This is a genomic window from Aquipseudomonas alcaligenes (assembly GCF_003205495.1).
In the GTDB taxonomy this organism is placed as follows: domain Bacteria; phylum Pseudomonadota; class Gammaproteobacteria; order Pseudomonadales; family Pseudomonadaceae; genus Aquipseudomonas; species Aquipseudomonas alcaligenes_B.
In genome coordinates, this window is sequence record NZ_QJRX01000005.1 from 331125 (window position 1) to 374765 (window position 43641).

The 43641-nt window shown below is 66.6% G+C and carries 35 protein-coding genes and 1 pseudogene (1 of these 36 cut by a window edge); 14 read left to right on the forward strand and 22 right to left on the reverse strand.

From position 1 onward, the window contains the following. The 7 genes and pseudogenes from DMO17_RS11755 to dinG all read right to left on the reverse strand — a co-directional run. Window positions 1–111, reverse strand: the start of a protein-coding gene (locus tag DMO17_RS11755; RefSeq protein ID WP_110682672.1) for a GntP family permease. 1248 nt of this gene lie to the left of the window's left edge; 111 of the gene's 1359 nt are visible here — the first part of the coding sequence; it begins with the start codon at window positions 109–111; its stop codon lies off the left edge, out of view. A 125-nt stretch (window positions 112–236) separates the two neighbouring features. Then, entirely contained in the window at window positions 237–1325 is a 1089-nt protein-coding gene (locus DMO17_RS11760) for a sugar diacid recognition domain-containing protein (RefSeq protein WP_110682673.1), read from the reverse strand. A 31-nt stretch (window positions 1326–1356) separates the two neighbouring features. Beyond that, the gene (pdxH, locus tag DMO17_RS11765) at window positions 1357–2046 is read right to left on the reverse strand and encodes a pyridoxamine 5'-phosphate oxidase (protein ID WP_110682674.1); all 690 of its coding nucleotides are present in this window, start codon (window positions 2044–2046) and stop codon (window positions 1357–1359) included. Between the two features lie 42 nt (window positions 2047–2088). Beyond that, a pseudogene (locus DMO17_RS11770) lies at window positions 2089–2778 on the reverse strand (OmpA family protein); the annotation flags it as partial. Between the two features lie 23 nt (window positions 2779–2801). Further along, window positions 2802–3947 carry a serine hydrolase domain-containing protein gene (locus tag DMO17_RS11775; RefSeq protein WP_110682716.1) on the reverse strand — a complete coding sequence of 382 codons (1146 nt, stop codon included), beginning with the start codon at window positions 3945–3947 and terminating at the stop codon, window positions 2802–2804. A gap of 108 nt (window positions 3948–4055) precedes the next feature. Continuing rightward, complete coding sequence (locus DMO17_RS11780; RefSeq protein ID WP_258371528.1) at window positions 4056–6311, reverse strand: beta-agarase; 2256 nt, start codon at window positions 6309–6311, stop codon at window positions 4056–4058. An 81-nt stretch (window positions 6312–6392) separates the two neighbouring features. After that, the gene (dinG, locus tag DMO17_RS11785; protein ID WP_110682676.1) at window positions 6393–8540 is read right to left on the reverse strand and encodes an ATP-dependent DNA helicase DinG; all 2148 of its coding nucleotides are present in this window, start codon (window positions 8538–8540) and stop codon (window positions 6393–6395) included. A 79-nt stretch (window positions 8541–8619) separates the two neighbouring features. Here dinG and DMO17_RS11790 point away from each other — a divergent pair, with 79 nt between their 5' ends. After that, window positions 8620–9084: a DUF2269 family protein gene (locus DMO17_RS11790; protein WP_110682677.1), complete on the forward strand. Its 465-nt coding sequence runs from the start codon at window positions 8620–8622 to the stop codon at window positions 9082–9084. A gap of 63 nt (window positions 9085–9147) precedes the next feature. On the opposite strand, the gene DMO17_RS11795 is transcribed toward DMO17_RS11790, so the two are convergent. Both DMO17_RS11795 and DMO17_RS20210 read right to left on the reverse strand, forming a co-directional pair. Continuing rightward, window positions 9148–9888 (reverse strand): PA1041 family peptidoglycan-binding anchor lipoprotein, encoded by a 741-nt coding sequence (locus DMO17_RS11795; protein WP_110682678.1) that lies wholly within the window; start codon window positions 9886–9888, stop codon window positions 9148–9150. A gap of 132 nt (window positions 9889–10020) precedes the next feature. Continuing rightward, window positions 10021–10644, reverse strand: a complete 624-nt coding sequence (locus DMO17_RS20210; RefSeq protein ID WP_110682679.1) for an OmpA family protein — start codon at window positions 10642–10644, stop codon at window positions 10021–10023. Between the two features lie 161 nt (window positions 10645–10805). Here DMO17_RS20210 and DMO17_RS11805 point away from each other — a divergent pair, with 161 nt between their 5' ends. From DMO17_RS11805 to DMO17_RS11815, 3 genes are all read left to right on the forward strand, one after another. Beyond that, on the forward strand, window positions 10806–11303 hold the full coding sequence (locus tag DMO17_RS11805) for a DUF6231 family protein (RefSeq protein ID WP_110682680.1): 498 nt from the start codon (window positions 10806–10808) through the stop codon (window positions 11301–11303). 4 nt (window positions 11304–11307) lie between these two features. Then, window positions 11308–11778 (forward strand): YchJ family protein, encoded by a 471-nt coding sequence (locus DMO17_RS11810; protein WP_110682681.1) that lies wholly within the window; start codon window positions 11308–11310, stop codon window positions 11776–11778. Window positions 11779–11842: 64 nt separating this feature from the next. Further along, window positions 11843–12952 carry a hypothetical protein gene (locus DMO17_RS11815; RefSeq protein ID WP_110682682.1) on the forward strand — a complete coding sequence of 370 codons (1110 nt, stop codon included), beginning with the start codon at window positions 11843–11845 and terminating at the stop codon, window positions 12950–12952. A 39-nt stretch (window positions 12953–12991) separates the two neighbouring features. On the opposite strand, the gene DMO17_RS11820 is transcribed toward DMO17_RS11815, so the two are convergent. After that, complete coding sequence (locus DMO17_RS11820) at window positions 12992–13555, reverse strand: hypothetical protein (RefSeq protein WP_110682683.1); 564 nt, start codon at window positions 13553–13555, stop codon at window positions 12992–12994. A 111-nt stretch (window positions 13556–13666) separates the two neighbouring features. Between DMO17_RS11820 and DMO17_RS11825 the strand changes: the two genes are divergently transcribed. The 5 genes from DMO17_RS11825 to DMO17_RS11845 all read left to right on the forward strand — a co-directional run bounded on the left by DMO17_RS11825 (window position 13667) and on the right by DMO17_RS11845 (window position 19129). After that, window positions 13667–14149 carry an LEA/WHy family protein gene (locus DMO17_RS11825; RefSeq protein ID WP_110682718.1) on the forward strand — a complete coding sequence of 161 codons (483 nt, stop codon included), beginning with the start codon at window positions 13667–13669 and terminating at the stop codon, window positions 14147–14149. Between the two features lie 5 nt (window positions 14150–14154). After that, on the forward strand, window positions 14155–14352 hold the full coding sequence (locus DMO17_RS11830; RefSeq protein WP_021701673.1) for an SEC-C metal-binding domain-containing protein: 198 nt from the start codon (window positions 14155–14157) through the stop codon (window positions 14350–14352). A 111-nt stretch (window positions 14353–14463) separates the two neighbouring features. Beyond that, entirely contained in the window at window positions 14464–16989 is a 2526-nt protein-coding gene (locus DMO17_RS11835; RefSeq protein ID WP_110682684.1) for a penicillin acylase family protein, read from the forward strand. A 231-nt stretch (window positions 16990–17220) separates the two neighbouring features. Next, window positions 17221–17700: a hypothetical protein gene (locus DMO17_RS11840; RefSeq protein WP_110682685.1), complete on the forward strand. Its 480-nt coding sequence runs from the start codon at window positions 17221–17223 to the stop codon at window positions 17698–17700. Between the two features lie 145 nt (window positions 17701–17845). Beyond that, window positions 17846–19129 carry an outer membrane protein transport protein gene (locus DMO17_RS11845; protein ID WP_110682686.1) on the forward strand — a complete coding sequence of 428 codons (1284 nt, stop codon included), beginning with the start codon at window positions 17846–17848 and terminating at the stop codon, window positions 19127–19129. A gap of 55 nt (window positions 19130–19184) precedes the next feature. On the opposite strand, the gene DMO17_RS11850 is transcribed toward DMO17_RS11845, so the two are convergent. From DMO17_RS11850 to DMO17_RS11870, 5 genes are all read right to left on the reverse strand, one after another. Then, window positions 19185–19736, reverse strand: a complete 552-nt coding sequence (locus tag DMO17_RS11850) for a glutathione peroxidase (RefSeq protein WP_110682687.1) — start codon at window positions 19734–19736, stop codon at window positions 19185–19187. A 178-nt stretch (window positions 19737–19914) separates the two neighbouring features. Then, the gene (locus tag DMO17_RS11855) at window positions 19915–21120 is read right to left on the reverse strand and encodes an MFS transporter (RefSeq protein WP_110682688.1); all 1206 of its coding nucleotides are present in this window, start codon (window positions 21118–21120) and stop codon (window positions 19915–19917) included. A 331-nt stretch (window positions 21121–21451) separates the two neighbouring features. Further along, on the reverse strand, window positions 21452–22912 hold the full coding sequence (locus DMO17_RS11860; RefSeq protein WP_110682689.1) for a sodium-dependent transporter: 1461 nt from the start codon (window positions 22910–22912) through the stop codon (window positions 21452–21454). A gap of 64 nt (window positions 22913–22976) precedes the next feature. Then, complete coding sequence (locus tag DMO17_RS11865) at window positions 22977–24029, reverse strand: Glu/Leu/Phe/Val family dehydrogenase (RefSeq protein ID WP_110682690.1); 1053 nt, start codon at window positions 24027–24029, stop codon at window positions 22977–22979. Window positions 24030–24203: 174 nt separating this feature from the next. Beyond that, window positions 24204–27671 (reverse strand): indolepyruvate ferredoxin oxidoreductase family protein, encoded by a 3468-nt coding sequence (locus DMO17_RS11870; RefSeq protein ID WP_110682691.1) that lies wholly within the window; start codon window positions 27669–27671, stop codon window positions 24204–24206. Window positions 27672–27869: 198 nt separating this feature from the next. On the opposite strand from DMO17_RS11870, the gene DMO17_RS11875 reads away from it, so the two are divergent. Further along, window positions 27870–28337 (forward strand): Lrp/AsnC family transcriptional regulator, encoded by a 468-nt coding sequence (locus DMO17_RS11875; protein ID WP_021700581.1) that lies wholly within the window; start codon window positions 27870–27872, stop codon window positions 28335–28337. A gap of 88 nt (window positions 28338–28425) precedes the next feature. Here DMO17_RS11875 and DMO17_RS11880 read toward each other — a convergent pair whose 3' ends face one another. The 7 genes from DMO17_RS11880 to hppD all read right to left on the reverse strand — a co-directional run bounded on the left by DMO17_RS11880 (window position 28426) and on the right by hppD (window position 39161). Then, window positions 28426–30069 (reverse strand): mechanosensitive ion channel family protein, encoded by a 1644-nt coding sequence (locus tag DMO17_RS11880; RefSeq protein ID WP_110682692.1) that lies wholly within the window; start codon window positions 30067–30069, stop codon window positions 28426–28428. Between the two features lie 223 nt (window positions 30070–30292). Beyond that, entirely contained in the window at window positions 30293–32128 is a 1836-nt protein-coding gene (locus DMO17_RS11885; protein ID WP_110682693.1) for an amidohydrolase, read from the reverse strand. A 46-nt stretch (window positions 32129–32174) separates the two neighbouring features. Beyond that, window positions 32175–34163: an amidohydrolase gene (locus DMO17_RS11890; protein WP_220034075.1), complete on the reverse strand. Its 1989-nt coding sequence runs from the start codon at window positions 34161–34163 to the stop codon at window positions 32175–32177. A 990-nt stretch (window positions 34164–35153) separates the two neighbouring features. Then, entirely contained in the window at window positions 35154–35816 is a 663-nt protein-coding gene (gene maiA, locus DMO17_RS11900; RefSeq protein ID WP_110682695.1) for a maleylacetoacetate isomerase, read from the reverse strand. Continuing rightward, entirely contained in the window at window positions 35806–36789 is a 984-nt protein-coding gene (locus DMO17_RS11905) for a fumarylacetoacetate hydrolase family protein (RefSeq protein ID WP_110682696.1), read from the reverse strand. The genes maiA and DMO17_RS11905 overlap by 11 nt, the downstream gene beginning before the upstream one ends. 145 nt (window positions 36790–36934) lie before the next feature. Next, window positions 36935–38074: a homogentisate 1,2-dioxygenase gene (locus tag DMO17_RS11910; protein WP_110682697.1), complete on the reverse strand. Its 1140-nt coding sequence runs from the start codon at window positions 38072–38074 to the stop codon at window positions 36935–36937. A gap of 4 nt (window positions 38075–38078) precedes the next feature. Then, window positions 38079–39161 (reverse strand): 4-hydroxyphenylpyruvate dioxygenase, encoded by a 1083-nt coding sequence (gene hppD, locus DMO17_RS11915; protein ID WP_110682698.1) that lies wholly within the window; start codon window positions 39159–39161, stop codon window positions 38079–38081. A gap of 372 nt (window positions 39162–39533) precedes the next feature. On the opposite strand from hppD, the gene ccoG reads away from it, so the two are divergent. The 4 genes from ccoG to DMO17_RS11935 form a co-directional block, all read left to right on the forward strand. Next, entirely contained in the window at window positions 39534–40949 is a 1416-nt protein-coding gene (gene ccoG, locus DMO17_RS11920) for a cytochrome c oxidase accessory protein CcoG (protein ID WP_110682699.1), read from the forward strand. 62 nt (window positions 40950–41011) lie between these two features. After that, a complete protein-coding gene (mapR, locus tag DMO17_RS11925; protein WP_110682719.1) occupies window positions 41012–42421 on the forward strand; it encodes a GntR family transcriptional regulator MpaR in 1410 nt (469 codons plus the stop codon). Between the two features lie 87 nt (window positions 42422–42508). After that, a complete protein-coding gene (locus tag DMO17_RS11930) occupies window positions 42509–43114 on the forward strand; it encodes a hypothetical protein (RefSeq protein ID WP_110682700.1) in 606 nt (201 codons plus the stop codon). Between the two features lie 334 nt (window positions 43115–43448). Then, window positions 43449–43641, forward strand: a 193-nt coding sequence (locus DMO17_RS11935; RefSeq protein WP_146224917.1) for a hypothetical protein, incomplete at its 3' end; no start/stop codon positions are given.

Sequence of the window (43641 nt, forward strand, 5' to 3'; positions counted from 1 at the left end):
GCCGGCGACGAAGGCCGCGGCGAGCAGGGCCAGGAAGGGATGCAGCTTGAGACGGGTGGTGGACAGCACGATGAACGCGATCAGCGCCACCAGGATCAGGACCAGGAGCATGGCCGATTCCTCATTGTTGTTGTTAGGTGTGGCGGCATTGTGGCCCAGCCCGGGGGGCCGACACCCTATGCGCCAGCACCAAGCGAAGGCCCTTACAACCCAAGGCTTTTGTGCAGGCGCACAACTCAGTCCTCCAGCAACTCCAGGCCGAGGGTGAACAGCAGGCGCTGGTCGCGGCGCGCCAGGTCCAGCCCGCTCAGCTCGGCGATGCGCTCCAGGCGGTAGCGCAGGGTGTTGCGGTGGATGCCCAGGGCCTCGGCGCAGGCCTGCGGGTGGCCGTCGTGGCGACACCAGGCCGCCAGGGTCTGGCGCAGCTGGCCGCTGGCATCCTGCGCCAGCACCCGGCGCAGCGGCGCCAGCCAGCGCTGCAGCGACCAGCTGTGGCGCTGGCCGTGCAGCAGCGCCTGCAGGCGATGCTCCTCCAGTCGCAGCAGGCGCTGCTGCGGCTTGTGGAGCTGGGCATAGGCCAGCAGCTCGCGCAGGGCCAGGGCCGCCTCGCGCAGGTCGGCCAGGCCGTCCAGAGCGTCGCTGAGCAGCAGGCGGCGCACGCCCCAGCCACGCCCATCGGCCTGCTGCAGCCAGGACGCATCGTCGCGCCCGGATTGCCAGGGGCGGCCGAGCAGGAGCAGACGCGCGGCCAGCGGCCCGCACTGCTCGCCCTTGCCGGCCAGGGCGGCGAGCAGGCGCGCCGGGTCGCCCTGCTCGTCCAGTTCCAGCAGCACCAGCTGGCGCGGCCAGCCGAGCTGCAGGCCGATGCGCTCGGCTTCGGCGGCCAGCTGGGCGATCGGCACCTCGCGCTCCAGCAGCTGGCGCAGCCAGGCCTCCAGCTGGTGGCGCTGCCAGTGCCGCTCGGCCTGCAGCTGGCGCTGCTCGACCAGCATCTCGGCGGCCATGCGCACCAGCTCGGCGTAGGGGCGCACGGTCTCCGGCTGGCCGGTGATGCCGAGCACGCCGATCAGCTGTTCGGCGTGGAACAGCGGCAGGTTGACTCCGGGGCGTACGCCACGCAGGCAGGCGGCGGCCTGCTCGTCGATCTCCACCACCCGGCGGTTGGCCAGCACCAGCTGCGCACCCTCGTGGCGGGTGTGCAGGCGCTGCGGGTCGCCGCTGCCGATGATCATGCCCTGGGCATCCATGACATTGATGTTGTGCGGCAGGATGGCCATGGCGCGGTCGACTATGTGCTGCGCCAGGGTGGAGTCGAGTTCGAGCATGGAGCGGGCCTCCGCGGAAGGAGGCCCGAGTTTAGGGTGCCAGGCGCTCGCGCTGCCAGCCACTATCCAGCAGGCGGTAGTTGAGGCGGTCGTGCAGGCGGCTGGGGCGGCCCTGCCAGAACTCGATGCGTTCGGCCAGCAGGCGATAGCCGCCCCAGTGCGGCGGGCACTCCGGCGCGTGATCGAGGAAGCGCCGCTCGGTCTCGGCGAGCAGCGCCTGCAGCTCCTCGCGCCCGGCGATCACCCGGCTCTGCGGCGAGGCCCAGGCGCCCAGGCGGCTGCCCAACGGGCGCACCTGGAAATAGGCGTCGGACTCCTCGGCGGAGACCCTCTCCACCCGCCCCTCGATGCGCACCTGGCGCTCCAGGCTGGGCCAGAAGAAGGTCATGGCGGCGAAGGGACGCGCCGCCAGCTGCCGGCCCTTGGCGCTGTCGTAGTTGCTGAAGAAGGTGAAGCCGCGCTCGTCCAGGCCCTTGAGCAGCAGCACCCGGCAGTGCGGGCGGCCGTCCTCGTCGACCGTGGCCAGGGTCATGGCGTTGGGCTCCACCGGTGGTTGCTCGGTTCTCACCGCGTCGTCGAACCAGCGACGGAACAGGCTGAAGGGCTCGGCCGGGGCCTGCTCTTCGCTGAGACCGTCGCGGGTGTAGTCGCGCCGCATATCGGCGAGGGTCGGGGGGAGGCCCGGTGGGGTAGGCTCACCCGGGCTGCGCTTATCGACCATACTGCTGTCCTCGGAAGATGTCAGGCGCAGAGCTTACTGCGCCTTTTCCTTCTTCTTTTGATCTGCGGCAACCTGGGCCACCGGCAGGGCCGGTGCGGCGGCCGGCTGGCTGTACTTGGCCAGCAGGGCGACCAGGGTCGGCTTGGGCGTCAGGACGATTTCCACCCGGCGATTCAGCGCACGGCCGGCGGCGCTGTCGTTGGCCGCGCGCGGCATGTCCGGGCCGACGCCCTTGAGCAGCAGGCGGTCGCGCTGCAGGCCGCTGAGGCGGAAGATCGAGGCCACGGCCTTGGCGCGATCCTCGCTGAGCTTGAAGTTGCTGTCCAGCTGGCCGCGGCTGTCGGCATGGCCGAGGATCAGCACGCCGGTGCGCGGGTCCTTCTCGAGGATCTTGGCCACCTTGGTGAAGGGGCCGAGCACCGCCGGCATCAGCATGCTCGGGCGATCCGGATTGAACGAGCTGTCCACCGGCGCGGTCACCACCAGCACGTTCTCGCGGCGCTCCAGCTCCATCTTGCTGCCGGACAGCGCCGATTTCAGGCGCGGCTCGTACTCGTCCAGCCAGGCATCGGTGAGCTGGTGGTCGATCTTCGGCGGCGCCTTCTTCACCGCCACCGGCTTCTCCTCGCCGCCGAATGACCACCAGCTGGAGCCGCCGTCGGACTTGTCGGAGGAACCGGCGCAGGCGGCGAGGCTCAGGCAGCACAGCAGGACGAGGGAGTTCTTATGCATGGTCGATCTTCCACAAAACGGGTTCATAGGCACTGGCCCAGCGCACGCGCCAGCTTCTGCGCACGCGGGTCCATCAAAACATAGGAGCCGAGGCTGTTGGTGACGAAGCCGAAGGCGACCTCGCGCTCGGGATCGGCGAAGCCCACCGAACCGCCGGCGCCGGGGTGACCGAAGGCCTTGCGGCCGAGGCCATAGGTGGCATTGGCCACCTGCGGCTGGTCGAGCATGCAGCCGAGACCCAGACGGGTCGACGTCAGCAGGGTACGGTCCTCGCCGCAGGCATGCTCGCGGGTCATCTCGCCCAGCATTTCTGCCTCCAGCAGGCGCCCATCGAGCAGCGCGGCGTAGAAACCGGCCAGGGCACGGGCATTGCCGTGGCCGTTGGCCGCCGGTTGCTGCATGCGGCGCCATTCCGGCTTGTTGGTACTGGTGAGGATAGACGGCGGATTGGTGAAGGCGCGGGTGCTCAACGCCTCCGGCTCGCTCATCATGCACTTGAGCAGGCGCTGCGCGGCGGCGTCACCGAGGTCGCCCTTCTTGCGGGCGATATGGGCGACGCGGGGAAACTCCTGCTCGGCCAGGCCGACATGGAAGTCCAGGCCCAGCGGCTGGGCGATGCGCGCGACTATGGACTCGCCCGGGCCGCGCCCGTCGACCCGGCGCAGCAGCTCGCCGACCAGCCAGCCGTAGGTGATGGGGCTGTAGCCGTGGGCCTCGCCGGGCGTCCACCAGGGGCGCTCGGCAGCCAGGGCGGTGGTCATCTGTTGCCAGTCGTAGAGCGCCTCGGCCGGCAACAGCTGGCGCAGCGCCGGCAGGCCGGCACGGTGGCTGAGCAGCTGACGCAGGGTCACGCGCTCCTTGCCGGCGGCGGCGAACTCCGGCCACAAGCGCGCCACCGGGGCGTCCAGCTCCAGCCGGCCCTGCTCCACCAGCTGCAGCGCCGCCACCGCGGCGAAGGTCTTGGTGCAGGAAAACAGGTTGAGGATGGTGTCGCTGTGCCAGGCCTCGGCGCCATCCTTGTCGGCGCTGCCGGCCCAGATATCGATGACGGTTTCGCCGCCGATCTGCACGCACAGCGCGGCGCCGCGTTCCTGGGGATCTTCGAACAGCTCGGCGAATGCCTCCCTGAGCGGTTCGAAGCGCAGGTCGTAGTAGCCCTGGATCTGCAACTGGTACTCCTCGGTCAATGGCCGGCATTGTTCCAGCCTGAACCGCTCCTGTGAATCCTGGCCCTTTGCCCAACTCGTCTCGTCAGACCAACGGCATGTGCGCCCGCATCAGGGCCTGTTCGGCGCCAGCAGCCGTGCCGGCACCCCCAGGTTGGCCTTGCGCACCGCCGTGACGAAGCCCTGCCAGGGCCGGTCGGTGATCGCCACCAGGCCGAAGTGGCCGTTCTCGCCATCGAGCAGGCGGCCGCTCACCGGCTGGTCGAGGTACTGGAACCAGTGCACGCCGACGATGCTCGGCTCCTCCAGAGCCTTGGCCAGGAAGTGGGCGTAGGCCGGGCCACGCTCCTCCTCCTTGTAGGTCTCGACCACGCCGCCCCAGAACGGGCCGCGGTCGCGCGAGCCGAAATGGAACTCGCTGACCAGCAGCGGCTTGTCCAGCGCGCGCAGCGCGGCGAAGTCGTAGCCGTGCTGCGGCTCCCTGACATAGAAGTTGAAGCTGAGCACGTCGCAGTACTGGGCGCAGGCGGCGATGGCCTCCGGGGTGGCGACGGCGAAGCGGCCGCCGAGCAGCAGGTGGTTGGGGGCATGCCACTTCAGCGAGTCGGCGATGGTCTTGAAATAGGTGTCGGCGAACAGGCGCTGGAAGTTCTGCAGGTCCTTCTCGATCTGCGGGAACTCGGCACTCGGCAGCGGCGGCTCGAACCCCGGGTCCTCCATCAGTTCCCAGGCCTTGAGCTCGATGCCCCAGGCCTTGGACAGGCCGTTCTGGTTGCGATACTTGTCGCGCAGCTGCTTGAGGAAGGCACGTTTGGCCGGCACGTCGGTGGTCAGGCGCAGGGTGCCGTAGGCCAGGGCGTAGCGCGATTTCGGATCGTCGCCGGGGGCGGCCCAGGCCAGCTCGTTGTCGGCGAAGAAGCCGAGCAGCCAGGGGTCGTCGCGGCGGTCACGGGTGGCGATGGCGATGGCGCGCTCGGCGGCCATGGCGAAGCGCGGGTCGAAGGGGTCGGGCATGCCGCCCCACCAGTCGTGGCCAGTGCTGATGGTGGCGTAGTCGCCGGAAATCGCCAGCGGGATGCTGTAGGGCAGGCGCTTGGCGGCGCCCAGGGTGTCGTCGCTCCAGTTGCCCAGGCTGTTGAAGCCCCAGGCCTGCAGGCGGTCGAGGGCATGCTGGGTCCAGCGTTCGGCATCGAAGCCGGGCGGCGGACAGGGCGCCAGCTCGGCCGGGGCCGGGGTGGCCGCCAGCGGCGGCTGCACGGTCGGGCACGGCTGGGCGTAGCTGCGCTGCAGGTTGGCGCGGTAGAAGTCGTACCAGCGCCCATGGGCGAAGGCGCGGCCGCGGTTGGCGCCGCTGTCGCTGCGGCTGTCGCGCCGACCGTAGTAGGCGGCCAGCGGCTCGCCGTCCTTGGGCAGCGCGGCGAACATGCTCTCGCGGCCCTCCACGTAGGTCTGGCTCTGCCAGGCACTGACCGCGTTGACGCCGAGCGAGTAGAAGGGGTTGCCCTCCGGTGTCACCAGGTACCAGCGGCCATCGCGCTTCTCGGTACGGAAGAAACCCTTGGCCTCGAAAGTGGGGCCGCCCAGCCAGCCGCCGAAGCGGTCCTGCTGCGGACGCTCGGCCAGCCAGGCCTTGAGCTGCTCGCGCTCGCGGGCGGCGCCATCGCGCAGCTGCTGCTCGTTGCGCACCTTCTCCGGCCACTGGCCACGGCTGTACTGCCCGTATGCGTCGACGATGCCGGTGTAGGCCGCCTGTTGCGCGGCAGTGCCGGCCTGCACGCCGAATCGGCCGAGCAGGATGCTCTGCGGCACATCCGGACGCTGCATGCTGAGGGTCACCGCGCTGACCTGGGCGAGGTTCAGCTCACCCTCCACGGTTTCCGCCAGCAGCACGCGCTGGCCTTCCAGGTTCAGCGGCATGGGCGCGCCGGCGCGCATGCCGAGGGCCCTGGGCGAGGTGGCCGCCAGCGGCACCAGCAGGGTCTGCGCCGGGCCGGCCGGCAAGGCGATGCGGCTGCTCAGCACCTTGCCGTCGCGGCTTTCGATGCGCACCTCGAGGGTGATCGCCCAGTCCATGGCGTTCTGCAGGCGCAGGCTCATGGCGGCGGCCTGCGACCAGTCCCAGTCGCCGCTCTGCGGGCTCAGGCGCAGGCTGGGGCGCTCGGCGGCGGTGAAGGTGAAGCGGCGCAGCACCTCGCCTTCGGCGGTGGGCTCGGCGGTCAGCTCGGGGAAGCTGGCGGCCTGGCTGTCGACCTTTACCACGTCGGTGGGCTTGATGAAGCTGAACAGGGTCTGCTGGCCCTGGGGCGCGGCCACCAGGGGCGCGGCCATACCGAGGGCGAGTACGAGGGTCAGGGAACGGCAAATCATCGAACATGCACTCCGGAAGATGCCCAAGTAGACACCAGGCGGGGCGGCTGATGCCAGTCCGCCGGCTCTATCCCGAACTTGTCAGGCGATCTCGCGGCGAAACGGCGGCAGCGCGTTGAGGATCGCCTTGCCATAGCGCTGGGTCACCACGCGGCGATCCAGCAGAGTGATGGTGCCGCGGTCGGCCTCGGTACGCAGCAGGCGGCCGCAGGCCTGGATCAGGCGCAGCGAGGCATCGGGCACGGCGATCTCCATGAACGGATTGCCGCCGCGCGCCTCGATCCACTCGGCCAGCGCCGCCTCCACCGGGTCGTCCGGCACGGCGAAGGGAATCTTGGCGATCACCACGTGCTCGCAGTAGGCACCGGGCAGGTCGACACCCTCGGCGAAGCTGGCCAGGCCGAACAGCACGCTCTGCTCGCCGTCGTCGACCCGTGCCTTGTGCTTGTTCAGGGTCTCCTGCTTGGACAGGTTGCCCTGGATCAGCACTCGCTTGCGCCAGTCGCGGTCGAGGCCGTCGAACACGTCCTGCATCTGCTTGCGCGAGGAGAACAGCACCAGGGTGCCGCGGGCGTCCTGCACCAGCTGCGGCAGGTCGCGAATGATGGCGGCGGTGTGCGCGGCGGCATCACGCGGGTCGGCCTTGAGGTCCGGCACCCGCAACAGGCCGGCCTCGGCGTGGTGGAACGGGCTGGGCACCACGGCGGTGACGGCCGCCTTGGGCAGGCCGGAGCGCATGCGAAAGCGGTCGAAGGTGCCCAGCGCGGTCAGGGTGGCCGAAGTCACCAGGGCGCCGTAGGCGACATTCCACAGATTGCGGCGCAACGTTTCCGCGGCCAGGATCGGGCTGGCGTTGACCTCGATGTCGAAGGCCGCGCCGCTCTCGGCCAGGGTCAGCCAGCGCGCCATCGGCGGGCTGTCCTGCGGGTCCTCGACGGTAAAGGCGGTCCACAGCTCCCAGTTGCCCTGGGCGCGGGACAGCAGGCTGCCGAACAGCGGGTACCACTCCTCCGCCTGGTGACTGGCGAGGCCGATACTGCTGCCCTCGTCGTCCATCGCCTGCTTGAGCAGCTCGGTGAGGCGGGTGAAGACGTCAGTGAGCCTGGCGAAGCCTTTCTTCAGCTCGATGCCCAGCTCGCGCAGATGCTCCGGCACCAGGCCGCCCTCGAAGCGATGGCGCGGCCGCTCGCGCCCCTCCATGTCCTCGCCGGCGCGGAAATCGGCCAGCTGTTCGCAGGCACTGAACATGAACTGCTGCTGGGTGCGCAGTTCGCGCGCCTGCTCGGGCACCTGCTCGATCAGCCGACCGAGGTCGCCGGGCAACGGATGCTGGGCCAGCAGCTTGGTCAGGTTCTTCTCCACCTGGCCGAGCCAGTCGGCGGTGCTGCGCAGGCGGGTGAAGTGGGCGAAGTGGCCGATGGCCTTGTCCGGCAGGTGATGTCCCTCGTCGAACACGTAGATGGTCTCGCGCGGGTCCGGCAGCACGGCGCCGCCGCCCAGGGCCAGGTCGGCCAGGACCATGTCGTGGTTGGTGACGATGACATCGACCTTGGTCATGCCCTCGCGCGCCTTGTAGAAGGCGCACTGCTGGAAATTAGGACAGTGGCGGTTGGTGCACTGGCTGTGGTCGGTGGTCAGGGTGCTCCAGAGCTGGTCCTCCAGCTCCTCGGGCCAGCTGTCGCGGTCGCCGTCCCAGCGGTTGCCGGCGAGTTTCTCGATCATCTTGCTGTAGAGCTTCTGGCTCTGCTCGTCGACGTCGATGCGGAAGCCTTCCTCCTCGAACATCTGCGCCGTGGCGCTCTGTGCCTGGCCTTCCTGCAGCAGCATGTCCAGCTTGGACAGGCACAGGTAGCGGCCACGGCCCTTGGCCAGGGCGAAGCTGAACTGCAGGCCGGCGTTGCGCATCAGGTCCGGCAGGTCCTTGTGGACGATTTGCTCCTGCAGCGCCACGGTCGCGGTGGCGATCACCAGGCGCTTGCCGGCGGCCTTGGCCGCGGGAATGGCGGCCAGGCTATAGGCCACTGTCTTGCCGGTACCGGTGCCCGCCTCCACCGCCACCACCGCCGGCTCGCCGTCGCGCTGGCCTTCGTCGTTGGTCTTGATCGCGCCGAGCACCTTGGCCACTTCGGCAATCATCAGGCGCTGGCCATAGCGGGCCTTGAGGCCCTTGGCTTCGAGGAAACGGCTGTAGGCGCCCTGGATCTGGGACTTGAGTTCGGAACTGAGCATGGGCGCGAAAGGCTGGATAAATTTTCAGTAGTTTACCGATAGGTTATGCTCGCGCGCCATCGTTAACCGGAGTCTGCCGATGACTGTCTTTTCCGCCCTGTATGCCGTGCATGTGCTGGCCGCCCTGGTCTGGGTCGGCGGCATGTTCTTCGCCTGGATGATCCTGCGCCCGGCCGCCGTGGCCAAGCTGCAGGCGCCCGAGCGCCTGAGCCTGTGGCTGGAGGTTTTCCAGCGCTTCTTCCTGTGGGTATGGATCGCCGTGCTGGCACTGCCGATTACCGGCATGGGCATGCTGCACCTGCGCTTCGCCGGCTTCGAGACCGCGCCGCGCTACGTGCAGGTGATGATGGGCCTGTACCTGGTGATGCTCGCGCTGTTCCTGCGCGTACGCTTCCTGCAACTGCCGCTGCTGCGCCAGGCGGTGCAAGCGCAGGACTGGCCAGCCGGTGGCCAGGCGCTCGGGCGCATCCGTCGCCTGGTCGGCAGCAACCTGCTGGTGGGCCTGGCCCTGATGCTCATCGCCGCAGCCCGCCCGGCCTTCTGATGCGGGCGAATCTGCTCCCGCACCTTCCTGAGAAGGCACGGGAGCAGGCCACCGCCAGAAGCGCTATTGCGCAGGTTGCGCCTCGACTGACGCCTCGACACGACGGTTGACTGCACGCCCCTCGTCGGTGCCATTGTCAGCCACCGGGCGAGACTCGCCGTACCCCACCGACGAAATCCTGTCAGCCGCCACACCATACTGATTGACCAGTACGTCGCGCACGGCATTGGCACGGCGCTCGGACAGGCCCTGGTTGTAGGCATCGGAGCCGACGGAATCGGTGTGACCTTCCACCGTGGTGCTGGTCTGCGGATATTGGCTCATGAAGTCGGCCAGGGCCTTGATGTCAGCCTGGCTTTCTTCCTTGACCACCGACTTGTTGAAGTCGAACTTGACATCCAGTTCGACCCGCACCGGATCGCTGACCTCGACCACAGGCTCAGCGGCAGGCGCATCGTCCGGATAGACCGGCAACGGGCAGCCATTGTGACGAACGGGAGTATTGGGTGGGGTATCCGGACAACGGTCGCGGCGATCGAACACACCATCGCCATCCTGGTCGCCGTCCTGGGCATAACAGATCAGAGTTCCGATGACCGCACCGGCCACGGCACCTCCAGCTGCCCAGGTAGAACTTTCGATTGCGCCAAGACCGCCTCCGGCCAGGCCGCCAATCGCTGTACAAATGGGCCAGTTCCCTTGGTTTAGCGGCGCATCTCCCGTACTGGAAGTCGTGACGCAACCAGAAAGAACACTGCTGACCAAGAGAAGGGGTAATGCAGCCCTTGAGAGTCTTGTTCTCATGGCGGTGATCTCCTGTGTCACCGGTTGAATACCGGTAACACAGGAGTAAAGACCGCTCCCCCAAAGTGTACAAGCCAACCCCGGTGGGCGACCGCAGAGTTTTCGGCGGTCGCCATGCCGGGGAGAGCCGTCTTAGGGGCGTGCCTCGACTTCGGCTTCAACGCGACGGTTGATGGCGCGGCCTTCGGCAGTGGCGTTATCGGCCACCGGGCGGGTCTCGCCATAGCCGACCGAGCTGACGCGATCGCCGCCTACGCCGTACTGGTTGACCAGCACGTCACGCACGGCATTGGCACGGCGCTCGGACAGGCCCTGGTTGTAGGCGTCGGTGCCGACGGAGTCGGTGTGACCTTCAACCACGGTGGTGGTCTGCGGGTACTGGCTCATGAAGTCGGCCAGGGCCTTGATGTCGCCCTCGCTTTCGGGCTTCACGGCAGCCTTGTCGAAGTCGAACTTGACGTCCAGCTCGACGCGGACCGGCTCGGCCGGCTCCGGAGTCGGGGCCGGCTCGGCCACTTCCTCGACGACAGCAACCTGCTCCTCGGCACCATGTACCCAGCAGTAGGCTGCGGCCATGCCGGCACCCAGCAGGGCACCGCCACCTGCCCATTCGGCACTCTCGATCGCACCCAGCGCAGCACCGGTCACACCGCCAACGGCGGCGCAAGTCGGCCAATCGGTCTTCTGGATACCAGCACAGCCGGTCAGCAGGCCGCTTGCCAGGATCAGGGGTACAGCTTTCCTTGTGATACTCATCTTCTTAGGTCTCCTGTAGGGAATCGGCACACAACCGACAGCAAAGAAGTAAAGATGGCTTCCTTACTATCCGCCAGTTATAGGCAGTTTCCATACCAAGGTCCATAGGCCAATCACGCGGAGCGCGATAGTCTTGGCATTCGCACTCGGGATTTCTGCCTATGACCCTTGCATTTTCCTCCCGCACCCCGCAGCAGGCACTGGCCGCCCTGCTCGATCACCACGCCCCGCAGCGCCTGCTGCTGGTCGGCGCCAGCCAGCCGCCGGCGCTCGGCGCCTTCCAGCAGGCCCACCCGGACGCCCTGCTGGCCCAGGCGCCGGCCGGTCCCTTACCGGCGGAACTGGCCTCGCAGCGTTACGATCTGGCCCTGGTGGTGGACTGCCTGGAGCATCTGCCCAAGCGCACGGCCCTGGAGCTGCTGGGTGGCATCCGCAACCTCAATGCCAGCCGCCTGGCGGTGCTGGTCGACCTGGCTGCCTGCAACTGGCAGGAAACCGACTTCTTCGCCCTGGCCCTGCAGGCCAGCGAGCGCTTCCGGCGCGAGGGGCAGACGCTGACCCTGTTCACCTACGATCTGCGCGACTACAAGCAGGTGCCCGACTGGCTCAATGCCAAGTTCTGGGCCAACCCGGAAAACTTCGGCAAGTACTGGTGGTGACTGCATGAGCCAAGCCTGTCCCTGCGGCAGCGGTAGCGCGCTGGACGCCTGCTGCGGCCACTATCACCAGGGCACCGCCGCCCCCAGCGCCGAGCACCTGATGCGCTCGCGCTACAGCGCCTATGCGCTGGGCCTGATCGACTACCTGGTGGCCACCACCCTGCCCGCCCAGCAGCCCGGCCTTGAGCGTGACAGCATGCGTGCCTGGAGCCTGGGCAGTACCTGGCTGGGACTGGAGGTGGAAGGCAGCGAGCTGATCGGCGCGCAGCCCGAGCATGCCTTCGTCACCTTCACTGCGCGCTGGCACGACGGCAGCGGCGAGCACAGCCATCGCGAGCGCTCGGCCTTCGTCCAGCGCGATGGCCGCTGGTACTTCCTCGACCCCACGGTGCCCCTCAAGGCAGGGCGCAACGACCCCTGCCCCTGCGGCAGCGGGCAGAAGTTCAAGAAGTGCTGCGCGAGCTATCTGAGCTAGGAAAACTCTGCTTCATTTGTTGACCAGAACCCGGCAGGCGGCCGGGTCCGACAAGGAGAAGCAGATGCACAAGCACAGTGGAACCGCGGCCGCCCTGGCCGCCCTGCTATGGGTCGGTGCCGTCCAGGCCGATGATGTCCGGGTCGAACTGGGCAGTAGCGAGCGGGTCACCCGCCTGTTCGCCTTCCCCAACAACTGCAGCGTGATCTGTTACCGCGACTGGACCCTGGAACAGACCGCCGAGCACTACCTGGGGCAGAGCCTGCAACGCGACGGTTACGCCGCCGCCACGGTCAAGGTCAGCCGCGACGGCGACATGCTCAACGCCAGCTTCAGCGGCGTCCCCAGCGACTACGGCACGCCGCTGACCAACCTGCTGAACGCCGGCGACCTGGCCTTCGCGGGCGCCGACAAGCTCAACGGCGACGGCAAGTGGCAGTACAGCTGGTACTTCTTCCTGCCCCTGGGCATGGCCCTGGACAACCGCAAGAGCGTGGAACTGCTGCATTTTCCACCGGATTATTCGCTGACCCAGGTCCAGGACTACCTGGAGTCCAAGACCACCGACCGCTGGGCCGCACTGCTCAGCGTGAACGGCGTGGCGGCGGCGCAGACACCGGCCTACCAGACCATCATCGACATCGCCCCGATCGCCGCACCAGCCAGCGCCGGCGGCGACCTGGAGGGCGTCTACGACTACTTCACCGACTACCAGAAGACCATGGTCGCCCAGCTCACCGCAGGCGATGGCACCGCGCTGCCGATGGTCGCCTTCGGTGGCCCGGTGCGCACCTGGGTCAACAAGACCTACGACGCCAATATCGGCGTGCTGGGCCTGGACACGATCAGCCCGGCGCCGGGTCAGAACGTGCCGGTACTGGGCTCCAACCACCCGAGCTATATCTGGTACGCGGCCGACCCGGAGAACTATGGCGGCGACCAGGCCAAGGCCGACGCCGCCGGGCTCAAGGTGATGGGCCAGGACATCAGCGCCGCCTGCTGGCAGGCCGGCATGGGCCAGAACCCCAGCGCCGACCCGCAGCAGACCCTGAATGCCTGCACGCAGAAGTGGCAGGTCACCGACCAGGTGCAGACCTGCGAGCTGTTCTACACCTCGATCCGCAACCTGCCCCCCGAGCAGGCACAAGCCAAGTGCAGCACCAGCGAGAGCTGACGCCAGACGCAACGAGGCCCGCAGATGCGGGCCTCGGGCTTATTCCTGCAGTTTGAGGTGCGAGGTGTCCGGCGGCGGTGCAGCCGGCGCCGCCTTGGCCTGGCCCATGTCGCTGCCCACCGGCGCCAGGCTGAACTGCGACAGGTCCACCTTCGGCGCCTGGGCCTCGGGCTTGGCATCCTGCAGGTCGGCACCGACCGGGGCGATGCCGAAGTCCGGCGCCTCGACGTCGCTGAAGGCCGCCATGTATTCGTCACGCGGAATCACCCGCGCCGCGCTCCCGCCCTTCACCGGCGCGGCAGCCACTGTGGCGGCGGCCGGTGCCACCGGGGCCGGCGCAGCAGCCGGCGGCGGAGCCATCTCCACCTCCTCGACATCCAGCGCCTGCACTATGGCCAGGGCGCCGGCCCGCTCCATGGTCGCACGGTACTTCTCGGCACCGGCGGCATCCAGCCCGCTCTTGATCACGATGCGCCGCCCGGAGAACAGCAGAGCGATGCGCTGGGCATCGGCCTGGAACAGCCGCGCCAGGTTCGCCTTCACCTGCTCCAGCGGCGCACCCGGCACCACCTGCCCGGCAAAAGCGATCTCGTAGAGGCTCATGGTCACACTCCTGTCCAATTCGGCCACCAGTATGGCGCAGTTTTTTTCCGCAAACAGCTCTGGCACCCAAGCAGGCGCTTGTTACACTGGCCCGGTCCTCGGAGAGATATGATGTTTTCTCAGGTGCGAACCACCATCACCTGCCTGTTCCTGCTGCTGGCACTGCCCGGTTGCTCCAGCTGGTTCGGCGATGCCTTCATCGAGCCGGAAGTGCGCCTGGTCAAGGTCGACGTGATCAAGGCCAAGCTGCTCGAACAGCAGTTCTCCCTGCGTTTTCGCATCGACAATCCCAACGCCGCCGAGCTGCCCATACGTCGTCTGAGCTACGCCGTGCAGCTCAACGGCACGCCCCTGGCCGAGGGCGAATCGAGCCAGTGGTTCAACGTGCCGGCCCGCGGCCACCACGAGTTCGAGGTGCCGGTGCGCACCAACTTGTGGCGCCACCTCAAGGGTATCGTCAAGGCCCTGGAAGATCCCGGCCGGCCCATCCGCTACAGCCTGCGCGGCGAGGTTAAGACCGGCCTGCTGTTCGGCCGCAGCGTGCATCTGCAGCGCAATGGCGAGATAATTCCCGGCGATCATATTCCGGAGTGAGCCTCATGACTCAGCAACCCCACGTCCATGGCCCCGACTGCAACCACGACCACGATCACCACCACGATGACGGTCACGTGCACGGCCCGCACTGCAACCATCACCATCAGGAGCCGGTACGCAACCCGCTGAAGGAAGTCGGGCGCAACGACCCCTGCCCCTGTGGTAGCCAGAAGAAGTTCAAGAAGTGCCACGGCGCCTGACCTGAATGCCTCCGCCGGCAGGGCCCAGCCCCTGCCGCGCCCCTACTCCCCGGCGCATTCGCCCTCTACAATCCGCACCCATCATCCGTCTCCCTGCGCCAGGAGCCAGTCATGGGTTCGCGCTTTCTCCGCCTCACCGCCCTAGCCACCCTCGGCAGCACCCTGCTGCTCGGCGGCTGCCAGTCCTTCCTCGACAGCCGCTATGCCAGCAGCGTGCACCCGGACCAGGGCATCGTCCGCGTCCAGGGCCTGGCGCAGAGCGTGGTGGTACGGCGCAACCCGCTGGGCATGCCGCTGATCGAGACCACCACCTTCCACGACGCGCTGTTCGCCCTGGGCTATGTGCATGCCGCCGACCGCCTCAGCCAGATGGTCGGCATGCGCCTGCTGGCCGAGGGCCGCCTGGCCGAGATGAACGGCCCCGGCGTGCTGGAAATCGACCGCTTCATGCGTACGGTCAACCTGCGCGCGCAGGCCGAGGTGCTGTACAAGAACGCCTCGCCGCGCATCAAGAAGTTCTTCGAGGTCTACGCCCGCGGCGTCAATGCCTACCTGTTCCGCTACCGGGACAAGCTGCCGATGGACCTGGCCGAGAGCGGCTACCGCCCGGCCTACTGGAAACCGGAAGACTCGGTGCTGCTGTTCTGCCTGCTCAACTTCGGCCTGTCGGTCAACCTGCAGGAAGAGATCGCCGCCCTCAAGCTGGCGGACAAGGTCGGCGCCGACAAGCTGGCCTGGCTGCTGCCGAGCTACCCGGACGAACCACTGCCCTTCGACGAGGCCGAGAAGCTGCGCGGCCTGAGCCTGAGTGGCCAGATTCCGGGGCTGGCCGCGGTGAACGACGCCGCCGGCCAGGTCGCCGCGCTGAACATGCTCGGCGTCGCCGCTTCCAACAACTGGGCCATCGCCCCGCAGCACAGCCGCAGCGGCAAGAGCCTGCTGGCCAACGACACCCACCTGCCGCTGTCCATGCCCTCGGTGTGGAACTTCGTGCAGATCCGCTCGCCGAAATTCCAGGCCGCTGGCGTGTCCATCGCCGGGGTGCCGGCGGTGGTCGCCGGCTTCAACGGCAAGCTGGCCTGGGGCATGACCATGGTCATGGGCGACAACCAGGACCTGTTCCTGGAGAAGCTCAAGCGCGAGGGCGGCCGCCTCTACTACCAGGCCGACGGCAAGTGGCAGCCGGCCCGCGAGCGCCAGGAGACCTTCTTCATCAAGGGCCAGCGGCCGATCCGCGAAACCATCTGGGAAACCCGCCACGGCCCGCTGCTCAACTCCGCCCTGGGCGAGCGCAAGTCGCCCCTGCAGCCGCTGCCCTTCACCAGCGGCTACGGCCTGGCCCTGCGCAGCATCCAGGCCGAGAGGGACCGTTCGATCGACGCCTTCTTCGACCTGTCCCGCGCGCAGTCGGTGGAACAGGCCTTCGAGGCCACCCGCGAAGTGCGCGCCATGGCGCTGAACATCGTGTTCGCCGATGCCCAGCACATCGGCTGGCAGGTCACCGGCCGCTACCCCAACCGCAAGCAGGGCACCGGCCTGGTGCCCTCGCCAGGCTGGGACGGCGCCTACGACTGGGACGGCTACGCCGACCCCATGCTGCATCCCTACGACCAGGACCCCATGCAGGGCTGGCTGGGTACCGCCAACCACCGCACCGTGCCACGCGGCTATGGCATGCAGCTGTCCAACTCCTGGTTCTACCCCGAGCGTGCCGAGCGCATCGCGCAACTGGCCGGGGCCGGAAGGCACGACCAGAAGAGCATGATCGCCATGCAGTACGACCAGACCACGCCCTTCGCCGGCAAACTGCAGGCGATGTTCGATGCCCCGGGCATGGCCGAATCGCTGAAGCAGGCCATCACCGCCCTGCCCGCCCCGCAGCGCGCCAAGGCAGAGGAGGCGTACAAGCGCCTGATGGCCTTCGACGGGCGCATGACCGCCACCTCGGCCGATGCCGCGCTGTACAGCGCCTTCCTGCAGGAGAGCTCCAAGGCCACCTTCCTCGACGAACTGGGCCCGGACACCAGCCCGGCCTGGCAGGCCCTGGTGGATACCGCCAACAACAGCTACTCGGCCCAGGCCGACCACCTGCTGGGCCGCGACGACAGCCCGTTCTGGGACGATGTGCAGACCGCACAGAAGGAAGACAAGCCGGCGATCATGGCGCGCAGCCTGGCCAGCGCCGTCACCTACCTGGAAGCCAAGCTCGGCGCCAATCGCAGCGCCTGGCAGTGGGGCAAGCTGCACCAGTACCGCTGGACCAGCAACGCCACCAAGATGGCGCCCTACCTGAGCGCCAGCCAGCGCAGCGGCATCGAGTCGATCGGCAGCTACCTGGATCGCGGCCCCTACCCGGCCGGCGGCGACCACGGCACCCTCAACGTGGCCGCCTACGCGTGGGGCAACGACTTCGACGTGTGGCTGATCCCGGCCATGCGCATCGTCGTCGACTTCGGCCTGCCCGAGCCGATGATCGGGGTCAACAGCTCCGGCCAGTCCGGCAACCCGGCCAGCCGGCACTATGCCGATGGCATCGAGGCCTGGCTCAAGGGCGGCTACATGAGCTTCCCGTTCCAGAGCGGCAACATCGACCGGGTCTACGGCAGCAAGCGCCTGCTGCTGACCCCGGGCCGCTGATCCCGCGACCGGCTGTTCGATCTCGACGCGAGTAGCCGGTCGTTTTTAAGTACCGTCCGATCTATCAGTCGGCACGCCAATCCTTAAACAGTTTAAAAACAGCCCTTTACACTCGATTTGTCGCACTACACTTCAAATCGAGCGGCTAACCCCGCTCCCGGCGGGGCCTTTATTAGAACCAAGAACAGCTGCCAGGCACCTGGCCCCGCCGGCACCCTTCGCGAGGGCTCCATGGGAATTGCCGCCAGCGACCTCTGCCAGCATGTCATCCGCCCCACCCTGCTCTACCTGGGGCGCCACTCCGCCAGCGCCGAAACCCTGCTCCTGGGTGCCGCGGCCAGCCAGTCGGCGCTCGGCAGCGCCCTCGGCGACCCGCACGGCCATGGCCTCTACCACATCAGCGCGCAGCGCCATCGCCTGCTCTGGGACCAGCACCTGGCGCGCGACCCAGACCTGGCCAGCCTGGTGCGCGGCCTGGCCAGCCAGCACGCCTTCCTCGCCGCGCCGGAACTGGAGCTGGCGGTCAACCTGCGCTACGCCACGGCCATTGCCTGGCTGCTGGTGGAGGCCGAGCAGGCCGCCCTGCCGGCTGCCGACGACTTGCACGGCATGGCCCGTGTCTGGCGCCGGGTGTTCCAGCCGCATGGCCGGCTGCGCGACTACCTGCAGGCCTGGCAACACTGCGTGGTCGGCCACTACCACGCCGCCTGAAGCGCCACTTGTTGACCTATCAGTCAACTGCATGTGCATGATTTGATTAACGAATCTTCACGAAAAAGGCATTCCTGAGCGGTTGGCAAGCCCCGGCAAAAGGGGTAGCTTGCCGCCCTCGTTTTAGCTGTTCGTGAGCTTCCTAATGAAAAACCTCTGGTTGAAGACTTCCCTCGCGCTGGCCATCGGCGCGGTTTCCACTCACAGCCTGGGCAACGGAATTGCCATCAACGAACAGAGCGTCAGCGGCATGGGCACCTCCTTCGCCGGCCGCGCCTCGGCTGCGCAGGACGCCACCACCCTGTTCGGCAACCCGGCCGGCCTGAGCAAGCTGGAGCGCCCGGAAGTGGTCGGCGGCTTCGGCCTGGTCAAGGCCAACGTCGACATCGACGACTCCAGCGCCGAGACCCACAAGGGCGACATGGTTCCGCTGACCCCGGTGCCCTTCGCCTATTACGCCAGCCCGATCGACGAGCAATGGAGCTGGGGCCTGGGCCTGTACGTGCCCTACGGCCTGATCAGCGACTACGAGAAGAGCTTCGGCGGTCGCTACAAGGGCCTGTACAGCAAGGTGGAAGTGGTCACCCTGCAGCCGACCCTGAGCTACCGGATCAACGACCGCGTCTCCGTCGGCTTCGGCCCGACCTTCAACAAGATCAAGGGCAAGCTGACCAAGAACATCTACGACGGCGCCCTGGCCGGTCTCGGCGGCGCCGGCGACACCAAGATCAACATCAAGGGCGACGACACCGCCATCGGCTTCAACGCCGGCGTGCTGGTGGACGTCACCGAGCGCCTGGCCTGGGGCCTGACCTACCACTCCAAGGTCGACTACACCCTGGAAGGTCGCACCAAGGTGAGCGGCCTGGATGTCCCGCTGCTGGCCGCGGCGAACGGCGAGTACGACGCCACCCTGGACTTCACCACCCCGGAAAGCGTCGACACCTCGGTGACCTTCGAGCTGGACGAGCGCTGGACCCTGTACGCCGGCGCCACCTTCACCCGCTGGAGCCGCCTGCAGGAAATCGTGGTGGAAAACGAGGGCACCCCCACCCTGCCGCTGCTGGGCAACCGTTTCGCCAGCGTCAGCGAAGAGCTGAAATGGCAGGACACCTGGTCCTACGCCATCGGCGCCGCCTACCAGCTCAACCCGCAGTGGGTGCTGCGCACCGGCCTGGCCATCGACCCGTCGCCGGCCGAGAACCAGCACCGCACCGTGCGCATTCCGGTGGGCAACCGCAAGGTCTTCTCGGTAGGCGCCGGCTGGTCGCCGAATAGCGACCTGACCATCGACGTCGCCTACTCCTACCTGCGCGAAAGCAAGGCCTCGGTCAACCAGCCGGGCACCAGCCCCCTGGTCCCCGGCTACAGCGCCGAGTACAACAACAGCGCCCATGGCCTGGGCCTGCAGGCCACCTACCGTTTCTGACGGCAGGCAGCAAAAAGCCGGGCGATTGCCCGGCTTTTTCGTTTCCGCCCCATCCTCAGGGCTGCGCCAGGGCCTTCTCCACCGCGGCGATCAGGTCCTCGTCGTCCGGCTTGGTCAGGCTGGAGAAGCTGGCGACCACCTGGCCGTCGCGCCCCACCACGTACTTGTAGAAGTTCCAGCGCGGCGCACTGCTCTGCGCGGCCAGCTCGCGGAACAGCGGCACCGCGGCGTCGCCGCTGACCGGCTGCGGCTCGCTCATGGCGAAGGTCACGCCGTAGTTGATGTAGCACACCTGAGCCGTCTCTTCGCTGTTGTCAGCCTCCTGGCGGAAGTCGTCGGAAGGCACGCCGAGCACCTCCAGCCCCTGGCCCTTGTAGCGCTGGTAGAGCGCCTCCAGGCCCTTGAACTGCGGGGTGAAGCCGCAGCGGCTGGCGGTGTTGACCACCACCAGCGCCTTGCCGGCGAAGCGCTGGCACAGGTCGATGCTGTCCTTGCTGCGCAGTTGCTGCAACTGCCCCTGCTGCTTGAGCAGTGGCGGGCATTCCGCCGCCCACAGCGGCGCGGCGAACAGGGTAGCCAGGGTGCACAGGGCGATACGCGAGAGCATGGCGGCAGCCTCCAGAACGACGATGCTGCAAAGCTACTCGCCCGCCGCGCCAGCGGCAATCCTCAGCAAAGGCCCAAGCCCAGCTGCAGCAAGGCCAACCCACCGCGGCTCCAGCCCCACCAGGCCAGCGCCAGCAGCAGCGCGCCGGCCAGCGCCAGGCCGGCCAGCGCCGTGCGGCTCATGCCGCCCCCTCGGCGCGCAGGCGTGCCACCGGCTGCTCGCGCACCGGCCAGTTGAGGGCCGCGGCCAGCAGGCCGAGGAGGATGGAAATCTGCCAGACCAGCTCATAGCTGCCGGTGCGGTCGTACAGGTAGCCGCCCAGCCAGCCGCCGAGGAAAGCTCCCAGCTGGTGGAACAGGAAGACGATGCCGCCGAGCATGGACAGGTTGCGCACGCCGAACAGGGTGGCCACCGTGCCGTTGGTCAGCGGCACCGTGGACAGCCACAGCAGGCCCATGGCGATGCCGAAGGCATAGGCGCTCCACTGGCTCAGCGGCAGGTAGACGAAGGCCACTATCACCAGGCTGCGCGCCAGGTACAGGGCGCTGAGCAGGCGCGGCTTGGACAGGCGGCCGCCGAGCCAGCCGGCGATGTAGGTGCCGAAGATGTTGAACAGGCCGACCAGGGCCAGCACCGTGGTGCCGGTCAGCGCCGGCAGATGCTGGTCGACCAGGTAGGCCGGCAGGTGCACGCCGATGAATACCACCTGGAAGCCGCAGACGAAGAAACCCAGCGCCAGCAGGCAGAAGCCCGGATGGCCACAGGCCTCGCGCAGCGCCTCGCCCAGGCTCTGCGGCTGGGCCTGGGGCGCCTGCGCCGGCTCGCGCAGCATGAAGGCCAGCGGCAGGATCAGCGCCACCAGCAGGCCGAGCGCCAGCAGCGCGGCGGACCAGCCCAGCCAGCCGATCAGCCCCAGGCTGCCGGGCAGCATGGCGAACTGGCCGAAGGAGCCAGCGGCGGCGGCGATGCCCATCGCCATGCTGCGCTGCTCCACCGAGGCGGCGCGGCCGACCACGCCCAGCAGCACCGAGAAGGAAGTGCCGGACAGGCCGATGCCGATCAGCAGGCCGGCGCTCAGCGACAGCGACCAGGGCGAGTCGGCCAGGGCCATCAGCGCCAGGCCGGCGGCATACAGCAGGCCGCCGACCAGCACCACCCGGCGCGCGCCGAAGCGGTCGGCGATGGCCCCGGTGACCGGCTGGGCCAGGCCCCAGATCAGATTCTGCAGGGCGATGGCGAAGGCGAACACCTCGCGTCCCCAGCCGAACTCGCCACTCATCGGTGTGAGGAACAGGCCGAAGCCGTGGCGAATGCCCAGCGACAGGGCGAGGATCAGCGAGGCACCGAGCAGCACCCAGCCACTGGTGCGCCAGAGAGAATTCATAGAGCGTCCTTCCCACGGGCAGGCCCGCGGCGATGTCGGCGGTGGCGGCCCCTCGCCGACACCAGCCTCGCACTATGCGCCTGGCAAGCAGCCAGGCGGCAGTCACAGTTGCTCATTCAGTCGGCGGAACAGAAGGAAATCCGGCAGCGCCCCCTCTCCCGCTCAGCGGAGAGGGCCGCAGCCCGGATGCAATCCGGGAAGCAGGCAGCCCCGCCCCCGGATTGCATCCGGGCTACAACGGGAGAGGGTTAGGGAGAGGGCATAAACAGCCGCTTTCCCTCTCCCCCGCCCCTCTCGCACCAGTGGAAGAGGGATGAGAAGGCCCCAGCCTTCAGCGCAGCGCCAGCTCGTGGCGCACGCGCGGCGCCAGCAGCTCGCCCAGCACGGCCAGGGCACCGATGGCGCCGGCGATCCAGTACCAGCGGGCGATGGGGTCGAAGCCCAGCCAGCCGAGGGCGTGCAGGAACACCATGAGGATCAGCACCGGGCTGACGTAGCGCACCATGAACAGCCACAGGGCGTAGCCGGCCGGCGGCAGGCCCAGCTCGTCGCGCATGATCTCGCGGCGCAGGCAGTAGCCGGCCAGGATCACCATGAGAATGCCGCCCAGCGGCATCATCCAGCGCGAGGTCAGGTAGTCCAGGCCGTCGAACAGGGTGAAGCCGAACAGCTTCCACTCGGCGCCGACGTTGAAGGAGAACATCGCCAGCAGGCTGACCACCAGCAGCAGCGCGCCGGAGCCCAGCGCGCCCTTGGCCCGGCTGACGCCATGGCGCTCGTTGAGGTAGGCCGCCGTGGCCTCGAGCAGGGAGATCGCCGAGGTCAGCGCGGCAACCGAGACCATGGCGAAGAACAGCACGCCGAACAGGGTACCCAGCGGCATCTGCTGGAAGGCCAGCGGCAGGCTCATGAAGATCAGCCCCGGCCCGGCGCTCGGGCTCATGCCGTTGGCGAAGATGATCGGGAAGATCGCCAGGCCGGCCAGCAGCGCCACGCAGGTGTCGGCGATGGCCACCACCAGGGTGGTGCGGGCGATGGACTGGCCATCCGGCAGGTAGGAGCCGTAGGTGAGGATGGCGCCGGAGGCCAGGCTGAGGGTGAAGAAGGCATGGCCGAGCGCGGCCAGCAGGGCCTCGCCGGTGATCTTCGAAGCATCGAAGGTGAACAGGAAGGCGAAGCCGGCGGCGAACTTGCCGCTGCTCAGGGCGTAGCCGACCAGGATCAGCAGCATCAGCGCCAGCCCCGGCATCATCCAGCGGAAGGCGCGCTCCACGCCGGCCTGCACGCCCTTGCCGACTATCCACAGGGTCAGCAGCGCCACCAGCAGGCTCCAGCCACCGAGCTGCCAGGGGTTGCCGTTGTGCGCCTCGAACACCTGGCCGAGGGCCTCGACGCTCGGCGCGGCCAGGGCCCCGGAGGCCATCTTCCACGTGTAGGCGAAGGCCCAGCTGGCGGCGACCACGTAGAAACACAGGATCATGAAGCCGCAGAGCATGGCCATCAGGCCCATGCCGCGCCACAACGGGTTGCCACCGCTCTCGCGCACCACCCGCGCCACCGCGTCTAGCGGACTGCCGCGGCCACGGCGGCCGAGGGCGATCTCGGTCATCATCACCGGAATGCCGATGGCCAGGATGCAGGCCAGGTACATCAGGACGAAGGCGCCGCCGCCGTATTCGCCGGTGATGTAGGGGAACTTCCAGATATTGCCCAGGCCCACGGCGGAGCCGGTGGCGGCGAGGATGAAGCCCCAGCGCGACAGCCAGAGGTTCTTCGGTGTTTCACGGGTCATGCGTCACCTGCTTGTTGTTGTGTGTGACAGGGAAAAGCGCCGCCGCATGCCGGCGGCGCGGCGGTCAGCGACCGAGGCGCTCGCGCGCCATGCGGTCGGCGATGGCGGTGGTGGTGGCACCCTCGGCCGCGGCGCGCTGGAAGATCTCCGCCAGGGTCGTCTCGATGCCCTCGATATGCGCCTTCAGCTGCGCGGCGGTACCGCCGGTGCGCTCGTAGCACACGTCGATGATGCCGCCGGCGTTGATCGCGTAGTCCGGCGCGTACAGGCAGTCGCGGCGGCGCAGCTGCTCGGCCAGCTCCGGGCTGGCCAGCTGGTTGTTGGCGGCGCCGGCGATGATCGGCGCGCGCAGCGCCTCGAGGGTCTGCGGGTTGACGATGGCGCCCAGGGCGCAGGGGGCGAACACGTCCACGTCGAGGCCGAAGATCTCGTGCTGGCCCACGGCGCGGGCGCCCAGCTGCTCCACGGCGCGGCGCTGGTTGGCCTCGAAGATGTCGGTCACCCACAGCTCGGCGCCGGCGTCCTTGAGGTGTTTGGCCAGGCTGAAACCGACTTCGCCGACGCCCTGGATGGCCACCTTCAGGCCCTTGAGGTCGTCACGCCCGAGGCGATGGCGCACCGCCGCGCGGATGCCGACGAACACGCCGTAGGCGGTGGATGGCGACGGGTTGCCGTCGCGGCTGCCGCCGTCGAAGGCCTCGCGCTGGCCGGCGCCGGCCACGTGGCGAGTACGCTGGGCCATGATCTGCATCTCGGCCACGCCGGTGCCCGAGTCGGCGGCGGTGATGTAGCGCCCGCCGAGCTTGTCGACGAAGTCGCCCATGGCCTGGAACAGCGCCTCGCTCTTGCCGCTGCGCGGGTCGCCGATGATCACCGCCTTGCCGCCGCCCAGCGGCAGGCGCGCCAGCGCGGATTTGTAGGTCATCCCGCGCGACAGGCGCAGCACGTCGCGCAGGGCCTCCTCGTCGCTGGCGTAGTTCCACATGCGGCAGCCACCGAGCGCCGGGCCGAGGGTGGTGTCGTGCACGGCAATGATGGCCTTGAGGCTGCTGGCCTGGTCGTGGCCGAAGACCACCTGCTCGTGGTGGTCGAAGTCGATATGGGTGAAGACGGGCATGGGGATTCTCTGTTCTTGTTGAAATATGGAATGTTGAGTGGGTACGAACACCCTTCTCCCTCTGGGAGAAGGTGGCCGAAGGCCGGATGAGGGAGTCCCAGGCGCCTGGGAGACCCTCACCCCTAACCCCTCTCCCGAGGGGAGAGGGGGAATGGCTTCCGAGTTGGATTAGCTCTAGGCAGCCGGCTCGAACAGCTGCACGGCAGCAATCTCGCTGACCAGCAACCGCGCCTTGAGCTGCTCGGCCTGCTCGCGGGCCTTGGCCAGGGCGTGTTCCTTGACGTGGCCGTAGCCACGGATCTGCTCCGGCAGCTCGGCCAGGGCCACCGCGGTGCGGTAGTTGTCCGGGCGCTGCTCCTTGAGCAGCAGCTCGACCAGCTCCTCATACTCGCCGATCAGCTCGCGTTCGACCTTGCGTTCGGCGCTGTGGCCGAAGGGGTCGAACACACTGCCGCGGAGAAACTTGAAACGCGCCAGCACGCCGAACACCTTGAGCATCCACGGGCCGAACTCGCGCTTGATCGGCGCGCCGGTGCGCGGGTCGGGCTTGGCCAGCCAGCTCGGCGCCAGGTGGAAGTGCAGGCGGTAGTCGCCCGCGAACTGCGCCTCCAGCGCCTGGCGGAAGGCCGGCTCGCTGTACAGCCGCGCCACCTCGTACTCGTCCTTGTAGGCCAGCAGCTTGAAGTAGTAGCGCGCCACCGCCCGGCTCAGGGCCTGGTCGGCGCCGCTGTCGGCCTGGCGCACGCGGGTCACCAGTTCCAGGTAGCGCTGCGCGTAGGCGGCATCCTGGTAGGCGGTGAGGCGCGCCATGCGGTCGGCGACGATCTCGTCGAAGGTTTCGCAACGCGGCGCATCGGGGGTCTTCGGCTTGGCCAGCTGCTCCACGGCGGCCAGGTCATGAGCGGCACGGCGGCCCCAGAGGAAGGCCTGCTGGTTGAGCGGGATGGACACGCCGTTGAGCTCGATGGCCTTGTTGATCGCCTCGGCCGAGACCGGCACCAAACCCTTCTGGTACGCGAACCCAAGCATGAACAGGTTGCTGGCGATGGTGTCGCCGAGCAGCGCGGTGGCCAGGCGGGTGGCGTCGACGAAGTGGGTCTTGCTGCTGCCCACCGCCTCGACCAGCGCCTCGCGCATGGCCGCGCCGGGCACCTGGGCGTCCGGGTTGCGGGTGAACTCGGCGGTGGCCGCCTCGTGGCTGTTGACCACGGCGTGGGCGATCTTGTCGTTGAGCTTGGCCAGGGATTCCTCGCCGGCCGCCACCACCAGATCGCAGGCCAGCAGCAGGTCGGTCTCGCCGGCGGCGATGCGCACGGCATAGATATCGTCCTGCTTGGCGGCGATGCGGATATGGCTGATCACCGGGCCGAACTTCTGCGCCAGGCCAGCCTGGTCGAGCACGGTGCAGCCCTTGCCCTCCAGATGCGCGGCCATGCCCAGCAACGCGCCGACCGTGGTCACGCCGCTGCCGCCGACACCCGGCAGGAGGATGTTCCAGGGCCGCGCCAGATCCGGCTGGCGCGGTTCCGGCAGAGCCACGAACAGCGCCTTGGCGCCCAGCGCCTCGGGCTTGCGCAGGCCGCCGCCGTGCACGGTGACGAAGCTCGGGCAGAAGCCCTCGACGCAGGAGAAGTCCTTGTTGCAGGCGTTCTGGTCGATCTCGCGCTTGCGCCCCAGCTCGGTCTCCAGCGGCAGCACGGACAGGCAGTTGGACTTCACGCTGCAGTCGCCGCAGCCCTCGCACACGGCCGGGTTGATGAAGGCGCGCTTGGCCGGATCGGCCAGCTTGCCGCGCTTGCGGCGGCGGCGCTTCTCGGTGGCGCAGGTCTGGTCATACAGGATCACCGTGGTGCCCTTGATCTCGCGCAGCTCGCGCTGCACGGCGTCCAGCTCGCGGCGATGGTGGAAGGTGACGATGGGCGCAAAGGTGGCGCGGGTCGGGTACTTGTCCGGCTCGTCGCTGACCAGGGCGATGCGCTTCACGCCTTCGGCGTAGACCTGCTGGCTGAGCTGATCGATGCGCAGCTCGCCGTCGATCGGCTGGCCGCCGGTCATGGCCACCGCATCGTTGTAGAGGATCTTGTAGGTGATGTTGACGCCCGAGGCCACGGCCGCGCGCAGGGCCAGGTGGCCGGAGTGGAAGTAGGTGCCGTCGCCGAGGTTCTGGAACACGTGCTTGGTGTCGGTGAACGGCGCCTGGCCGATCCAGGTGGCACCCTCGCCGCCCATCTGGGTGAAGGTGTCGGTGCGCCGGTCCATCCACTGGGTCATGTAGTGGCAGCCAATGCCTCCGAGGGCGCGACTACCTTCCGGCAGCTGAGTGGAGCTGTTGTGCGGGCAGCCGGAGCAGAAGTGCGGGGTACGCTTGGTGTCGTGCTTGGGCGCGGCCAGCGCAGCTTCCTTGGCGGCGAGGAAGGCCAGGCGCTCCTCGATCTGCGGGCTGGTGTAGATCGGCGCCAGGCGCTTGGCGATGACCCGGGCGATCATCGCCGGGGTCAGCTCGGCCAGGTTGGGCAGCAGCGAGTTGCCCTCCTCGTCAAACTCGCCGACCACCCGCGGGCGCTTGCCGACCGGCCAGTTGTACAGCTGGCCGGTGAGCTGGTCCTCGATGATGCTGCGCTTCTCCTCGACCACCAGGATCTCATCCAGGCCTTCGGCGAACTGGTGCACGGACACCGGCTCCAGCGGCCAGCTCATGCCGATCTTCAGCACGCGCAGGCCGACCCTGGCGCACAGTTCCTCGTCCAGGCCCAGGTCATCGAGGGCCTGACGCACGTCCAGGTAGGACTTGCCGGTGGTGATGATGCCAAGGCGCGGGTTGGGCGAATCGAGCTTGATCTGGTCGAGCTGGTTGGCCAGGGCGAAGGCCCGCGCGGCGTAGATCTTGTACATGTTCAGGCGCTTTTCCTGCGCCAGGGGCGGGTCCGGCCAGCGGATGTGCACGCCGTCTTCCGGCAGCTGGAAGTCGGTCGGCAAATTGATCTTCACGCGCAGCGGGTCGACGTCCACCACGGCCGAGGAATCGACGTTCTCGGCGATGGTCTTGAGCGCCACCCAGCAACCGCTGTAGCGCGACAGCTCCCAGCCGATGATGCCGTAGTCGAGCATTTCCTGGACGTTGGCCGGATTGAGCACCGGGATCGACGCGGCGATAAAGGCATGTTCGCTCTGGTGGGCGATGGTCGAAGACTTGCAGCCGTGGTCATCGCCGGCCAGCAGCAGTACACCGCCGTGCGGGGACACGCCGGCCGAGTTGCCGTGCTTGAACACGTCGCCACAGCGGTCCACGCCCGGGCCCTTGCCGTACCACATGGCGAACACGCCGTCGTAGCGCGCGCCGGGAAACAGGTTGGCCTGCTGGCTGCCCCACACGGCGGTGGCGCCCAGCTCCTCGTTGACGCCGGGCTGGAAGTGGATGTGGTTTTCCTGGAGGAACTGCTTGGCGTCCCACAGGCTCTTGTCCAGGTTGCCCAGGGGCGAGCCCCGGTAGCCGGAGATGAAGCAGGCGGTATTCAGGCCGAAGGCGGCATCACGCTGCTTCTGCAGCATGGGCAGGCGGGTCAGGGCCTGGGTACCGGTGAGGTACAGCTGGCCCGTGGCTACACGGTACTTGTCGTCCAGGCGGATTTCGGCCAGAGACATGGTGCGCTCCTTTTATTCTTGTGTGAGCGACGCGGCCCTTCTTGGAGGCCGCCGTTTGACCCAGGCGCAGGATCGCCGCGCCGAGTCGCATGGTCAAAACTATGACCGAGCAGTTCTGGATTTTTCTTTCTTTTTTCGGGCCTGCAACGAGATACTGCGCATGACTTATCCCTTCATGACCAATAAAGAGAACAATTCATGCAGGAATCATTAAGCCCTATCGACCGCCGCATCCTCCGCCTGCTGCAGCACAACGCCGACCTCTCCGCCGCCGAGATCGCCGAGAAGGTGGAGCTGTCGCAATCACCCTGCTGGCGGCGCATCCACCGCATGCAGGAGGAAGGGCTGATCGAGCGCAAGGTCGCCCTGCTCAACCCGAAGAAGCTCGGCCTGGGCATCACGGTGTTCGTCGATATCAAGCTGTCGGCTCACGGGCGCAGCAACCTAGAGGAGTTCGAGCAGGCGGTGGTCGGCTACCCACAGGTGCTGGAGTGTCACACCATGGCCGGCGGTTCGGACTATCTGCTCAAGGTGGTGGCCAAGGACATCGCCGACTACGAGCGCTTCCTGCGCGACCATCTGTTGCAGCGGCCGCATGTGCACGAGGCGCACTCGCATATTGCGATGAGCGAGGTGAAGAGGACTACGGAGTTGCCGTTGGATTGAGCATGGAAAACGACCGGGCAAAGCCGGACGTTTGGTGCATATGGGATGGCTGCTATCGGCCAACAGCAGTCATTGAGCGCTTACAAAATCAGGGGCGATTCAGTGTTTCGCGCAGTTCTGGATCGGCATACCACTTGTCTTTCGGAACGATTTTGGCGTCCTGAGGGTCAGCAATGTAATGCGGCGACATTATCTGCACACTGTGCTCGTTGAACACATCCTGGATATTGGAGTGCAGCGCAGAAAGTACGGCTGCGCGTGATTGGGAATTGCCGGGTGATGCATGAGCTACCAGGCGGTATTCCGGGTAATAGTCCGATAGTGCTGTTTGCAGCACCAGTGGGGTAGGAGTGTTAATTACCCCCTCGGTACGCTGTGCGGCCTCGATCAACATGGCCTCAACCTGACGCCACGGTGTGTCATAACCGATGGTCACGCAGGTTTCGAGCAGATAGCCGGGGCCTGCGACAGCCCGTGAGTAGTTTTTGGTCACCGTGCTGGTAATCATCGAATTGGGGATAGTCAGCACCTCACCAATACCCGTACGTATGCGCGTTGTGAACATGCCAACTTCGGTCACGGTACCCTCGTGCTCACCGACGCGTACGTACTCACCTGGGCGCAGGGTACGCGTGTAGGTCAGGATCAGCCCCGACGCGGCCTGGCCTACGACGCTGGAGGCTCCCAGGGAAATCATCAAGCCGACCAGCACCGAAAGGCCCTTGAACGCCTCGGTGCCCGAGCCGGGCAGATAGGGGTATGCCATCGCCAGGGCAAACAGCCAGATTGCCAGCGAAGTTAAGCGACGGGTGGGTTGCAGGGTTTCGCTATTCAGCCAGGCATCGCTGCTGCCAGGTGCGGCCATACGTTTCAGCAGGCGTTGAACAAAGCCGCTGAATCCACGAGCAATGAAGAAGATGACCACGGCAATGCCAAGCCCCGGCAATGCACTGACAACCCCATCGAACAGATAAACAGCAACTTGCAACAAGTAAGTGTTAAGGCTCTCGCCCAGAGGTCGCGTGTAGGGAAAGCGCGACAACACGAAACTCAGCCACTCGTAGCCAAGCAGTAACATAAGCATCCAGCGCAGGGCATGCAGGGCGCGACTGACCAGCGGGAACAGCTGGTTAGCATCAACTACTTGGGTGCTACCGACCTTGAGTGCTTGCGCATGACGCTGCATAAGCCCCGGCAAGGCGGCCAGCACTTGTGCGCGTACGAAGTAGATCAGGCGGATCAGTAGAACGAAAACCAATGTTGCCAAAGCTGAGTAGGCTGCCGCGCTCAGCATAAAACGAAGATCTCGGCTTTCCTGGGTTTCCGCTACCACTTGACGCAAGTTTTCCGCAGCAGACTCTGCTGCGGCCCTGGACGAGCTGTGCACAAGGGGATCGACGTCAGCGTTAGCGACTATGAATGCACGGCGCTCGCCCAACAGTACGATGAAGTGTTCCTGCATCGGCTGCAGGCTCACCGTCAGGTTGACACTGTCATCGAGCACCTCGTTGATCACTGCCCGTGCACGCGCGGCACGGATTTCTGGTGTTTCGCCCAGCAGGTTACTGCGAAACACCAGAATGGTGCGATTCGCCACCACCAGTGCTGCGACATGCACTTCAGCCCCATCGGCACCGGTCACTTCATCTGGCAGAGCCGCCTGACTCCAAGAGGGCACACAGATGAGCAGAGCCAGACAGAGGGCTGCGGAGAGCTGCAGTAGCGTGCGCATTATCGAAAGTCCTTCTTGACCCCTAAGAGCCGGTAGCGTGAATTGCTTGAAGCGATTGCAGCTGACCTAACCAACATTCCCCGGTTAAGCAAAGGCCTGAGTCACCCTCAGAGCAGGACGCGAAAATGCCAATCCTGCAAAGTGAATGCGCGAGGTGCATACAGGCTGTGCTCTGCGCAGAATACAACCCGCTTATCAGGTGTCTTTTAGCGGGAGGCATCTATCAGTGATGAGCATGTACCAATCCGGCGTGGCCAAGTGCTCGACTTGCCACCGCAAAGCAGGCATCCGAAGCCGCGCAACTTTCCAACGCTCCCGCTTGTGCCACTGCCTTGTCGCGACGATAGACGCTCTTACCTTCCTTGATGGTCTCAAGCACCTTGATATCGGCAATCTTCAGTGGTTCAACGGTCAGCGGATTGGCATCAAGAACCACGAAGTCAGCAAGCTTGCCGACCTCCAGAGAGCCCTTCTCTTTTTCCTCGAAGTGCTGATAGGCCGACCAGAGGGTATGGGCTTTCAGCGCCACCAGAGGTGTAGTCCGATGTTCCGGGCCAAGCACCTGACCACTGCGGGTCACGCGATTGACCGTGGATGAAATAACCCGCATCGCATCAGGCATCGCAACCGGGGCGTCATGGTGGGACGTGAAGATCATGTTGCGCTCGATCGCCCACCCGGTCGGGGAGATGTTGTTAGCACGATCTGCGCCCAGCACGGAGTCACGGTGCCAGTCACCCCAGTAGAAGGTATGCATCGGAAAGAACGATGGAATGATGCCCAGCGCCTTGAACTGCTCGACCTGATCCAGGCGGGCAGTCTGGGCATGGATGGCCACCGGGCGGCGGTCCGCCATGCCGTATTTCTTTTCGGCCGCGCGGACGGCGTTGATGTACTGATCGATGGCCGCATCGCCATTCACATGCGCCAGAATCCGCCAGTTATTCTTGAACGCTTGCTCGACGAAACCGTTGACCTGCTGGTCGGTGAACGCCGAGTAGCCGTGGTAATCCGCCGGCTGCCCAGCCGGGACCTTGAAATAGGGTTTGGTGAGCCAGGCCGTCTTGCCCTGCGGCGAGCCATCCAGCGTGAGCTTGATACCGCCAATGCGGAAGTGATCCGAATAGCTGCGTGACAGCCACGGTGCCTTCATCGCGTCGACGCCCACGGTGATGTCGGGATAGGCCACAACATCGATATCCAGTTTTCCGCTTTTGGCCACCGCCTCCATGGTCGCGACCGAGTCGAGCGAGCCTTTGCCTTCCTGTGCGGTGGTATATCCAAAGCTTTTGTAAAGGCTGACACCAGCCGTGAAGAGCGCCTTGTTGGCATCCGGACTTAGCTTGCTCATCAGGCCGAAGAGCTGGGCAAAAAAGGCATTTTCTTCCAGTACGCCATCCGGTTCCTGAGTGCCTTGCTTGCGGCGGATGACCCCGCCGGGCGGGTTTTTCGTGCCCGCATTGAGACCGAGGATCTCCAGCGCTTTGCTGTTCATCACACCCAGATGACCCGACTGGTGCACGATCACCACGGGGAGTTCAGCCGATACCTGGTCGAGATCGTCCCGGGTTGGATGGCGCTGTTCCTTGAGCTGGGCATCGTCATAACCAAAACCAACAATCCAGCCATAACTGTCGGTGAGTTTTAGATTTTGCGCGGACCAGGCCTTAAGCGCGGCCTGCAATTCGGTAATGTTGTTCACGCCACCGTCGGGGCGCGGCAACAGATTGGCAGAGACCGCCTGGATGCCGGTATTGAACACATGGCCGTGCGGGTCAACGAAGCCAGGCGCCAGTGTATTCCCTGCCAGGTCGGTTACCAGCGTCTTCTCGCCCTTAAGCTTCATTACTTCGTCGCGATAGCCGACCGCGAGAATACGACCGTCTTTGACCGCAATCGCCTCGGCCTCAGGCTGAAGTTCGTTGACGGTGACAACGTCCCCGCCTGTATAGATAGCGTCGGCGGTGATCTTCGCGCCGGACTCAGCCTGCGCGTTAACAGCCTGAGTCACGGCGAGGGTCAGTAAGGCACATCCAATTGATTGGGTTGTCAGCTTCATTGCTTGCTCGCATGCAGTGAGATGAAAGTTAGGAGTTCAGCAGTTTTCACTGACTCAACCCATTGCCAGTCACAAAGGATGGCGACACCTGAGCCATACGCATCATCCCGAGGGTGCCATGGTTGTTGCAGCTCTCGGCCTCGGCCTTCAGTTTGGCCAGTGCTTGCGCATCAAGCGGCACCAGGGCCGCCAGGGCGGCGCGCTGCTCATTGCTCAACTCCAACCCCGGCTTGGCCGCTGCATACTGACGCACCTCAAGCCCTGGCTGCTGCTGGATATCGCTGACGGGCTGCACACGGCCACCGAGTACGGTGCCCCACACCTTGATGTCTTTCAGGGCCATCGGCTCGACGCTGTAGGGGTCCGCCTCCAGCACGGTAAAGTCGGCGAACTTGCCGGCCTGGATGCTGCCAATGCGCTCTTCCTCACCGAGCGTGTAGGCCGCATCGATGGTGATCATCTTCAGCGCCTGCTCGACCGTCACCCGCTCATCCGGGGCCAGCACCTTGCCGCTCTGGCCAACCCGGTTGACCGCGATCCAGGCCCACTCCAGTGGCCGCGGCGGCCCCATGGGGGTATCGGAGTGCAGGCTGACCACATTGCTGGCATCCAGCAGGGTCTTCAGCCGGGCGGCGGTATGGGCACGGTCGGTACCGAGCATCGGCGCGTTGTACTCACCACGGTAATGCACATAGTAGGGATTGACCGAGGCCACGCCGCCCAGAGCCTTGAGCCGGCGGGCCATTTCCGGGGTGGTCAGGCCGAAGTGCTCGACCGTGAAACGGTGATCGAAGCGCGGGTACTGCGCTTGCATCGCCGCCAGGGCATCGAGCGTGGACTGATTGCCCGCGTTGCCGTTGCTATGGATATGCACCTGCATGCCCGCCTTCCACCATGGCAGCATATTGCGCACGATTTCTTCACCCGGCTGCTGGATGTAAACGCCGTTGCGGCCATCGATGTAGCCAGGCTGATGGACCATCATGCCCAGGCCGATGAAGGAGTCATCGCTGAAGAATTTCACCCCCTTGAACATCAGGGTGTCCGTGGACTTGGCCTCCAGTGATTTCACGAACTCGACTGCCTTGGCCTTTTTCGCCGCCGTCACCGTTGCTCCGTCGCTCACGGTCACCAGTCGCGTGCGCGTCTGCGGGTCATTGAAGACCTTGTCCAGCAGTACCTGCTCCAGCTCCAGGTTGAAGGTGCCCATCACCAGTTCCGACTGAGTAGTGATGCCGCCCTTGAGGCTCAGATCGAGCATCGAGCGCACGCGCGGAATCGAGTTCTCCAGTTTCAGGTAGGGCACCAAGACCTTTTGCATCACCATCAGGCCCGCCGTGACCCCAAGGAACTGGCCATTGAGCTTGCCGTCCGGACCGGCCTGCACACCGTTGACCTTGAGCGCCGCATCGGTGATCTGCTGCTTTTTCAGCAGAGCACTGTTGGCGTAGATGAAGTGCCCGGATGCATCCCAGACGATAATCGGCTGGGTACTGGAGATGCTGTCCAGCACCTGCTTGTCCAAGTGCCGGCCACCCATGGCCACCACATCCCAGCCCCAGACCAGCACGGTCTCGTTCGGGTCTTTGGCCTCGGCAACGTACTGTTTGATCAGCTTGAGCGCATCCTCGGCATCCTTCACCCCGGGAAAATCCGGGCCATAGGGCTGCGCCGTGGGAATGGCGGAAACCAGCGGCAGGTTGAGTTCAATGCCACCGAGCAGCGGATGGCCATGGGCTTCGACGAAACCAGGCAACACCACCTTGTCTGCCAGGCTCTTGTCCAGCTGGTAGGTCTTGCCCGCCAGCCAGGGCTCCAGATCCTGCAAATCACGGCCCACCGAGAGAATCTTGCCATCCTGCACCGCTACTGCGGTGGCCTGAGGCCAACCCGGGTCCATGGTGATGAACTTCTTGGCAACAAAGACCGTTATCGGTGTTGCTGCAGTGTCAGCAGCGCTGGCAGACAGCGCGACAGGCATGGCGATCAGTGCGCCAGCAATAGCCCGAGCAATCCTTGAAACAATGCGACTCATAACCCCTTCCTCCTGATAGGCAGGATCTGCCGGCAAGGGTTGATCCTTGTCATATTGCTTTACCGCCAAGCGTAATGAAGCCCGCTAAAGTCAGGTAACGATAGACCGGGCTCTGTCGGAAATACATGACACTTTTGTCGATTTATCACGCCGCCGCCATTGGTCCGTAATTGAGCAAGGATCTCTAAAAGCCCACCGATCTATAGTCAGCTTTGGACGTCAGCTATTGGCCGATAGCTGCCCTCGATGGCGGTCTGCTTTCGCCCCAAAGAAGACGTGCATGTATAAGGAAAAAAGACAGATTAATTTTCCAAGTCACCTCGCTGAACGGAGCATCCCTTTCGCCCTTATGGCGAGTCACTTTCTCTTGTCTGGCCAAGAGAAAGTAACCAAAGAGAAGGCCACCCCGACATCCGGGTCTGGCCTGCGGCCAGACTTCCCTCCTTCCGGTGCCGCTCCGGGGGCCGGCGTACAAGGGGCGTCCATGCCCCTTTACGCCTCTCGCCGCATCCATGCGGCTCGTCCCCCTGCGCAACACCTCCACTCGGCCTCCTGACGGGGACTCGGGCTCCGAGGTGCCTGGTGGTTTTTCTTTGCGCTTCGCGAATTGATAGCCGCCACGCTTCGCGTGCCAATTCGTCGAACTGTCAGGCAGCACCAAACGCCCCTTCAGGAGGGTGAGCGGAATCGTCGTGGAAGGGGTTGAGCGGCATGGATGCCGCGAGAGACGCGATGGGCCAGGGATGGCCCTTCGCGGCGTGCCCCTGGAACGGCGATGGAGCGAACGAACCCGGAGCGAAGCGTAGGGCCGGATGGCGGGGCAAGCCCTTTTGGTTCCTTTTGGGGCGACTGCCAAAAGGAACCCGCCCAGCAGGGCGGAACCACTGCGTCACCAAACACGAAAATAGGCAGCGGCACGAAATCGCCAAACAACAGAGCAAGAGCAAAAGCGCCCTCTCCCTAACCCTCTCCCGTAAACGGGAGAAGGAACTAGAGCACCGCGTCCGGCTGCGCCTCTGGTGCAGCTGCCTTGAAGGCATCCAGAGCCAGACAGCGCCCCTCCATCTCCAACAGGCACGGAAAAGCCTCCAGAGAACAGGCAAAGCGCCGCGCGTTATACAGCTGCGGAATCACGCAAGCCTCCAGATACCCCGGCCGGTTGCCCAGCGACAGTCCCCCGCCAAACACCGAAAGCCCCTGCTCCACCGCCGCCAGGCCCTTCTCCACCCAGTGCCGGTACCAGGCATTCTTCGCCTCGTCCGAGACACCCAGCTCAGCGCTCAGGTACTGCAGCACCCGCAGGTTGTTCAGCGGGTGGATATCGCAGGCGATATGCAGCGCCAGGGCGCGCACCTGGGCGCGCTGGGCCGGGTCGGCTGGCAGCAGCGCCGGCACCGGGAAGACCTCGTCGAGGTATTCGAGGATGGCCAGCGACTGAGCGATGCGCACCCCGCCGTTGGCGTCGTCCACCAGCAGCGGCACCAGGCCCTGCGGGTTCAGCGCCTGGTACTCGGCCGCGTGCTGCTGGCCGCCGTCCTTGACCAGGTGCACCGGCACCTGGCGGTAGGCCAGGCCCTTGAGATTCAGCGCGATGCGCACCCGGTAGGCGGCGCTGGAGCGCCAGTAGCCATGGAGCGTCAGCTCAGTGCTCATAGCGCTCCACCGCCTGGTCGATGGCGCCGAAGATGCTCTGGCCGGCGGCATCGAACATCTCGATGCGCACCCGGTCGCCGAACTTGAGGAAGGGCGTCTTCGCCTCGCCCCGCTCGACGATTTCCAACATGCGCTTCTCGGCCAGGCAGCTGGAGCCGGCGCTGCGGTCGTAGTTCGACACGGTGCCAGAGCCGATGATGGTGCCGGCGCCCAGCGGGCGGGTCTTGGCCGCATGGGCCACCAGGGTCGGGAAGTTGAAGGTCATGTCGGTGCCGGCATCCGGCTGGCCGAACAGCGCGCCGTTGATGTGCGACACCAGCGGGCGGTGCACCTTGCCGTCCTTCCAGGCCTCGCCCAGCTCGTCCGGGGTCACCGCCACCGGCGAGAAGCTTGATGAGGGCTTGCTCTGGTAGAAGCCGAAGCCCTTGGCCAGCTCGCCGGGGATCAGGTTGCGCAGCGACACGTCGTTGACCAGCAGCAGCAGGCGGATATGTTCGCCGGCCTCGGCGGCCGTGGCGCCCATCGGCACGTCGTCGGTGATCACCGCCAGCTCGGCTTCCAGGTCGATGCCCCAGGCCTCGTCGGCCAGGCGGATCGGGCTGTGCGGCGGGATGAAGCTGTCCGCGCCGCCCTGGTACATCAGCGGGTCGTGCCAGAAGCTCTCCGGCATCTCCGCACCCCTGGCCTTGCGCACCAGCTCGACATGGTTGACGTAGGCGCTGCCGTCGGCCCAGTGGTAGGCGCGCGGCAACGGACTGTGGCAGGCGGCCTGGTCGAAGGCGAAGGCTTCGGGCTCCAGGCCATCGTTGAGGCGCTGGTACACCGCCTCCAGCTGCGGGCGCTTGCTGGCCCAGTCGTCCAGCGCGGCCTGCAGGGTGGCGGCAATCTGCGGCACCTTGACGGCACGGGAGAGATCGCGGGAAACGACGATCAGCACGCCGTCGCGGCCTTGGTTGAGTGATGCGAGTTTCATGGGTTGTACCTGTTCATTGAGCTGTTCTCTCCTCTCCCATTTATGGGAGAGAAGCCGGGGCGGGCCGCGTAGGCAGAGGGTGGAGTTGCCTGCCCCCTCTCCCTGGCCCTCTCCCCGAGGGGAGAGGGAATAGTCCGTGCTGTTCTCAGCCTGGTTTCCCCTGCGCACGCCAGGAGTTCACGTATTCGGGCACGTCCACGGCGGCAGCGGCCTCGGCCACTTCCAGCGCGCGGCGGGTGTCGATCATCACCGCCACTTCCTCAGCGAAGGTGGCCGGATCGATCTGGGCCTTCTTCAGCGCCTTGGGGTGCGGGCCGTGGGGGAAGCCGCAGGGGTGCAAAGTCACCATGCCGGCCTCGATGTTGTCGCGGCTGAAGAAGTTGCCACGGTGGTAGAACAGCACCTCGTCGTAGTCGTCGTTGTTGTGGAAGAACGGCACCTTGAGCGCGCCGGGATCTGACTCGACCGGGCGCGGGGTAAAGGTGCACACAACAAAACCATTGGCGACGAAAGTGGTATGGGCCGACGGCGGCAGGTGGTAGCGGTGGCTCATCAGCGGGCGGATATCGCGCCAGTTCAGGCGCACCACGGTGTTGTCGCCGTGCCAGCCCACCGCATCCAGCGGGTTGAACGGATAGGTGACGGTGCTGATCTGGTTGCGCCGCTTGATCCTGATCTGCCAGCTCTGCTCGTCCTGCTGGGCCTTGAAGGCGGCGTCGATGTGCGGGTGGTCGAGCACCGCCGGGTCGAAGATCGCCTGCGGGCCGAGCAGGCCCTTGTCCGGCAGCTGGTAGGCGCCGTCGGTATTTTCGATCAGCAGGAAGTGGCTGGGCGCGCTCGGCTCGATGCGCCAGGCGGTACCGCGCGGGATCAGCAGATAGTCGCCGTCGCGGTACTCCAGGTGGCCGAAGTCGCAGTAGAAGTGCCCTGCCCCGTCATGCACGAACAGCAGCTCGTCGCCGTCGCTGTTGCGCACCAGGTGGCGCATGGCGCCGTGGGTCTTCCACACGCGCAGCTTCACGTCGGCGTTGTGCAGGGTCAGCGGCGCCTCCAGCGGGCAGTCGCGCTCGCTGGCGATCCGATTGAAGTTGAACGCGTGCGGGCGCAGCGGCCCTTCCCAGTCGACCCAGCCGGTGGGCGGGTGCTTGTGGTGCAGGTGGGTCACCGGGCCGAAGAAGCCTTCGCGGCCCATCTCCCGCTCGTAGGTGCCCTCGGGGAAATCGCAGTGCGCCTGGCGCGAGTGCTCGCCCTCGCGCAGGGGGAAGCTGATCCATTTGCGGCTCATTGCATCACTCCTGAGTGATCACGCCACGACGCAGCTGGTCTTCCTCGATGGATTCGAACAGCGCCTTGAAGTTGCCCTCGCCGAAGCCCTGGTTGCCCTTGCGCTGGATGATCTCGAAGAAGATCGGGCCGATCACCGTGTTGGTGAAGATCTGCAGCAGGATGCCGTCGTCACCCGGCGCCCCGTCGATCAGGATGTTCAGCTCGCGCAGCTGCTCCAGCGGCTCGCCGTGGCCGGCCACGCGGCTGTCGACCTTTTCATAATAGGTGTCCGGGGTGGTCATGAAGTCCACGCCATTGGCGCGCAGGCGACGCACTGTCTCGTAGATATCGTCGGTGCTCATGGCGATGTGCTGGATGCCCTCGCCGTGGTACTCGCGGATGAATTCCTCGATCTGCGACTTGTCGTCGGCCGACTCGTTGATCGGGATGCGGATCTTGCCGCAGGGCGCGGTCATGGCGCGGGAGAACAGGCCGGTGAGCTTGCCTTCGATGTCGAAGTAGCGGATCTCGCGGAAGTTGGCGATGCGCTCGTAGAAGCCGGACCAGACTTCCATCTGCCCGCGCTTGACGTTGTGGGTCAGGTGGTCGATCTGCTGCAGGCCGACGGCATGGTCGCCCGCCGAGCGGCCCTCGATGTATTCGAAGTCGACGTCGTAGATGGTCTTGTCGCCGTAGCGGTCGACCAGGTACAGCAGCGAGCCGCCGATGCCTTCGACGCAGGGGATGTTCAGCTCGCCGAAGTTGGCGTGGCTGCCGACCAGCTTGGCGCCCTGCTGCTCGACGTAGGCGGCGGCCTGGGCCGCGTTCTTCACCCGGAAGGCCATGGCGCAGGCGCTCGGCCCGTGCTTCTCGCCGAAGGCGCGGACATGGCCGGTGGGGTTGCCGTTGAGCACGAAGTTGATGTCGTTCTGCTGGAACAGCCAGACCTGCTTGGAGCGGTGCTTGGCCGTTTCGGTGAAGCCCATGGCGGTGAACAGCTGGCGCAGCTGCTCGATGCCTTCCGGCGTCGGCGCGGTGAATTCGACGAACTCGAAACCGTCGGTTCCGATGGGGTTGTGCTGATCGATCTTGGCCACGGCGTTCATCCGGCCTCCCTGAATTGTTGTTGTGGGGCAATCGCCCGCCTTGGCGGCGGTGCGGGTGGGTTGCCCCCATCACAACCCCGGGCCGGCACGCGGACAAGCCGAGGCGAATGCCGCCAGAAGCGGGATAGCCTGGCGGACCGGCAAGTTTTTCTTACACCACCCGGATCGAGCGGGAGCCCTCCCCGAACCTCGGCATCCACGTAACGATTTCTTGCCAGCGTGGTTCAGGCGGCTGCCACCTGCTGCGCTCCTGCGCCGCACTGCGCCCGCGACGCATCTGATACGGTTTTTCCCGGCAAACCTGAGTCTGTTATGCAAACAGCCCGGCAGGCACAGTGCACGCAGCCCGATTAGCAGCCCGAGAGGCCCACCATGAGCGAGCGCATAGCGGCGCGGATCATCGAATCCGACGCGCCGCGCCAGCCGTCCCGCCTGACCCCGGCACAAGCCGGCGGACCGATCCACACCCGCAGCTTCAGCGGCCGCTTCCGCAACCTGCGCCTGTACGGCGCGGGGCTGCTGATGCTGATCTTCTTCGGCACCGCCTGGCTGGACTGGGATGGCCGTCAGGCGGTGCTGTGGAACCTGGCCGAGCACCGCTACTACATCTTCGGCGCCACCTTCTGGCCGCAGGACTTCATCCTGCTCTCGGCGCTGCTGATCATCTGCGCCTTCGGCCTGTTCACCATCACGGTGTTCGCCGGCCGCGTCTGGTGCGGCTACACCTGCCCGCAGAGCGTGTGGACCTGGCTGTTCATGTGGGTGGAGAAGCTCACCGAGGGCGAGCGCAACCAGCGCATCAAGCTCGACGCCGCCCCCTGGGGCCCGGCCAAGCTGCTGCGCCGCGCCGCCAAGCACGGCCTGTGGCTGGCGCTGAGCCTGCTCACGGCGCTGACCTTCATCGGCTACTTCACGCCGATCCGCCCGCTGGCGGCCGAGCTGTTCGGCGGCCAGCTGGAGGGCGCCGCGCTGTTCTGGATGCTGTTCTTCACCGGCGCCACCTACCTCAACGCCGGCTGGCTGCGCGACAAGGTCTGCGTGTACATGTGCCCCTACGCGCGCTTCCAGGGCGTGATGTTCGACCGCGACACCCTGCTGGTGGCCTACGACGCCGCCCGCGGCGAGCACCGCGGCCCGCGCAGGAAGGAGGTCGACCACCGGGCCGAGGGCCTCGGCGACTGCATCGACTGCACGATGTGCGTACAGGTCTGCCCTACCGGCATCGACATCCGCGACGGCCTGCAGGTCGAGTGCATCGGCTGCGCCGCCTGCATCGACGCCTGCGATAGCGTGATGGACAAGATGGGCTACGCCCGCGGCCTGATCCGCTACGGCTCCGAGCGCGAGATGCAGGGCGGCCGCCGCCAGTTGCTGCGGCCGCGCCTGGTCGGCTACGCAGCGGCCCTGCTGCTGATGATCGGCGCCTTCGCCTGGGCCCTGCAGGCCCGCGCCCTGGTGTCCCTCGACGTGGCCAAGGACCGCGGCATGTTCCGCGAGAACGCCGCCGGGCAGATCGAGAACGTCTACCGCCTCAAGCTGATCAACAAGAGCCAGCAGCCGCAGCGCTACCACCTGGGCCTGGTGCCCGGCCAGCCGTTCCGCCTGAACGGGCCGAGCGACCTGCGCCTGGCCGCCGGCGAGATCCTCGAGGTACCGGTCAGCGTGGTGCTGGAGCGCGAGCCACTGGGCCGCAGCCCGGCGCCGGTGCGCTTCGAGGTGATCAACATGCACGACGGCGAGGAGCGCCAGGAGGCCGCCAGCACCTTTATCGCACCGAGCGGGCGCTGATGGCCGCGCCCCGCCTGCTGCCCGTAGACTGTGACCTGCCCACGGCCACCCTCACGGACAAGATGAAGCGCTACGAGCAATTCGCCGACCAGATCGCCGAGCTGATCCGCTCCGGCGTGCTCGCCCCCGGCGAGCGCGTGCCCTCGGTGCGCCATGCCGGCCGCACCTACGGGGTCAGCCCGTCCACCGTGTTCCAGGCCTACTATCTGCTGGAGGATCGCGGCCTGATCCAGGCCCGCGCCCGTTCCGGCTATTTCGTCCGCGAGCTGGCGCGCCAGCCTCTGGCCGAGCCGCAGGTCGGCGCCACCCCGGCCGCCAGCACGGCGGTGGACGTCAGCGAGCTGGTGTTCTCCGTGCTCGGCTCGCTCAAGGACCCGGCCACCGTGCCCTTCGGCTCGGCCTTCCCCAGCCCCGAACTGTTCCCCCTGCCGCGCCTGGCGCGCAGCATGGCCCATGCCCTGCGCGACATGCCGGGCCACGCGGTGATCGCCGACATGACCGCCGGCAACCCCGACCTGCGCCGGCAGATCGCCCTGCGCTACATGGTCGCCGGCGTGCGCCTGGCGCTGGAGGAACTGGTGATCACCAACGGCGCCATGGAGGCGCTCAACCTGTGCCTGCAGACGGTGACCCGGCCGGGCGATCTGGTGGCCATCGAGGCGCCGGCCTTCTACGCCACCCTGCAGGTGCTGGAGCGGCTCAAGCTCAAGGCGGTGGAGATTCCCGTGCACCCGCGCGAGGGCATCGACCTCGGCGTGCTGGCCGAGCGCCTGGACAGCCTGCCGATCAGGGCCTGCTGGTTCATGAGCAGCCTGCAGAACCCCATGGGCGCCAGCCTGACGGAGGCGAAGAAGGCCGAGCTGTACGCCCTGCTCAAGCGCCACCAGGTGCCGCTGATCGAGGACGACGTGTACGCCGAGCTGCATTACGGCCAGCAGCCGCCACGGCCGGTGAAGGGCTGCGACGACCAGGGCCTGGTGATGCACTGCGGCTCCTTCTCCAAGAGCCTGGCGCCGGGCTACCGGATCGGCTGGGTGGCCGGCGGGCGCTTCGCCGAGCAGATCGCCCGGCTCAAGCTGATGACCACCATCTCGCCTTCGGTGCCGGCCCAGGCGGCCATCGCCGACTACCTGCAGCACGGCGGCTACGACCGCCACCTGCGCAAGCTGCGCATCGCCCTGGAGACCCAGCAGGCAGCCATGCTCGCCTCCGCCGCCCGGCATTTCCCGGCCGAGACGCGGGTGAGCCGCCCGGCCGGCGGCTACTTCCTGTGGTTCGAGTTCCCCGAGCGGGTCGACTCGCTGCAGCTGTTCCAGCTGGCCCTGGCCCAGGGCATCAGCCTGGCGCCGGGGCCGATCTTCTCCGCCACCCGCGGCTTCCGCCATTGCGCGCGACTGAACCATGGTCACCCCTGGGACGCCCAGAGCGAGGCGGCGATGGAACTGCTGGGGCGAATCCTGGCCTCATTCTGAGCGGCCCGCGCGGCATCCGCCGGAAAATAGTGGCACACTGACATGAACGGCGCAGGAGGCGCAGCACAAGAATGAAGGGTGAAGCCCATGACTGACGACAACCAAACGACCGCCATCGAGGTGCTCGACGACGCGCAGCGCATCGAGCAGCTGGAGCGGGCCGGCAAGCTCAACCGCCTGCTGATCTACGGCCTGGCCGGCGCCCTGCTGCTGAACCTGATCGCCTGGGTGCTGGTGGCCGTGCTCGGTGGCTCCGCCGAGCCGGACGAGGAAACCCTGGCGGCCCTGGCCAGTCGCGCCAGCGTCGAGACACTGCAGAAGGAGGTCGCCGCCCTGCAGCTGCAGATCAACCCGCTGCAGCAGCAGCTCAAGGATCAGCAGAAGCTCATCCTGATGCTTTCGCAGCAGCAACAGAAGCCGGCCGCGCAAGGCGACGCCGCGCCTGCGGCGGCCGCCAGCGGCGAGCAGGACAAGGAAAACGTGCGCATGCTGGCGCGCACCCTGATCGGCCAGGAGCGCAACTACCAGCACACCCTCGGCGCACTCAAGGACGGCATGCGCGAACTGGCCGGCATGACCCCGGGCTCGCGCAGTTGGCTGGACTTCTACGAGGAGTCCCTGGCCAAGCCGCTGGCCGACAGCCAGGCGCGGGTCAAGGCGCTGCAGGAGTGGTCGGGGGAAGAGGGCAAATAAAGCGGCGGGCGCAACGCCCTGCGCATAGGCAGTGAGAAATCTACGCCTTTAACCCTCCATAGCCCGGATGCAACCCGGGCTATGGAGTGGCCTGCTTCCCGGATTGCATCCGGGCTACGACTGAACAGCGGACTCGATTCTCCAGCGCCTATCCACCATCCGCTCAATCGGCGGTCTCGTCGACGTCATCCGCCGGATCCCTGTCTTGGGCTTCCACGGCCTTGCTCAGGCCCAGTGCCCCGGCGATGGCCGCTGGCGTAGAGGCCACCACGTCAATGGCCTTGGCCAGCCCGGTCGTCAGGCCGGAGCGGGCTGCCGCCGAAGTGGTCGTGCCATGGCCCTGGCCCTGGCCCTGACCAACGCCGGTTCCGGTCGCATGACCGAGGCCTTGGCCCTTGCCCTGGGAGTGCTCGCCACCGGCCAAGCCATGCCCCTTGCCGCCACCCACACCATCACCGTGACCGCCACCCACTCCACCGCCATGGCCGCCACCGTGACCACCGCCACCACCGCTGCCACCTCCGCCA

Coding starts and splice junctions, on each gene's coding strand:
- DMO17_RS11760 (WP_110682673.1), bottom strand. CDS start 1,325: ATGCTCGAACTCGACTCCACCCTGGCGCAGCACATAGTCGACCGCGCC.
- pdxH (WP_110682674.1), bottom strand. CDS start 2,046: ATGGTCGATAAGCGCAGCCCGGGTGAGCCTACCCCACCGGGCCTCCCC.
- DMO17_RS11780 (WP_258371528.1), bottom strand. CDS start 6,311: ATGATTTGCCGTTCCCTGACCCTCGTACTCGCCCTCGGTATGGCCGCG.
- dinG (WP_110682676.1), bottom strand. CDS start 8,540: ATGCTCAGTTCCGAACTCAAGTCCCAGATCCAGGGCGCCTACAGCCGT.
- DMO17_RS11790 (WP_110682677.1), top strand. CDS start 8,620: ATGACTGTCTTTTCCGCCCTGTATGCCGTGCATGTGCTGGCCGCCCTG.
- DMO17_RS11795 (WP_110682678.1), bottom strand. CDS start 9,888: ATGAGAACAAGACTCTCAAGGGCTGCATTACCCCTTCTCTTGGTCAGC.
- DMO17_RS20210 (WP_110682679.1), bottom strand. CDS start 10,644: ATGAGTATCACAAGGAAAGCTGTACCCCTGATCCTGGCAAGCGGCCTG.
- DMO17_RS11805 (WP_110682680.1), top strand. CDS start 10,806: ATGACCCTTGCATTTTCCTCCCGCACCCCGCAGCAGGCACTGGCCGCC.
- DMO17_RS11810 (WP_110682681.1), top strand. CDS start 11,308: ATGAGCCAAGCCTGTCCCTGCGGCAGCGGTAGCGCGCTGGACGCCTGC.
- DMO17_RS11815 (WP_110682682.1), top strand. CDS start 11,843: ATGCACAAGCACAGTGGAACCGCGGCCGCCCTGGCCGCCCTGCTATGG.
- DMO17_RS11820 (WP_110682683.1), bottom strand. CDS start 13,555: ATGAGCCTCTACGAGATCGCTTTTGCCGGGCAGGTGGTGCCGGGTGCG.
- DMO17_RS11825 (WP_110682718.1), top strand. CDS start 13,667: ATGTTTTCTCAGGTGCGAACCACCATCACCTGCCTGTTCCTGCTGCTG.
- DMO17_RS11830 (WP_021701673.1), top strand. CDS start 14,155: ATGACTCAGCAACCCCACGTCCATGGCCCCGACTGCAACCACGACCAC.
- DMO17_RS11835 (WP_110682684.1), top strand. CDS start 14,464: ATGGGTTCGCGCTTTCTCCGCCTCACCGCCCTAGCCACCCTCGGCAGC.
- DMO17_RS11840 (WP_110682685.1), top strand. CDS start 17,221: ATGGGAATTGCCGCCAGCGACCTCTGCCAGCATGTCATCCGCCCCACC.
- DMO17_RS11845 (WP_110682686.1), top strand. CDS start 17,846: ATGAAAAACCTCTGGTTGAAGACTTCCCTCGCGCTGGCCATCGGCGCG.
- DMO17_RS11850 (WP_110682687.1), bottom strand. CDS start 19,736: ATGCTCTCGCGTATCGCCCTGTGCACCCTGGCTACCCTGTTCGCCGCG.
- DMO17_RS11855 (WP_110682688.1), bottom strand. CDS start 21,120: ATGAATTCTCTCTGGCGCACCAGTGGCTGGGTGCTGCTCGGTGCCTCG.
- DMO17_RS11860 (WP_110682689.1), bottom strand. CDS start 22,912: ATGACCCGTGAAACACCGAAGAACCTCTGGCTGTCGCGCTGGGGCTTC.
- DMO17_RS11865 (WP_110682690.1), bottom strand. CDS start 24,029: ATGCCCGTCTTCACCCATATCGACTTCGACCACCACGAGCAGGTGGTC.
- DMO17_RS11870 (WP_110682691.1), bottom strand. CDS start 27,671: ATGTCTCTGGCCGAAATCCGCCTGGACGACAAGTACCGTGTAGCCACG.
- DMO17_RS11875 (WP_021700581.1), top strand. CDS start 27,870: ATGCAGGAATCATTAAGCCCTATCGACCGCCGCATCCTCCGCCTGCTG.
- DMO17_RS11880 (WP_110682692.1), bottom strand. CDS start 30,069: ATGCGCACGCTACTGCAGCTCTCCGCAGCCCTCTGTCTGGCTCTGCTC.
- DMO17_RS11885 (WP_110682693.1), bottom strand. CDS start 32,128: ATGAAGCTGACAACCCAATCAATTGGATGTGCCTTACTGACCCTCGCC.
- DMO17_RS11890 (WP_220034075.1), bottom strand. CDS start 34,163: ATGAGTCGCATTGTTTCAAGGATTGCTCGGGCTATTGCTGGCGCACTG.
- maiA (WP_110682695.1), bottom strand. CDS start 35,816: ATGAGCACTGAGCTGACGCTCCATGGCTACTGGCGCTCCAGCGCCGCC.
- DMO17_RS11905 (WP_110682696.1), bottom strand. CDS start 36,789: ATGAAACTCGCATCACTCAACCAAGGCCGCGACGGCGTGCTGATCGTC.
- DMO17_RS11910 (WP_110682697.1), bottom strand. CDS start 38,074: ATGAGCCGCAAATGGATCAGCTTCCCCCTGCGCGAGGGCGAGCACTCG.
- hppD (WP_110682698.1), bottom strand. CDS start 39,161: ATGAACGCCGTGGCCAAGATCGATCAGCACAACCCCATCGGAACCGAC.
- ccoG (WP_110682699.1), top strand. CDS start 39,534: ATGAGCGAGCGCATAGCGGCGCGGATCATCGAATCCGACGCGCCGCGC.
- mapR (WP_110682719.1), top strand. CDS start 41,012: ATGAAGCGCTACGAGCAATTCGCCGACCAGATCGCCGAGCTGATCCGC.
- DMO17_RS11930 (WP_110682700.1), top strand. CDS start 42,509: ATGACTGACGACAACCAAACGACCGCCATCGAGGTGCTCGACGACGCG.